47 protein-coding genes and 2 tRNA genes (1 of these 49 running past the window's edge) are annotated in these 57,671 nt (G+C 68.8%); 19 read left to right on the top strand and 30 right to left on the bottom strand.

Annotated elements, in window-relative coordinates; genetic code table 11:
- The 4 genes from GONAM_RS17590 to GONAM_RS17575 form a co-directional block, all read right to left on the bottom strand.
- Positions 1 to 445: the start of a DUF4185 domain-containing protein gene (locus GONAM_RS17590; RefSeq protein WP_006868107.1), read on the bottom strand. Its footprint begins 977 nt before the window's first position; 445 of the gene's 1,422 nt are visible here — the first part of the coding sequence; its start codon is at positions 443 to 445; the stop codon falls past the left edge of the window.
- A gap of 135 nt (positions 446 to 580) precedes the next feature.
- Positions 581 to 1,771 carry a L,D-transpeptidase gene (locus tag GONAM_RS17585; protein WP_006868106.1) on the bottom strand — a complete coding sequence of 397 codons (1,191 nt, stop codon included), beginning with the start codon at positions 1,769 to 1,771 and terminating at the stop codon, positions 581 to 583.
- A gap of 252 nt (positions 1,772 to 2,023) precedes the next feature.
- Positions 2,024 to 2,096: transfer RNA gene (locus GONAM_RS17580), tRNA-Lys, on the bottom strand.
- Between the two features lie 142 nt (positions 2,097 to 2,238).
- Entirely contained in the window at positions 2,239 to 2,460 is a 222-nt protein-coding gene (locus tag GONAM_RS17575; RefSeq protein ID WP_006357349.1) for a DUF3618 domain-containing protein, read from the bottom strand.
- Between the two features lie 149 nt (positions 2,461 to 2,609).
- On the opposite strand from GONAM_RS17575, the gene bcp reads away from it, so the two are divergent.
- Both bcp and GONAM_RS17565 read left to right on the top strand, forming a co-directional pair.
- Entirely contained in the window at positions 2,610 to 3,101 is a 492-nt protein-coding gene (gene bcp / locus GONAM_RS17570; protein ID WP_005199861.1) for a thioredoxin-dependent thiol peroxidase, read from the top strand.
- Between the two features lie 13 nt (positions 3,102 to 3,114).
- Complete coding sequence (locus tag GONAM_RS17565; protein ID WP_006868105.1) at positions 3,115 to 3,741, top strand: TetR/AcrR family transcriptional regulator; 627 nt, start codon at positions 3,115 to 3,117, stop codon at positions 3,739 to 3,741.
- 24 nt (positions 3,742 to 3,765) lie between these two features.
- Here the strand turns inward: GONAM_RS17565 and acpS are convergent, their stop codons facing one another.
- Both acpS and GONAM_RS17555 read right to left on the bottom strand, forming a co-directional pair.
- Entirely contained in the window at positions 3,766 to 4,158 is a 393-nt protein-coding gene (acpS, locus tag GONAM_RS17560; RefSeq protein ID WP_006868104.1) for a holo-ACP synthase AcpS, read from the bottom strand.
- Positions 4,159 to 4,196: 38 nt separating this feature from the next.
- Positions 4,197 to 13,451, bottom strand: coding sequence for a type I polyketide synthase (locus tag GONAM_RS17555; protein ID WP_006868103.1), 9,255 nt, complete (start codon positions 13,449 to 13,451; stop codon positions 4,197 to 4,199).
- Positions 13,452 to 14,018: 567 nt separating this feature from the next.
- On the opposite strand from GONAM_RS17555, the gene GONAM_RS17550 reads away from it, so the two are divergent.
- Both GONAM_RS17550 and GONAM_RS17545 read left to right on the top strand, forming a co-directional pair.
- Complete coding sequence (locus tag GONAM_RS17550) at positions 14,019 to 14,444, top strand: HIT family protein (protein ID WP_006868102.1); 426 nt, start codon at positions 14,019 to 14,021, stop codon at positions 14,442 to 14,444.
- Entirely contained in the window at positions 14,441 to 15,217 is a 777-nt protein-coding gene (locus tag GONAM_RS17545) for an SIR2 family NAD-dependent protein deacylase (RefSeq protein ID WP_006868101.1), read from the top strand. Before GONAM_RS17550 ends, GONAM_RS17545 begins: the two co-directional genes overlap by 4 nt.
- Positions 15,218 to 15,243: 26 nt before the next feature.
- On the opposite strand, the gene GONAM_RS17540 is transcribed toward GONAM_RS17545, so the two are convergent.
- The 3 genes from GONAM_RS17540 to GONAM_RS17530 form a co-directional block, all read right to left on the bottom strand.
- A complete protein-coding gene (locus GONAM_RS17540; protein ID WP_006868100.1) occupies positions 15,244 to 19,398 on the bottom strand; it encodes a PDDEXK-like endonuclease domain-containing protein in 4,155 nt (1,384 codons plus the stop codon).
- A gap of 128 nt (positions 19,399 to 19,526) precedes the next feature.
- Complete coding sequence (locus GONAM_RS17535; RefSeq protein WP_083876447.1) at positions 19,527 to 19,877, bottom strand: rhodanese-like domain-containing protein; 351 nt, start codon at positions 19,875 to 19,877, stop codon at positions 19,527 to 19,529.
- Positions 19,878 to 20,061: 184 nt separating this feature from the next.
- Positions 20,062 to 21,846, bottom strand: a complete 1,785-nt coding sequence (locus GONAM_RS17530; RefSeq protein WP_006868098.1) for a DEAD/DEAH box helicase — start codon at positions 21,844 to 21,846, stop codon at positions 20,062 to 20,064.
- Positions 21,847 to 22,081: 235 nt separating this feature from the next.
- Between GONAM_RS17530 and GONAM_RS17525 the strand changes: the two genes are divergently transcribed.
- The 4 genes from GONAM_RS17525 to GONAM_RS17510 all read left to right on the top strand — a co-directional run bounded on the left by GONAM_RS17525 (position 22,082) and on the right by GONAM_RS17510 (position 27,305).
- Positions 22,082 to 23,869 (top strand): AMP-dependent synthetase/ligase, encoded by a 1,788-nt coding sequence (locus tag GONAM_RS17525; RefSeq protein ID WP_006868097.1) that lies wholly within the window; start codon positions 22,082 to 22,084, stop codon positions 23,867 to 23,869.
- A gap of 85 nt (positions 23,870 to 23,954) precedes the next feature.
- On the top strand, positions 23,955 to 25,175 hold the full coding sequence (opgC, locus tag GONAM_RS17520; RefSeq protein WP_006868096.1) for an OpgC domain-containing protein: 1,221 nt from the start codon (positions 23,955 to 23,957) through the stop codon (positions 25,173 to 25,175).
- The gene (locus GONAM_RS17515; protein ID WP_006868095.1) at positions 25,172 to 26,365 is read left to right on the top strand and encodes a trans-sulfuration enzyme family protein; all 1,194 of its coding nucleotides are present in this window, start codon (positions 25,172 to 25,174) and stop codon (positions 26,363 to 26,365) included. The genes opgC and GONAM_RS17515 overlap by 4 nt, the downstream gene beginning before the upstream one ends.
- A 67-nt stretch (positions 26,366 to 26,432) precedes the next feature.
- Positions 26,433 to 27,305, top strand: a complete 873-nt coding sequence (locus tag GONAM_RS17510; protein ID WP_006868094.1) for a DUF1206 domain-containing protein — start codon at positions 26,433 to 26,435, stop codon at positions 27,303 to 27,305.
- 26 nt (positions 27,306 to 27,331) lie between these two features.
- Here the strand turns inward: GONAM_RS17510 and GONAM_RS17505 are convergent, their stop codons facing one another.
- On the bottom strand, positions 27,332 to 28,888 hold the full coding sequence (locus GONAM_RS17505; protein WP_006868093.1) for a DUF7782 domain-containing protein: 1,557 nt from the start codon (positions 28,886 to 28,888) through the stop codon (positions 27,332 to 27,334).
- Positions 28,889 to 28,921: 33 nt separating this feature from the next.
- A complete protein-coding gene (locus tag GONAM_RS17500) occupies positions 28,922 to 29,671 on the bottom strand; it encodes an HNH endonuclease family protein (RefSeq protein ID WP_369403360.1) in 750 nt (249 codons plus the stop codon).
- Positions 29,672 to 29,996: 325 nt separating this feature from the next.
- On the opposite strand from GONAM_RS17500, the gene GONAM_RS22710 reads away from it, so the two are divergent.
- Complete coding sequence (locus GONAM_RS22710; RefSeq protein ID WP_006868091.1) at positions 29,997 to 30,599, top strand: prolipoprotein diacylglyceryl transferase; 603 nt, start codon at positions 29,997 to 29,999, stop codon at positions 30,597 to 30,599.
- 42 nt (positions 30,600 to 30,641) lie between these two features.
- On the opposite strand, the gene GONAM_RS17490 is transcribed toward GONAM_RS22710, so the two are convergent.
- Positions 30,642 to 30,723 (bottom strand) — tRNA-Leu (locus GONAM_RS17490).
- A gap of 97 nt (positions 30,724 to 30,820) precedes the next feature.
- Here GONAM_RS17490 and GONAM_RS17485 point away from each other — a divergent pair.
- The gene (locus GONAM_RS17485) at positions 30,821 to 31,249 is read left to right on the top strand and encodes a glucitol operon activator (RefSeq protein ID WP_040536835.1); all 429 of its coding nucleotides are present in this window, start codon (positions 30,821 to 30,823) and stop codon (positions 31,247 to 31,249) included.
- A complete protein-coding gene (locus GONAM_RS17480) occupies positions 31,246 to 31,596 on the top strand; it encodes a DUF3817 domain-containing protein (protein WP_006868089.1) in 351 nt (116 codons plus the stop codon). Before GONAM_RS17485 ends, GONAM_RS17480 begins: the two co-directional genes overlap by 4 nt.
- A gap of 139 nt (positions 31,597 to 31,735) precedes the next feature.
- Here the strand turns inward: GONAM_RS17480 and rdgB are convergent, their stop codons facing one another.
- The 11 genes from rdgB to clpS all read right to left on the bottom strand — a co-directional run bounded on the left by rdgB (position 31,736) and on the right by clpS (position 39,434).
- Complete coding sequence (gene rdgB / locus GONAM_RS17475; protein ID WP_006868088.1) at positions 31,736 to 32,353, bottom strand: RdgB/HAM1 family non-canonical purine NTP pyrophosphatase; 618 nt, start codon at positions 32,351 to 32,353, stop codon at positions 31,736 to 31,738.
- Positions 32,353 to 33,108: a ribonuclease PH gene (gene rph / locus GONAM_RS17470; RefSeq protein ID WP_006868087.1), complete on the bottom strand. Its 756-nt coding sequence runs from the start codon at positions 33,106 to 33,108 to the stop codon at positions 32,353 to 32,355. Before rph ends, rdgB begins: the two co-directional genes overlap by 1 nt.
- 45 nt (positions 33,109 to 33,153) lie before the next feature.
- Positions 33,154 to 33,918, bottom strand: coding sequence for a cyclic nucleotide-degrading phosphodiesterase (locus tag GONAM_RS17465; RefSeq protein ID WP_006868086.1), 765 nt, complete (start codon positions 33,916 to 33,918; stop codon positions 33,154 to 33,156).
- An 80-nt stretch (positions 33,919 to 33,998) separates the two neighbouring features.
- Complete coding sequence (gene murI, locus GONAM_RS17460) at positions 33,999 to 34,811, bottom strand: glutamate racemase (RefSeq protein WP_006868085.1); 813 nt, start codon at positions 34,809 to 34,811, stop codon at positions 33,999 to 34,001.
- A gap of 14 nt (positions 34,812 to 34,825) precedes the next feature.
- Positions 34,826 to 35,461, bottom strand: a complete 636-nt coding sequence (locus GONAM_RS17455; protein ID WP_006868084.1) for a rhomboid family intramembrane serine protease — start codon at positions 35,459 to 35,461, stop codon at positions 34,826 to 34,828.
- Between the two features lie 52 nt (positions 35,462 to 35,513).
- Complete coding sequence (locus tag GONAM_RS17450) at positions 35,514 to 36,485, bottom strand: PLP-dependent cysteine synthase family protein (RefSeq protein WP_006868083.1); 972 nt, start codon at positions 36,483 to 36,485, stop codon at positions 35,514 to 35,516.
- Positions 36,486 to 36,487: 2 nt separating this feature from the next.
- Entirely contained in the window at positions 36,488 to 36,763 is a 276-nt protein-coding gene (locus GONAM_RS17445) for a MoaD/ThiS family protein (RefSeq protein ID WP_006868082.1), read from the bottom strand.
- 2 nt (positions 36,764 to 36,765) lie between these two features.
- A complete protein-coding gene (locus tag GONAM_RS17440) occupies positions 36,766 to 37,173 on the bottom strand; it encodes a M67 family metallopeptidase (RefSeq protein ID WP_006868081.1) in 408 nt (135 codons plus the stop codon).
- A 158-nt stretch (positions 37,174 to 37,331) separates the two neighbouring features.
- Complete coding sequence (locus GONAM_RS17435) at positions 37,332 to 38,441, bottom strand: P1 family peptidase (RefSeq protein WP_006868080.1); 1,110 nt, start codon at positions 38,439 to 38,441, stop codon at positions 37,332 to 37,334.
- A 16-nt stretch (positions 38,442 to 38,457) separates the two neighbouring features.
- On the bottom strand, positions 38,458 to 39,033 hold the full coding sequence (aosR, locus tag GONAM_RS17430) for an oxidative stress transcriptional regulator AosR (RefSeq protein WP_006868079.1): 576 nt from the start codon (positions 39,031 to 39,033) through the stop codon (positions 38,458 to 38,460).
- 77 nt (positions 39,034 to 39,110) lie between these two features.
- Positions 39,111 to 39,434, bottom strand: a complete 324-nt coding sequence (clpS, locus tag GONAM_RS17425) for an ATP-dependent Clp protease adapter ClpS (protein WP_040536833.1) — start codon at positions 39,432 to 39,434, stop codon at positions 39,111 to 39,113.
- Positions 39,435 to 39,455: 21 nt separating this feature from the next.
- On the opposite strand from clpS, the gene GONAM_RS17420 reads away from it, so the two are divergent.
- From GONAM_RS17420 to glgB, 5 genes are all read left to right on the top strand, one after another.
- Positions 39,456 to 40,763 (top strand): nicotinate phosphoribosyltransferase, encoded by a 1,308-nt coding sequence (locus tag GONAM_RS17420; protein WP_006868077.1) that lies wholly within the window; start codon positions 39,456 to 39,458, stop codon positions 40,761 to 40,763.
- 34 nt (positions 40,764 to 40,797) lie between these two features.
- Positions 40,798 to 41,409, top strand: coding sequence for an isochorismatase family protein (locus tag GONAM_RS17415; protein ID WP_006868076.1), 612 nt, complete (start codon positions 40,798 to 40,800; stop codon positions 41,407 to 41,409).
- An 87-nt stretch (positions 41,410 to 41,496) separates the two neighbouring features.
- A complete protein-coding gene (locus GONAM_RS17410; RefSeq protein WP_006868075.1) occupies positions 41,497 to 43,605 on the top strand; it encodes an ATP-dependent DNA helicase in 2,109 nt (702 codons plus the stop codon).
- Between the two features lie 151 nt (positions 43,606 to 43,756).
- Positions 43,757 to 45,757 carry a maltotransferase domain-containing protein gene (locus GONAM_RS17405; RefSeq protein ID WP_006868074.1) on the top strand — a complete coding sequence of 667 codons (2,001 nt, stop codon included), beginning with the start codon at positions 43,757 to 43,759 and terminating at the stop codon, positions 45,755 to 45,757.
- Position 45,758: 1 nt separating this feature from the next.
- Positions 45,759 to 48,047, top strand: a complete 2,289-nt coding sequence (gene glgB / locus GONAM_RS17400) for a 1,4-alpha-glucan branching protein GlgB (RefSeq protein ID WP_040536831.1) — start codon at positions 45,759 to 45,761, stop codon at positions 48,045 to 48,047.
- Positions 48,048 to 48,111: 64 nt separating this feature from the next.
- On the opposite strand, the gene GONAM_RS17395 is transcribed toward glgB, so the two are convergent.
- The 5 genes from GONAM_RS17395 to GONAM_RS17375 form a co-directional block, all read right to left on the bottom strand.
- Positions 48,112 to 49,065 (bottom strand): tetratricopeptide repeat protein, encoded by a 954-nt coding sequence (locus GONAM_RS17395; RefSeq protein ID WP_006868072.1) that lies wholly within the window; start codon positions 49,063 to 49,065, stop codon positions 48,112 to 48,114.
- 59 nt (positions 49,066 to 49,124) lie between these two features.
- Complete coding sequence (locus GONAM_RS17390) at positions 49,125 to 50,375, bottom strand: MFS transporter (RefSeq protein WP_006868071.1); 1,251 nt, start codon at positions 50,373 to 50,375, stop codon at positions 49,125 to 49,127.
- Complete coding sequence (locus GONAM_RS17385; protein WP_040536829.1) at positions 50,376 to 50,690, bottom strand: thiamine-binding protein; 315 nt, start codon at positions 50,688 to 50,690, stop codon at positions 50,376 to 50,378. It abuts the gene before it with no gap.
- A gap of 28 nt (positions 50,691 to 50,718) precedes the next feature.
- Positions 50,719 to 51,114 (bottom strand): DUF3817 domain-containing protein, encoded by a 396-nt coding sequence (locus GONAM_RS17380; RefSeq protein WP_040536842.1) that lies wholly within the window; start codon positions 51,112 to 51,114, stop codon positions 50,719 to 50,721.
- A 70-nt stretch (positions 51,115 to 51,184) separates the two neighbouring features.
- Positions 51,185 to 52,387, bottom strand: coding sequence for an acetyl-CoA C-acetyltransferase (locus tag GONAM_RS17375; protein ID WP_006868068.1), 1,203 nt, complete (start codon positions 52,385 to 52,387; stop codon positions 51,185 to 51,187).
- 85 nt (positions 52,388 to 52,472) lie between these two features.
- Here GONAM_RS17375 and mce point away from each other — a divergent pair, with 85 nt between their 5' ends.
- Both mce and GONAM_RS17365 read left to right on the top strand, forming a co-directional pair.
- A complete protein-coding gene (gene mce / locus GONAM_RS17370; protein WP_040536827.1) occupies positions 52,473 to 52,955 on the top strand; it encodes a methylmalonyl-CoA epimerase in 483 nt (160 codons plus the stop codon).
- 226 nt (positions 52,956 to 53,181) lie between these two features.
- Positions 53,182 to 54,135 (top strand): coiled-coil domain-containing protein, encoded by a 954-nt coding sequence (locus GONAM_RS17365; protein ID WP_040536825.1) that lies wholly within the window; start codon positions 53,182 to 53,184, stop codon positions 54,133 to 54,135.
- A gap of 73 nt (positions 54,136 to 54,208) precedes the next feature.
- Here GONAM_RS17365 and nucS read toward each other — a convergent pair whose 3' ends face one another.
- Both nucS and glsA read right to left on the bottom strand, forming a co-directional pair.
- Positions 54,209 to 54,892, bottom strand: a complete 684-nt coding sequence (gene nucS / locus GONAM_RS17360; RefSeq protein ID WP_006868065.1) for an endonuclease NucS — start codon at positions 54,890 to 54,892, stop codon at positions 54,209 to 54,211.
- A gap of 246 nt (positions 54,893 to 55,138) precedes the next feature.
- Positions 55,139 to 56,572, bottom strand: coding sequence for a glutaminase A (glsA, locus tag GONAM_RS17355; RefSeq protein ID WP_006868064.1), 1,434 nt, complete (start codon positions 56,570 to 56,572; stop codon positions 55,139 to 55,141).
- Between the two features lie 147 nt (positions 56,573 to 56,719).
- On the opposite strand from glsA, the gene GONAM_RS17350 reads away from it, so the two are divergent.
- Positions 56,720 to 57,586 (top strand): universal stress protein, encoded by an 867-nt coding sequence (locus tag GONAM_RS17350; RefSeq protein ID WP_006868063.1) that lies wholly within the window; start codon positions 56,720 to 56,722, stop codon positions 57,584 to 57,586.
- The last annotated feature ends 85 nt before the right edge of the window (positions 57,587 to 57,671 follow it).

The raw sequence follows: 57,671 nt of genomic DNA, 5'->3' as shown, positions 1-57,671 counted from the left end.
CCCGCGGACGCGTCGGCTTGGATGCCACCGGTCCGGCGTCGACGCCCGGGGCGACGGCCGCAGGTGGCGGCGGAAGCTTCGGCGGGTTCGGGTTGGGCACCGGAACCGGGATGTTCTTGGGTGCCGGATCGAAAGTGATCTTCGGGAACTCGATGCTCAACGCGGGACCACCGGAATCGGGTTTCGGCTTCGGCGGGTCGGTGATGCCCGGGCACGGATCCGAACACGGGTCCTTCGGGGGCTTCTCGGACGGAATCCGAATCACCGGTTTCTCCGGGGCAGGTTCGGGCACCGGCAGGATCCGCGGATACGGCAGCGGGATGCTGAACCGGTCGGGCAGACGCGAGATCAGATCACGCGGGTCGACCGGTCCCTTCTTCGGTTTCGGCGGCAGATCCGCCTCACAGCCGGAACTCGGCAACACGACCGAGGGTGCCGCGTGCACTACCGCGGCCGAACCCCCGAGTGCGGTCCCGGCGACCACGATCGCGCAGACCGGGACGAACCATCGAAGCCCGCCGATCCGGAACGAGTCCGCACGAGAGCCAGATCTTCGGCTCTCGTGTGGACGGTTCATGGATCAGGAGTTGTCCGCGTTGCCCTTGCGCCACTCCGACCACGGGATGTTCCAGTCACCGAGGCCGTCGGTGCCGGACAGGGTTCCGCCCGTGGTGTTCTTGACGACCACCGGGTCGCCGCGCAGCGTGTTGTTCATGACCCAGAGCGCGTTCTCCGGGCTGAGGTTGAGGCAGCCGTGGCTCGTGTTGGTGTTGCCCTGGGCCCACACCGACCACGGCGCCGAGTGGAAGAAGATGCCGCTGTAGGACATCCGCGTCGCGTAGTCGACCGGGGTGCGGTAACCGTTCGGCGAGTTGGAGGGCACGCCGTAGGTCGACGAGTCCATGATGATGTGGTCGTGCTTGTCGGCGACCAGGTAGATGCCGTTGTCCGTCTCGTCGCCCGGCTTGCCCATCGACGTCGGCATGGTCTTGATGACCTTGCCGTCGCGCTCGAACACGACCTGCTTGGTGTTGTCGTCGGCGGTGATGACCATCCGGCGGCCGACGGTGAAGTTGGTGCGGACGTTCTCCTGGCCGAACAGGCCGTCGCCGAGGTCGATGCCGTAGGTGTTGACGGCGACCCGCACCTTGGTACCGGGCTTCCAGTACTCCTTGGGGCGCCACCGGACCTCGCTGTCGCTGATCCAGTAGAAGGCGCCCTCGACCGGCGGGTCGGTGGTGACCCGGATGGCCTTCTGTGCGGCACGACGGTTCGGGATCGGCTCGTCGAACTTCACCGCGATCGGCTGGCCGACGCCGACCGTCTCACCCGGGTTGGGGGTCAGGTAGGCCTGCGTCAGGTTGTTGGGGCTGCTGGTCGTGAAGGTGACCTTCTTGGTGACCGCGCCGCCGATGCCGACCGCGTCGGTCTCCAGCGTGTAGGTGCGGTTGTAGCCGAGCGCCTCGTTGCTGACCCAGACGGTGTCGTTGTCGCTGAAGGTGCCCTTGAGCGGGGTGCCGTCCGACTTGGTGATGAGAACCCGGCTGAGCGTGCCCTCGCTCGTGGTGACCTTGATCGGGGCACCCGGCTGGACGCCGACCGTGTTGTCGCTCAGCGGCTGATTGTTGAGCTCGGTGATGTCGACGGCAGGCTTGAGCAGATCGTCGAAGAGGCTCGAACTGGTGACGTTGTCGGAGTACGCAGCCTCCTGTGAACACGACGTCACGAGTGCGATGATCGCGAGCAACACACCACTGATGATCAGTGGCATCCGTCGTGATGAACGACCGATCCCCATCTCTCTCCCGCCTGTCCCGACCGACTCTGATGACTGGTCGGCCGACTGCCTCCCCGAATCTCGCACCAGTGTACGAGAACCCGGTCTGTGAGCTCCGCTACGTGTCATGCGTTCGGCGCGTGTCCTGCACACCGCCCCCGACACCGGCCTGAAGGCCCCTGCGCTCCAAACCCTGATATGCCACAAGACGCCTCGCATTCCTGCGAGGCGTCTTGTGAGCCTTTGTGCGCCATCAGGGACTCGAACCCCGAACCCGCTGATTAAGAGTCAGCTGCTCTGCCAATTGAGCTAATGGCGCTTGCCTTTTTCGCCTCCGGAGTACCTCCCGGCGGCGAGAAGGAACATTACATGACACCATCCCCAGTTGTGAAATCGCCTGGTCGGAGCGGGTTTGCGCGGGTTTGAGCCGTGCGTCCCGCCGGTGCCGACACCGGCCTGGGTCAGCTCGTGATCTTGCGGACCACGAGCACCAGCACGAGCGCCCCCACGCCGGCGATGGAGTACATGACAGCAGGCTTCTGCAGCGTCGCCAGTGCCTTGGACTTGGCGTCGTCGGCGAGGCGCTGCGGGTTGGCACGTTCGGCGAGCGCGTCGAGCGTGCTGGCAAGGTCCTCACGGGCCTTGGCGATCTCCTGCTCGATACGTTCGGTGTCTCCGGCCACGTTGCATCCTTCCGGCGCTTCTCGCTCTGGTTACGCGTCGTCACTGCTCACGCGTAGTCATCGACTGTCAGATCGCCGCCAGACGGCGGCGGTTCGATGCTACGACATCCTCCCGTCGCGGCATGTGACCATGCACTAGCCTTGCTGTCATGGCAGAGGTCACTCCCCCGGTGGAGGCACAGCGTTTGTCCGTCGGTGATCGCGCACCCGCGTTCACCCTGCCCGACGCGAACGAGAATCCGGTGTCGTTGTCCGACTACGCCGGCCAGAAGGTCATCGTCTACTTCTACCCGGCGGCATCGACGCCCGGCTGCACCAAGCAGGCGTGTGATTTTCGTGACAATCTCGCCGAGCTGAACGACGCCGGCCTGACGGTGCTGGGCATCTCGCCCGACAAGCCCGCCAAGCTGGCCAAGTTCGTCGAGAAGGAAGGGCTGACCTTCCCGCTGTTGAGCGACCCCGAGAAGAAGGTGCTCACCGAGTGGGGCGCCTTCGGCGAGAAGAAGATGTACGGCAAGACCGTCACCGGTGTCATCCGCTCCACATTCCTCGTGGACACCGACGGGACCATCGCGCTCGCGCAGTACAACGTCCGCGCCACCGGTCACGTGGCCAAGCTGCGCCGCGACCTGTCCGTCTGAGATCTGTCCGCCGATGGCCGAGTCCGCCGAACCGCTGATGCCGCGCAAGCGGCCAACGCAGGAACGAAGCAAGCGCAAGTTCCAGGCGATGCTCGAGGCGGCACGCGAGCTGCTGATCGACGTCGGTTTCGAATCGCTGACGTGTGAGGAGATCGCGGCCCGCGCCGAGGTCCCGATCGGGACGCTGTACCAGTACTTCGCCAACAAGTACGTCATCGTCTGCGAACTCGACCGGCAGGACACCGTCGACGTCCGCGAGGAGCTGACCGCGTTCGCCACCGAGGTGCCCTCCCTCGAGTGGCCCAGCCTGCTCGAGAAGTTCCTCGACCACCTCGCGGCACTCTGGCGCACCGACCCGTCACGTCGTGCGGTGTGGCTGGCCGTGCAGTCGACGCCCGCCACGCGTGCGACGGCGTCGGAGAACGAACGCGTCCTCGCCGAGCAGGTCGCACGTATTCTCGCGCCGCTCACGCCTTCTCAGCGTGAACGGCGCGAGATGATGTCGCAGGTGCTGGTCCACACGGCGTACTCGTTGCTCAGCTTCTCGGTGCAGGACGGCCACGACCACGAGGAGACCGTCGCCGAACTCAAGCGGATGCTCGCGGGCTATCTGCTGCTCGAGGAGTCGACGACGGTCTGAGGATCGTCGCTGCGGGTTTCGGGCCTAACGGCCCTCGAGGATGGCGACTGCCGCCGCGGTGTCCCCGTCGTGTGTCAGGGACACGTGGACGACGGTGTCGCGCAGATGATTTCCGATCTCGCCGGACAGCCGGATCGCCGGCCTGCCCCAGTTGTCGGTGACGACCTCGATGTCGCTGTGCCGGATCAGCGGCAGCAGTGGGGACCGCGAGAACCGGCTCACCGACCACGCTTTCACGACGGCTTCCTTCGCCGCCCAGCGCGCGGCGAGATGTCGCGCGTCGTCGCCGGTTCCGGCAGCCGAGTCCCGGCGCTCGCCGACCGTGAACCGGTCGGCGAACGTCGTACCCGGCTGCCGGAGCTGCTCGGCGAACTCCGGGATCGACACGATGTCGATGCCCACTCCGAGAACGCTCATCTCTTCCGGTCTCGCCTCACCGCTCGAATCCGCTGCGGTCACCGGGTTCCCGGAACCGGAGCGGGGCCGTACACGTCCGCTTCGTCGAGGCGCACCGACGGATCGAGCAGCATGCCCGCCTCGGCGTCGTGCTCGTCGACCGACTCGTCGAAGCGACGGTTCGGCGGACGCTGGTAGGCCGGCTCGCCACCGCAGATCGACTGCAGGAAGCGCTGGCTGCCCAGGCGCGCACGCTCATCGGCACGCTTGCGGTAGGTCTCCCGCTCCTCGGGTGCCAGGGAGGCGATGAAGGCCTCCGGATGGACGACCGCGATGAGACCGGACACGTGGCCGAAGCCGAGGCTGGTCAGCAGGCCGGCCTTGAGCGGGAACCGCTCCCCCAGCTGCAGCGTCTCGCGCGGCCACACCAGGTGCGGGTACTCCTTCATCTTCTCGTCGACGCAGTCGAGGCTGCGGTTCGGCGGGATGACGCCGTCGCGGAGCATCTGGCACAGGCCGATCAGCTGGAAGGCTGCGGCGCCGCCCTTGGCGTGACCGGTGAGCGACTTCTGCGAGACCACGAACAGCGGCGCGCCCTTGTTACGTCCGATCGCCTCCGCGAGGCGTTCGTGCAGCTCGGACTCGTTGGGATCGTTGGCCTTCGTCGAGGTGTCGTGCTTGGACACCAGCGCGACGTCGTCGGCGGTGACACCGAGCGAGTTCAGGGCGTTGGCCAGCGGCGAGTACAGCGCGCCGCGGGCGGCGCCCAGGGCACCGAGACCCGGAGCCGGGATCGAGGTGTGCACGCCGTCGCCGAAGCTCTGCGCCCACGCCACCACACCGAGGACCGGCAGACCCATCTGCGCCGCGACGTCGCCGCGGGCGAGCAGGATCGTGCCACCGCCGGCGGACTCCACGAACCCGCCGCGTCGGCGGTCGTTGGCCCGCGAGAACCGGCGGTCGTCGATACCGCGGGCGGTCATCTTCGCCGAGTCCGCGGTCGCCGACATCGCGCCGAAGCCGACGATGCCCTCGATGCCGAGGTCGTCGAAGCCGCCGGCCACCGCGAAGAGCGCCTTGCCGAGACGGATCTTGTCGACGCCCTCCTCGACCGACACCGCTGCCGTGGCGCAGGCCGCGACCGGGTGGATCATCGCGCCGTAGGAGCCCACGTACGACTGGACGACGTGTGCGGCAACGATGTTCGGCAGGGCCTCCTGCAGGATGTCGTTGGCGTTGGCCTCACCGAGCAGGGTGTTGATGTACAGGTCTCGCATCGAGGCCATGCCACCCATACCGGTGCCCTGGGTGTTGGCGACGAGGCCCGGGTGCACCCAACGCATCAGCTCGCTCGGCGTGAAGCCGGACGACAGGAATGCGTCGACGGTGGCGACCAGGTTCCACAGGGCGACCCGGTCGATCGCCTCGACCATGTCGGGGCTGACACCCCAGCGGGTCGGATCGAAGCCGGTCGGGATCTGGCCGCCGACGGTGCGGGTCAGCGAGAACTTGCGCGGCACACGGATCTCCGTGCCGGCCAGGCGCGTGACCTGCCAGTCGCCGTCGGGGTTCTGCGTCACCCGCGTCTTCTCGGGGTTGGCACTCGCGAACGCACGGGCCTCGGCCTCGGAGTTGACCGTGAAGGTCAGGTCCTCGTCGAGGAACACCGAGGTGAGCAGCGGCGAGGTGTTGTCGACCATCGCGCCGTCGTCGGCGTAGCGGCGGATGCCGCACCGCGACACGACCTCGTCGTGGTAGCGCTCGGCGATCTCGCTCTCCGGCACCGGATCACCGGACTCGGTGTCGTACCAGCCGGGCTTCGGAGCCGAGTCCCAGTGGATCAGACCGGTGTTCCAGGCCAGCTCGAGAACGCCTGCCGCCGAGAGCTTCTCGTCGACCTCCATCTCGAAGCGGGTACGCGCCGAACCGTAGGGGCCGAGCTCGCCCGCACCCACGATGACCACCAGGTCCTCGGGACGCGCGTCGATCGACGGCCATTCCGGGCGCATGCCGCGGGGTGCGCGGGCGGGTGCCGGGAGTGCGGCCACGGTGGTCGCTTCCGATGCCTCGTCGGTCTCCTCGGCGGCCTCGGCAGCCGCTGCGGCGGTGGCCGCGAGCGCCTTGAGGTCGGTCGAGGCGTCGAGCCCGCCGGTGAAGTCGGCCAGGACCGGAGCGGTCGCCGCGGACGAACGCTGCTCGGGGGTGCAGAGCGTCAACAGGTTGGCGGCCATCTCCTCGGTGCTCCAGGTGCGGACACCCGCGGCCTCGACCGCATCGACCATGCCGTCGTTGTGGCCCATCAGTCCGGTGCCGCGCACCCAGCCGATGAGGGCGTGGGCCAGCGTGGTCTTCGAACCCCACGACTCCTCGGCCGACCAGCGGGTCACGAGCGCGTCCAGGGCGGCCTTGCTCTCGCCGTAGGCGCCGTCGCCACCGAACATGCCGCGGTTGGGGGAACCCGGCAGGACGACGTGCAGGCGGGCCGCGATGTCGTGGTCGGAGTGGACCTCCGCCAGACCGGCGATGAGACGCTCGACCGACCAGAGCAGGACCTTCATCTCCAGCTCGGCGCGAGCGCCGGCGTCGGTGAGGTCGCCGGCCACCCGCGGGGCGGCGAACGGGAACAGCATCGTCGGCTTCATGGCCGGCTTCACCACCGCCGTCGTGCCGCCGAGGTTCTCGGTCTGCTCCGTGGCCACCCACTCGACCAGGTCGTCGACGTCGGTGTACGACGCCATGTTCGCCGGGGCGATCCACAGCGCGGCGCCGGTGCGGGCGTTCTCGCGGTAGAGCTTCTTGTAGAAGGCGAGGCGCTCGGAGTTCAGACGCGAGGTGGTCGCGATGACGGTCGCACCGCCGGCGAGGAGTCCGGCCACCACACCTGCGGCGATCGAGCCCTTGCTGGCACCGGTGACGACAGCGATCTCGCGGCTGTAGATCCCCTTCTCGGGGTTCTCGGCGGCGTGTGCGATCGCGCCGAAGACACGGGTGTGCACGGCGTTTCCGTTCGCGAGGGCCTTGCCCTGCCACCAGGTGGCGTGTTCGGCGACGGTGTCCCCGGCGCCGGCGAACCCGCCGACGAGCTTCTCGAAGTCGGCGTCGAGCTCGTCCTCATCGGTCAGCCAGAGACGGACGAGATCCTCACGGGCGGTTGCCCACCGGTCGTCGATGAGGACGACCTTGGCGTCGTCGAACGCCGGTGCGACGGTGCGCGCCCAGTCCGATCCGAGTTCGGCGCTGACCAGTTCGGCCAGTTCGGCGTTGGGATCGGCCGCGGCCTCGGCGAGGTCGGCGACCTCGCTGAGGCCCAGCTTCTCCAGCACGGTGTACGCCGCCGACGCGAGCGCACCCGACCGACCGGTGATCTGTTCGGTGAACTCGCCGAGAGCAGCCGCGTCGACCGTTGCGCCACCGCCGGATTCGGCTGCGGGCTTGCCGACCGCGATGCCCTTCTCGGCACCCACGGCGGTGACCGCCTTGTCGATCAGCGCATCGAGCGCGTCGGCGTTGGCGACCGGGCCGTCGAGCAGGTTGCCCAATGCCTCACCGCGGACCGAGGCGCCGTCCCGGGTACCCAGGGCGAGCGCGACGGTCGTGTGCAGTCCCCAGCCGGGGCCGAGCTGCCAGACGGAGCTGACGCGGTCGGTGATGTAGTTCTGGCGCTTGCCCAGCGGGCCGAGGACCTTGCGGACCTGGTCGCTGACCGCATCGGTGAGCACCGCACCCAGCGGACGGTAGCCGCGAGCGAGGGTCTCGACGGTCGACGACAGCGCGACCATGTCGGCCTCAGCCGCACCATCGATGGCACCGAGTCCGAGCTCGCCACCGATGTCGAGCAGCAGCTGGTTGCGGCGTGAGGACACACCGTCACACAGCGCCTCGATGGTGTCGGCCGCACCGATCTGGTCGACGCGCATCTTGGTCCACAGCGCGATCACGGACTTCACCGCATCCGACGGGGTGAACGCGATGTCGTCGGGACGCGGGCCGCCCGCGGGAGCCGCCGGAGCGGCAGCCGGAGCCGGTGCCGCCGCGGCGGGAGCAGCCTCCGCCGGCGCGGCGGCCGACTCCGCGGGAGCGGCGATCTCGTCCTCTTCCGGCTCGTGGCCGGCGTCCTTGGCCAGGATCACGTCGGAATCGCGTTCGACGTTCACCACCTCGGTGGTGGCCGAGGCGTAGTCGTCGAGCTTGAGGGTGTTGTTGGCCAGGCCGGTCAGGGTCGGGGCACCCTTCAGACCGATCTCGACGAAGCGCTGCACGGCGAGGCCGTCACGCTCCGGGCCGCTGAACAGCAGGTCCTGGGTCTCGATCCAGCGGACCGGGCTGGCGAACTGCCAGGCGAGGAGCTCGATCAGGAGAACGCGGGCCAGCTCGGTGGGCTTGGCGGTCCAGGTGTCCCAGTCGGCGAGGACCTCGTTCAGCGGATCGGACGGCACGAGCGCCGCGATCTCCTCCACGAAGTCACGTCCGAGGTTGAACAGGCGCGGCACCAGGTTCGGGATGTACCGGCCGATCAGGATGTCGATGTCGATGTCGGCGGGCAGCAGCTCCTCGAGCTTGCCGCGGAACTCCGGCACACCGGCGCGCAGGACGCTGGAGTGGAACGGGACGTCGATGCCCGGGATGAGGATGAACGCCCGCTTGCCACCGAACTCGGCACGGCGACGGTCGATCTCGGCCTCGAGGTGCTCCAGGCCGCGGACCGTGCCGGCGATCGCGTACTGCGAACCGAGCAGGTTGAGGTTGACGACCTCGAGGAACTCGCCGATCTCTGCACCGAGATCGGAGACGAATCCGGTGACGTCGGCGTCGGCGAGACCGAACTGGCTCGGCCGGATCGCGGCCATGCGGTAGTCGCTGCGTCCCAGCTCATCTCGCGGAACCAGGTGGTGCATGGCCTCGCCGCGCTGGAACACGACCTCGAGGACGGCCTCGAGCGGCAGCACGCCGGCGCAGGCGGCGAGAGCGTTGTACTCACCGACCGAGTGGCCACAGGTGATGGCGCCCTCGACGAAGCCGCCGGCCTCCTTGAGTTCGGCGATCTGCGCGACACCGAGGGTCGCCATGGCGACCTGCGTGAACTGCGTCAGGTACAGCACACCGTCGGGGTGGTTGTAGGTGGTGCCGTTGGCGACGAGAGTCGTCGGGTTGTCCCGCACGACGGCCAGGATCGAGAAGCCGAGCGCCTTGCGGGTGTGCGTGTCGGCGCGGTCCCAGATCTTGCGGGCGGCCTTGGAGCGCGACCGGGCGTCGAGGCCCATGCCCTTGGACTGGATGCCCTGCCCCGGGAACGCGTAGACGGTGCGCGGGGCGGCCAGGAGGCCGGTGGCGCTCATGACGAGGTTGTCGCCGACCTTGGCGCTCACCTCGACGACCTCGCGGCCGTTGTCGAGGCCCACGCGGTCGACGCGCACGGTGATGGTGTCGCCGAGGCGGACCATGCCCAGATAGCGTGCGGTCCAGCCGATCAGCGGTCGCGGCGACGGGGTCGGGTTCTTCGAGTCGGTCGCGGTGACGACCTGCTGAGCGGCGGCCGACAGCCACATGCCGTGCACGATCGGGTCACCGAGTCCGGCGAGCTTGGCCGCCGAGGCGTCGGTGTGGATCGGGTTGCGGTCACCGGAGACGACGGCGAAGCCGTGCATACGGTTCGGCGCGGTGATGGTTGCCGAACGGAGCAGCTTGCGGGTGGCCGACTGCTCGGCCTTCGGGGCACCGCCCGCCCGGGGCGGGTCGGTGAGCTCGGCGGCCCCGAGGCGTCCGCGGATCGCGAAGCGTTCCTCGAGGGTGGCGATCGGTCCGGCGGGTCCGGCGATCTCGACCGAGACCTCGACGACACGGCCGACGTCGGAGTCGCGCACCGCACCGGTACGGGCGGTCACCGTCAGTTCGGCGGTCTCCGTGGGGATCTCACCGGTGAGGGCGATCGCGTGGTCGAGGTGGACCAGGTCGAGCAGACCCTCGACGACCGGCGCACCGGTCTCGGTACGGGCGGCACCGATGACACTGAACACGCTGGGCCAGCAGGCGCCGACCAGGGTGTCGGGGACGGCGAAGCCGAAAGGCTCGGTCGGGGTGGTCGGACGCAGGTGCGCGGGCAGGGAGAAGCCGGTCACCGACGCGTGGTCGGCCACCGAGTCGGGCTGCCAGGTGATGGTGGTGGTCGCGGTGCCGTCGGTCACCTCGGCGAGCGCGCCGCCCGCGGCGACCGTGAGGATCTCGGTCATCGCCCCGGCGGCCTCGTCGAGTCCGACGACCGGCGATCCACCGTCGCGCACACCGAGACCGGCGAGGAGCGGGATACGCACGGCCGCACCGGAGATCGGGACGACGAGATCGAAACGGGCCACGCCGTTCTCGCTGCCGACCTGCTCGATGACGGCGCCGGTGGGCTCGTGCTCGGCACGCTCGGGTGCGACGACCGACCAGGCGGCGCGGTCGCCGAGGAGGGCGACCGGGCTCGGGACGATGCGTCCCGCCCAGCTCACGTCGTCGGATTCCAGGACGGCGGACAGGACGCCGGCGTCCTCGACGAGTCCGGCACGATGGCGCGAGGCGACCTCGACCGAGCGCACACCGGCGGTGAGCAGGTCGGTGACGACCTGCGCCTCGAAGCGGTCCAGCAGCTCGCCGACCGGCTCGTCGACGCGGGTGATGCCGGCCACGGCGACCGGGCCGGGGATGACGCAGACGGCGTCGGCGCCGTAGCGCGCGTCATGGGCCTGCCACAGGGAGTCACTGCGCCACCAGCGGCGCACGTCCTTGTCGATGACCGGCACGAAGTTGACCGGCTTGCCCGGGGTGCGGCACAGCTCGAGGAAGAACGCGACGTCCGCGGGATGCAGGATGTCGGTGTCGATCTCGCGGTAGACGCTGCCCAGCGCGTCGATCGCGGCGTGCGGGTCGTCGGTGGCCGACAGCTCGGCGAACATCGTCGGGATGGGGCCCGAGTCCTGCGGGTGCATGCGGGCCTCGGTGCGCTGCAGCATCTCCACGAAACGCTGCTGCCAGGTGATGTCGGCCCACGGGTGCTGATCGCCGTTGGCGTCGCCGACGGCGAGGGTCGCGTAACGGTCGAGCCATTCGCGGTAGGTCATCTCGGCGACGTCGCCGAAGTACGGCTTGGCGGTGTTCGCCATCGCCGCGATGATCTCGTCGCGACGTGCGGCGACGGCCTCGGCGTCACCGGCGACCTCGTCGAGCAGACGGCCGCAGCGGGACGCGGTGTTGTCGACCTCGTGGATGTCGGCGCCGAGCTGCGAACGGCCCGAAGCCATTCCGGCGGTCGCGTGACCCGCACCGATCCACTCGTCGATACCGGCGGTGTCGACGAGGAGCTGCTTGACCTCGGGGGTGGTGGTGGCCTCCTTCGTGGCCATCGCCGCGGTGCCGATGAGGATGCCGTCGAGCGGCATCATCGGGTAGCCGTAGCCGGTCGACCAGACGCCGGTCAGGTACTCGCTGGCACGCTCCGGGGTGCCGACACCGCCGCCGACGCAGATGACCACGTTGGGTCGGGCGCGGAGTTCGCCGTAGGTGGCGAGCAGCAGGTCGTCGAGGTCCTCCCACGAGTGGTGGCCACCGGCGCGGCCGCCCTCGATCTGGACGATGATCGGATGCTGCGGGACCTCGTTGGCGATCCGTACGACCGAGCGGATCTGCTCGACGGTGCCCGGCTTGAAGGCGACGAAGCGGAGCCCGGCCTCGACGAACTCGTCGACCAGTGCGACCGCGTCCTCGAGTTCGGGGATTCCGGCCGAGACGATCACGCCGTCGAGCGGCGCACCCTGGGCGCGGGCCTTCTGCACGAGGCGCTTGCCGCCGAGCTGCAGCTTCCACAGGTAGGGGTCGAGGAACAGCGCGTTGAACTGCGCCTCGCGACCCGGCTCGAGCAGGTCGGTGAGGGTGGCGATGTTACGGGCGAAGATGTCCTCGGTGACCTGGCCACCGCCGGCGAGCTCGGCCCAGTGGCCTGCGTTGGCCGCGGCGGCGACGATCGCCGGGTCGACGGTGGTCGGGGTCATGCCCGCGAGCAGCATCGGCGAACGTCCGGTGAGACGTGTGAACGCGGTCTCGACAACGGTCCGGCCGTCGGGCAACTCGACGAGGGTCGGGGCGAACTGGGACCACGGGGTGCCGACCTCCGGCACGCCGCCCGGGCTGAAGAGGTTGCGCTGACCGACGCGCAGTGCGGCGGGGACGAGGCCCACCCCCTGGCCGCGGACGAGCGATGCGGAGAGACGGGTGGCGATGTCGCCGGGACCGAAGTCGAGGATCCACCTGGCGCCACCGGCGACGACCTCGTCGACCGAGGAGACCCAGTCGACGTGTGCGACGAGGATGTCATGGGCGTGGCGGGTCGCGAGCTCACGGTCGATGCCGCACCGGTCGGCCCACTCGCCGACGAGTTCGACGGCCTCGGCCATGTTGGGGTGATGGAAGGCGACGGACACCTGGAGGTGGTCGAACTTCGGGGCGAACGGTGCGCCGCCGGTCAGCTTGCGTTTGCGCTCGTCGGCCTCGGCGGCGGCGATCCGCTCGCAGAGCGCGACGAAGCCGGCGAGGTGACGCGGGGCGCCGGAGAGCACGAGGGCGTTGCGGCTGTTCTTGATCGAGACCACCGGCGCGGTGGCCAGGTCGCTCTCGGGAAGGCTCGCGCGGTACTGGGCGAGGACCTCGTCCACCCGTGCCGGGGTGACGTTGTTGACGGCCAGCATCGGCGTGCCGTCGGTGGTGGTCCCGAGGCCGCGGCGACGCGCGATGAGCGAACCGGCGGCACCGATGAGATGGGCGACGGCGAGCAGCAGACCCTGACCGGCCTCCGCGGCGTTGCCCTCGGCTCCTACCGCGTCGGTGGCCAGCGAGCCCTGCGAATGTCCGATGACGGCACTCGGCGGGATGCTCGCGGTGTCGAGGCCCTGCTTGCGCAGCGCCTCGACGGCGGCCAGCTGGGTCAGCAGGACCCCGGGACCCGAGAGGGTGAAGTCGGCGAGCGCGGTCTCGGTGGGCACCTCTTCGCCCGCGTCGTGCGCGTGGACCCATGCGAGCGGGTGAAAGCCGTCGGCGCGCGCGACGACGAGGTCGTCGGCGACGGGTGCGACGAGCCGCTCCGCGGCCTCCACGATCCCGGCGATGCGGTGTTCGAGGTCGGCGTCGACGACCAGCTCGGCCAGCGTCGGCAGCCACGCGCCGCCCTGACCGCCGAAACTGATCGCGTAGGGCTCCCCCTGGGCGAGGCGGTCGATGAGCGTGGCTGTGGGGCGCTCTGCGTTGGCGGCGCCCTGCGAGCCGGTGCGGAACTGGTCGACGGTCACGAGTACTCCTCTGTGGTGGTCGGTCTCGGTGGTCGGCGGAGTGTCTTGGTGCCGGCGCGGGCGTCGGCGACGTGTCTCGGGCGCAGGCGCGGGCGCCGGCGATTCCTCGTCGATGAGAACGGGGGTCGTCCACGACGCCCGGGGCATCGCAGGCGAAAACGAGGGCGGCCGCCCTGCCTGATTCGAACTGACTGGTACAACTGGTGAACACGCCTGCCACACAAGGACATTGACGCTCCCCGGTTCATGGAGGAGTCGCCTACGACGTGAACGTGACACCCATGATGACACACGAAAGTGAGGGATTCCTCATGTTTCTGGGTGACCTGTCGGTATACCGACCAGTAACCCCGCGGGTAACTTGAAAGACCATGTCAACGACCATCCGAAGGGTTGCGAAACGCGCTGGCCAGGCAACGTACCCGAAGGTATGTCGACCCCCGATCGCGCGCTCGGTCAACCGTTATGAAACCGTGATGTGATCCGGGCCACGCCCCGACCCGGCGGCGATTCGCGTCGGTCGCGTGATGCCCGGATGAACCCCGTCCGTGCCCTAGAGTCGGGCCCATGAGCAGTTGCATCTTCTGCGCCATCGTCGCGGGCACCGCTCCGGGCCGGATCGTCTACTCCGACGACGACGTCGTCGGCTTCCTCGACATCCGACCGGTCACCCGCGGGCACACCTTGCTCGTCCCCCGCGTCCACTCATCCGGTCTCGACGACCTCGACCCGGCCGTCGGTGCGGCTCTCTTCGCCGCCGGACAGCGTGTCGGATCGGCGCTGAAGGCCGGACCGATGGCCGCGGACGGGGTCAACCTCGCCCTCAACGACGGCCGCGCCGCGTTCCAGACCGTCTTCCACACCCATCTGCACGTCGTGCCCCGCCACGCAGGCGACAAGCTCAGTTTTGCCAAGGGCCTGGTCGTGCGTCGCGATCCTGACCCCGACGAGACCGCCGACCTGGTCCGCGCTTCCCTCGAGGCCGCGGGGTGACCGGGCCGACCATCCCCGAGGCCGTGATCGACCTCGTCCGAGACGCGGACTGGATCACCGTCTTCAGCGGGGCCGGCATGTCGGCCGAGAGCGGTATAGCAACCTTCCGCGACGCCCAGACCGGGCTGTGGGAGACGTTCGATCCCGCCGAACTCGCCACCCCCGAGGCGTGGGAACGCGACCCCGCCCTGGTCTGGGGCTGGTACCGGTGGCGCGCCCGCGAGGTGCTCGCCGCCGAACCGAACGCCGGACACCGCGCACTGGCCGAACTCGGCGCCTCGCGCACCGTCATGGTGGTCACCCAGAACGTCGACGACCTGCACGAGCGTGCCGGCAGTGACGTGGTCAGCCACCTCCACGGCAGCCTCTTCGCGCCGCGCTGCTCGGTGTGTGACACCCCGTACGACGGGCCCGGTGCGCGGCCCTCGGCCGCCGATCCGGACACCGAACACGTCGAGCCCCGGGTCGCTCCCCCGATCTGTCCGAGATGCGGTGGCGACGTCCGACCCGGCGTCGTCTGGTTCGGCGAGGCGCTGCCCGCGGACGACTGGAAGCGGGCCGATCAGGCGTTCCGCGCGGGCGAGGTGGTCATCGTCGTCGGCACGAGCGGCATCGTGTACCCGGCCGCATCACTCCCAGAACGTGCTGTGCGCGAAGGCATTCCGGTGATCGAGTTCAACCCAGCCGAGTCGTCGGTGACCGATTTCGCGACCCACAGCCTGCGGGTGCCGGCCGCCGAGGGGCTACCGGCGCTGCTCCGCGCGCTGGGCTGACCGCCCACTCGCCGCTACCGCGCGCGTCACTCCCCGGCCGTCAGGTCGATCGGCGACCACGTCGGGGCGTCCTCGGCGGCCGGACGTGCCGTGATCGACCCGGGCTTGCAGCCACGCGCTTCGAGAGCGGCGGCGACCGCGTCGATCACGCGATCCGGGTCGAGTTCGAACTCCGACTCCCGTACACGGGCGAATTCCCAACCGCAACGCCGCAATTCACGCTCGCGCTCCAGATCGGAGCGGGCCTGACGGCCGGTTCCGGGGAACGCGTCAGGATCGCATTCGACGGCCATCCGCGCATCGGCCCCGAGGACCACCAGGTCGATGACCCGGTTGTTGACCGTGACCTTCGGGGTCACGTGGTAGCCGAGTGCCGCGAGACGGTTGAACACCCGCTGTTCGAGCAGGTTGTCGAACGGTTCGACGCGGCGGTCGTCGGGCACGTCGGTCGGCATCGGGCTGATCCTGATGCCCTCGTTGGCGGTGAAGTACGACAGCAACGAATACCGGAGATCGTTGTGCCGCAGATCTTCCGGACCGATCGAATGGAACAGCCAGACCTGATCCATCGCGCGGGTTGCCGCGACGTTGATCCGCCGTTGCGACTCCGCACGGGTCAGGGCCGAGATGGCTGACGGATCGGAGACGACCATCGACAGGAAGACGACGCGGCGTTCGTCGCCCTGGAAGTCCGGTGGGGTGCCCACCCGGATACGACGGGTGCGCCACGCCTCGGCGTCGAGCCCGTCGCGCAGGGCTCGTTCCAGCGCCTCCGCCTGTTTGGTGCCCTGTAGCGCGATCACGCCGAAATCGCGTCCCTCGTAGGCAGGATCGGCGAGACAGTCGCGCAGGGCCCCGAGGATGGCCTCCACTTCGGCGTCGTTGACGAGACCCGACCCGCTGCCGGTCGCCTCGCCGTCGACCGCCACCGTCCGCAACGGTTCGAGGCGGTCGGAGCCGTACTGCCGCACCGGGATCAGTGGTGCCTTGCCGTAGAACTGCCGCGACGAGAACTCGATGATCTCCGGCATCGACCGGAAGTGCTCGCGCAACCCGACGACATTGCCGAACCTGCTGCGCAGCAACGAGAACAGACTCGACCGCGGGGTCAATCCGTCGCGGAGATAGGTCGGGAGGTCCGGCAGTGCGGCGTCGAGCTCGGCGAAGGCGTCGTCGAGCGTGGTCCCGGCGAGTCCCACCGGCGCACACTGTTTGTCGTCGCCCACGACGATGATCCGGGGCGCGAGCCACAGCAGGAAGGAACTGGTGATGTCCGCCTGCGACGCCTCGTCGACGATGACGACGTCGAAGGAGTGCCGGCGGGGCGGAAGCGTCTCGGCGACCTGGTTGATCGACATGATCCATGCCGGGATCGCGTTCTGCGCGACGGCCATCGCCTCGCGTGCGGCACGACGGAAACGGTTGGCATGCTTACCCGAACCCTTGCCGAGGTTGATCATGTGGTCGCGGTAGGACTGCAGCGCCTGGATCTCACCGGTCGTGGTGCGCACCAGCAATTCTCGCCAGGCTCGGGCAGAGGCCAGCCGGGTCGTCAAGTGCGCGACGTCGACCTCGGTGGCATCGAGGTCGGCCGAGATCCGGTTCTCGGAGTGCACGTCGCTGCGTTCGGACACCCACGTGTTGGCGTACCGCCAGGCCCAGGCGGCAGTCATCTCCCGGGCGCGCCCGGACCAGATCGGATCGCGCGGCGTCGCCCAGATGGTGCGGACCAGTTCCGGGGCGCGACTCCTGAGCCGCAGTTCGAGGAGGTCGAGTGCATTCTCCGCATTCGCCTGCTCCTGTGCCCTCAGAAAGGCGCGGCGCGCCGTGCGGATCGCGGCGGCGTCGGCGGTGCCGAGCGCGTCGAGCAACGCATCGCCTTCGGGCGACGGGCCCTTCTCGAGTTCGGCAGCCAGGCCGTAGGTGCACTCGGCCAGTTCACGTTCGGCGAGGGCCGCGTCGTTGGCGGCGGCGATCGAACCCGCCTGCTTGGCGACCTCGACGATCTCGGCGACGCTGCGCGGACGCGGACCACCGGGGCTGATGGCCTCGAGTTCGTGGACGAGGTGGTCGCGCCCGGTGACCAGCCGCGAGATCCACGCGAGCTGCGCATCGAGGCGGACGAGCTGATCGACCTGCGCGGAACGGGATCCGGAGGCGTCGATCGGAACATGGAGGTCGGCCAGGATGCGATGGACCTGATGGACGGCGTCGACGACCGTCAGGTGGTCGGCCACCCGTCGCAACGACGCCTCGTCGGTCGGGACCCGGCCGTCGACGCTCGCCCGTACCGGCGACTCCTCGACAGCACGCTGCTGCGGGGACCGCCGCAACCGGCCTCGCCACTGACCGCCCTCGGCCAGATGGTCGGCGGCCGCGTCGAACAGCGCCGCATCGCCCGGGCGGTCGCCCTCGACGAGAACCGTGTGGGCACCCAGGTCGCGGTCGCGTCGGGCGGCCTCGGCGATCACCGGGGACAGGGTCGTCACGCGCGACCACAGATGGGAGTCGTGGCCGGCCAGCAACCGGTCGGCCATGGCGATCATCGGGGCCGGGAAGGACAACACCTCGCCCGCGGCCACACCCAACTGTTTGCAGATCTCCTTGATGGCGAGGAGGCGTTCGCTGTCGACACCGTCGAGCGACGGGAGCAGCGCTCCGGCGACGCCGTGGGTTTCCTCGGGCCGCGCGGCGATCCGGGCACAGATCGTGTCCATGTCCGCGGGCTCCGGCAGATGGTCGGCGAGATCCGGGAACCGCTGGGTGAGACGGCCACGGTCGCCACCGGTCACTTGGAGGAGCTCGACGAGCCGGCTGAACTCCGAGGAGTCCAGGGGCGGGACCGCACCCTCGAGTCCTGGCGGCATCCAGTCGAAGCGTTCGGCGTCGCGCTTGACCTGACGCACGATCTCAGCCGGGGTACCTCGATAGTCCCCCGCCACCCACTCGTGGACCTCGGTCTCACCTGCGCGCAGGTCCCACAGCTCGCGCATGATCTGGTCGCGCTGGGTGAGGGCGTGGTCGCGGCGGGCCTCGAGGTCGGCGATCTCGGCGTCGGCGACGGACACGGAGAACGCCGCCTTACGCGCGGCGAGGTTCTCCACCACGGACACGATCGTCTCGGCATGATCCTGGGAGATGTCGGCAATGGACACCGTGAGTTCGCGCAGCGCAGGCGGGAGCATGTCGCGCAGCACGTGGAGCGCATGCGCCTTCTCGCTGACGACAAGCACGCGCTGCCCCTTGGCGAGGAGCGCGGAAGTCACGTTCGCGATGGTGTGCGTCTTGCCCGTACCGGGCGGACCCTCGACCACGACGCCGGTGTCGTTGCCGAGCCGCACGAGCACGTCTCGTTGTTCGACGTTCGAAGGAAGCGGGAACAGCGCGTCGGCGATGAGGCGTTCGGGTGGGAGCACATCCGGGCCGTCGAGCGCGGCCAGTCGGTCCTCGGCGTCGATCGGTTTGACCAGCTGGGCCAGCCCGACGGGCACGCTCGCATCCTCGTCGCGCAGGTCGTCGATGATCGCGTCGTAGAAGGCCAGCGAGGTCTCGACGCTGCGGCGTCGGAGGACGATCGCCGGTCGCATGTCCAGCGAGAGGGTGGCACGGTCGGCGTCGATCTCGATCTCGCCCAGCCACTCGCCCACCAGATCGGTGACCTTGCCGGCGACGACCGATGGCTGCTCGGCGAGTCTGGTCCGCGTCCTCATCGCGCCGGCGAGTTCGAGTCCGTCGACCGCGGCGAGGAGATGGGTGTCGTGCATGATCGGCGCGGAGCCCGCGCCGAGGGACAGGCGGATGGCGCCGGACTCGTCGCGGTCGGCGACCACGGTCTGGGTGAGGAGATGCTCACGGACGAGAGGTTCGGAGGCGGCATCGTCGTGAACGGTGACGAGGGCGTTGGCCAGGACGAGTTCGAGGGTCTCGGGACTCTCGGTCAACTCGTCGACGAGGCGCGCGGCATCGGCGTGGGCGGCGTCGGCGGGATCGATCTCCACGACAACCTGACCAGGGGCGGCAGATGCTCGCACCGAGATGGACGTCGAGGCGCCCACCCACACGTGGCCTGCGTGTTCGTCGATGTCCCGAACATCTCCGGAGCGCGAGCGGACGACGTCCCTCAGGAACGCCATCAGCCGGGTGACCTGGTCTCGCAGTGTCTCGCGAGTGTCATCCTGCATCCGATGGGTTCCTCTCGTCGCCGGCGTTCCTACGCTATCAAGCCGCAGGTCAGGAAAGCGGAACTGCCGCACCATATGTCAGGGGTGACACGTCGGCGGGTGAGCGGCATCGCGCTCACATGAAGAGCTCAGGTGGTGGAACGCAGTGCCCGGTACCCGCCGTCGACGTAGCGGACGTTGGTGTACCCGAGCCCGGCGATCTGCTCGGCGATGCGCGGCGCCTCCGAACTCACCGACACGACCGCGATCTCGGTGTCGCGGCCGATCTTCCTGGGCTTTTCGGCGTCGCGGATGACGGGGAAGGTCCCGGTGGGGGTGGGACTCAGGAGGTTCGGAAGCTCGCTGGGCTCGACCACGACGGCGCCCGGAAGGCTGCCCTGATGGCGCACCACCTGCGGGCGGGCGTCCACCATGACCGCGTTCCCGGCGCGGCTGTGGTCGATCGCTTCTGCTGCTGAAATAGGCTTCACCAAAGACACTGGTGACTCACCAATCCTGTGTTCACTCGTTAGCTTCGTGCCCTCGATCGGCGGATATCCGCACCGATCGAGAATCACACCTTGAAGACCCCCGCCTCCAAGGTTACGGAATGATCTCGGTTTGACAAGTTCCATCACCGCACTGCGGGACGACGAGCGAGACCGACTCAGGTCGGTACGACGATCAGGACCGGCGACCGCGTCCGGCAACCCGCGGCGAGGGCCGCTTGCCACCGAAGTTGTCGCGACGGCCGTCGCGACCACCCTGCGGTCCGCCGCGCTTGCCGCCGCGACCCCGCGGCGCGCCCAGATCCTTACGGATGTCGATCGGGTTCTTGCCGATCTTGGTGTGGCGGAGCTGGGACAGGGTCTCGTTGTCGAGATCGTCGGGGAGCTCGACGAGGCTGAAGTCGTCCCGAATGCTGATGTTGCCGAAGTCCGCGCGGGTGAGACCGCCCTCGTTGGCGATCGCACCGACGATCGCACCCGGGGAGACCTTGTGCTTACGGCCGACCGCGATGCGGTAGGTGGCGAAGCTCGCCCCGGGACGGCGTGGGGTGCGCTCCCGCTGTTCGCGGTTCCGCCGCTCCGACTCCGGCGGATCGGGAGCGAGCAGGAAGCCGCCGTCGCGCGTCTCGAGGGCCAGCGCGGCGGCGATGTCGGCCATGGCCACATCGTTGTCGCGGGCATAGTTCTCGATGAGTCCGCGGAACAGGTCCAGGTTGTCCGAGGACAGGTTCTGGGTGATGGACTCACCGAACTTCGCCACGCGCTGGGCGTTCACGTCGTCGACGCTGGGCAGGCCGATCTCGGTGAGCTCCTGGCGCGTCGCCCGCTCGATCGCCCGCAGCAAATGGCGCTCACGCGGTGAGACGAACAGCAGCGCGTTGCCCGAGCGGCCGGCGCGGCCGGTGCGTCCGATGCGGTGCACGTACGACTCGGTGTCGTGCGGGATGTCGTAGTTGACGACATGCGAGATCCGGTCGACGTCGAGACCGCGGGCGGCCACATCGGTCGCCACGAGGATGTCGATCGAGCCGTTCTTGAGCTGGTTGATGGTCCGCTCGCGCTGTGCCTGGGCGAGGTCGCCGTTGATGGCGACCGCGGACAGTCCGCGTGACCGGAGCTTCTCCGCGAGTTCTTCGGTCGCCTGCTTGGTGCGGACGAACACGATCATCGCGTCGAATTCCTCGACCTCGAGGAATCGGGTCAGCGCATCGAGTTTGCGCTGGTGGGAAACCTGCAAATAGCGCTGCGTGATGTTCTGGGCGGTCGCCGTCTTGGATTTGACCGTGATCTCCTGCGGAGACTTCAGGTAGCGCTGGGCGAGCCGGCGGATGGAGCTGGGCATGGTCGCGGAGAACAGTGCGACCTGCTTGGTGTCCGGGGTCTCGGCGAGGATGCGTTCGACGTCCTCGGCGAAGCCCATCGTGAGCATCTCGTCGGCCTCGTCGAGCACGAGGAACTCGAGTCCGGAGATGTCGAGGGTCTTCTTGTCGAGGTGGTCGATCACTCGACCCGGCGTACCGACGATGACCTGGGCACCGCGGCGCAGGCCCGCGAGCTGCACACCGTAGGACTGTCCGCCGTAGATGGGCAGGACCTTCACCTCGGGCATGTGCGCCGAATAGCGACCGAAGGCCTCGGACACCTGCAGGGCGAGTTCACGCGTCGGCGCGAGGATCAGTGCCTGAGGCGACCGCGCCGAGGTGTCGAGCCGGGAGAGGATCGGGATCGCGAAGGCGGCGGTCTTGCCGGTACCGGTCTGCGCCAGGCCGACGACGTCGCGGCCGGCCATCAGCGGCGGGATCGTGGCGGCCTGGATCGGCGAGGGGGTCTCGTAGCCGACGTCGGTGATCGCGGCGCGGACGCGCGACTCGATCTCCAGGTCGTCGAATGTGCCGCCGGGGGTGTCGTGTGCAGAGGTGTCAGCCGGCGCGCCGTGCTCGCCTTGTTCGGAAGTACTCATGCGCGGGTCTCATTCATCGCACTCAACTGTAATCGTCCGACCCCGGAATGTCGGCATCCTGCCATGACCGCGTCACAACTCGCAGCTGAACAGGTAATACGGCACTAAGACGAGCACGTGTGATGCATCACACGAATACTGGTACTGTCAGTGCCACTCAAACGGCGTCGGCCCCGGTCACCGGCTACCCCGGCGCCCGATATGTCCAGATCAGCAAGTCCGTCTCAGGAGTGCCATGCAGCAGCAGTACGCCACCCCGTCCGATCTCACGATCGACGACAAGGCGAACCTCGTCGACTCGATCCTCAAGTACCGGACCGAGCGACCCACGATGCCTCTTTTCCGCAAGCGCTCCCACAACCAGTGGATCAACGTCACCGCGAAGCACTTCGCCGACGAGGTCGACGCCGTGGCCAAGGGACTCGTCGCCTCGGGCATCGAGCCCGGCGATCGTGTGGCCATCCTGTCCTCGACCCGGTACGAGTGGACCGTCCTCGACTACGCGATCTGGCGCGCGGGCGGATGCACCGTCGCCATCTATGAGACCTCGGCCCCCGACCAGGTGCAGTGGATCCTCGAGGACTCGGGCGCCAAGCTCCTCGTCGTCGAGAACCACGAGCACTACACCAAGCACATCCGCGTGATCGACGAGACGCCCACGCTCAAGGAGACGCTGGTCATCGACGACCACGCACTCCCGGCACTCACCAAGCGCGGCGCGACCGTCGCCGACGACGAACTCGACCGTCGCAAGGCGAACGCGCTCTCCAGCGACGCCGCGACCCTGATCTACACCTCGGGCACCACCGGCCGCCCCAAGGGCGTCCTGCTCACCCACGCCAACTTCATGGCCGAGTGCGCCGCCACCCGTGACGCCGTCGGCGCCGGACTGGCCGAGGGCAAGACCACCCTGCTGTTCCTGCCGCTCGCGCACGTCTTCGCCCGCATCATCGCCGTGGCCAGCGTCGAGAACGGCGTGATCCTGGGCCACACCAACGACATCTCGAACCTGGTCAACGACTTCGCGGTCTTCAAGCCGCACTACGTGCTGTCGGTGCCGCGCGTGTTCGAGAAGGTCTACAACTCGGCGAAGCAGAAGGCCTACGACGGCGGCAAGGGCTCCATCTTCGAGAAGGCCACCGAGACCGCCATCGAGTACAGCAAGGCGACCGAGGAGGGCAAGATCGGTCTCGGCCTGAAGCTGCGTCACGCACTGTTCGACAAGCTCGTCTACGGCAAGCTCCGTGCTGCCCTGGGCGGTCAGTGTGAGGGTGCGATCTCCGGCGGTGCCCCGCTCGGCGCCCGGCTCGGTCACTTCTTCCGCGGCGTCGGCATCCCCGTGTACGAGGGCTACGGCCTGTCCGAGACCACCGCCGCGGTCACCGCGAACAACGACAAGCACCAGAAGGTCGGGTCGGTCGGCCGCCCGGTGCCCGGTGTGACGGTGGCGATCGCCGACGACGGCGAGATCCTCCTCAAGGGTCCGGTCGTCTTCGGCGGCTACTGGCGCAACGAAGCCGCGACCGCCGACGCGATCCGCGACGGCTGGTTCCACACCGGCGACATCGGCACCCTCGACGACGGCTACCTCTTCATCACCGGCCGCAAGAAGGAACTGATCGTCACCGCCGGCGGCAAGAACGTCTCCCCCGCGCAGCTCGAGGACACGATCCGGGCGCACCCGATGGTGAGCCAGTGCCTGGTGGTCGGCGACAACAAGCCGTTCATCGGCGCGCTGATCACCATCGACCCCGAGGCCGTCCCCGGCTGGCTGGAGCGTCACAACCTGCCTGCCGACACCCCGCTATCGGAGCTGATCGAGAACGAGGACCTGAAGGCCGAGATCGACGCCGCGGTCAAGGAGGCCAACTCGAAGGTCTCCAACGCCGAGGCGATCAAGAAGTTCACCATCCTCGACACCGACTTCTCGATCGAGACCGGCGAGCTCACGCCGACGCTGAAGCTCAAGCGCAACGTCATCCACGACGCGCACAAGCAGGCGATCGCCGACCTCTACTCCTAGAGGTCGCCGCCGGGAGGCGAGATAGATCACGACTCACCGCGGCCCGGGATGACTCCGGGTCGCGGTGAGTTCTATCTTCAGATCAATGTCTTCGAACCGAGTGTCCGGGAACCGAGATCTCGCCATCGACGCCACGCGGGGAGTGGCGATCTGGAGCATGGTCACCGCACACTTCGCCACCGATTCCCCGTTGGCGTCGCCCACGCACGCCTTTCCGTACGTGGACGGGATGTCGGCGTTCGTCATGCTCTCGGGCATCGTGCTGGGTCTCGTGTACCAGCGCTGGGTCACCCGTCACGGGCTGCGGTATGCCTACGTCCGCCTGGCCAAGCGCATCGCGGTCCTCTATGTCTGTCAGCTGGTGATCGCGCTCGTCGCCGTCGCGGCCGCACTCGAGGGGCACCGCTGGCTCACACTCCTGCTCCCGGTCGACGGCTGGGCCGACGGGATCTGGCTGTCGGTCACGATGCAGTACCTGCCGAGCGGCGGGAACATCCTGCTCCTCTACATGGTCCTGATGATGTCCGCGTTCGCCCTGTTCCCGCTCCTCCAGCGCGGATGGTGGGCGTGGATTCTCGCCGGTTCGCTGGCGTTGTACGCGGTCTCGCTGTTCTGGTCGCCGGACTGGTTCTACCTCAGCGCCTACCAGGCGGCCCCGCACATCCAGAACGTCGCGGGATGGCAGATCATGTTCATCCCGTCGGTGGTGATCGGCTGGAACTGGACGCGCTGGAGTGTCCCCGAGTTCGTCGACCGCTGGCTCGTCGTCATCGTCGCCGTGGCCGTGACGGCCGCACTGTTCTTCCATTACGGCATCGACGCCGGCCCGTGGGCGCACCTCGAACCCACCTTCGCCGACAAGCTGGATTTCCGGCCCGCACGCGCGATCGGCGCCTACCTCGTGATCCCCGCCCTCTACGGGGTGTTCCGGTTGTTGCTGCGCTGGTGGCATCACGACTGGTTGCGACCGCTGGTCATGACCGGCACCCGCAGCCTCGACTCCTATGTCATCCAGGCGATCGCGCTGGTCGTCGTCCCGATCCACATCGCCCACCGGCCATGGGACGCGCTCACGATGCAGGCCGTCGCGCTGCTGGTGTTCGGCATCTGTTGGGCGTGGGCGGAGTTCCGGTACTTCAGCCACATCGACAAGTTGCACAAGGTCCCCGGACGGGTCGCGCGCGGAGTCCTGTCGCGCCGTACCGGCACTGCGCCCGGGGCTGACGGCGAGTCCGTTGCCGAGGACGATGTCGAACCCGGTGTGCGCACCGACGAACAGCCGCAACCGACGGGAGCCCGCGCATGAGCGCAGAAAAGCAACAGCCCGGGGAGATGACCCGCAGCGTGCACGCCGGGAACGACTCGTCGGGGCCGTCGGTGCGCACGCCCATCACGATGGCGAACTCCTACCACCTGCCGCCCGAACCGGAACAGATCAGCTGGTCGGGTACCGACCAGCTCTTCTACACGCGCAACACCGGCGCCAACCAGGTCGCCCTGCAGGACAAGCTCGCCGCGCTCGAGGAGGCCGAGGACGCGGTCGTGCTGGCCTCCGGCGTCGCCGCTCTGCACGCCGTCTTCTTCACCTTTCTCTCCACCGGCGATCATGTCGTCGTCTCGGACACCACCTATGAGGCGACGTGGAAGCTCTGGGCCGAGCTGTTGCCGAAGAAGTACGGGATCGAGGCGACCTTCGTCGACATCACCGACCCCGAGAACGTCCGCGCGGCACTGCGTCCCAACACGCGACTGGTGGCGGCCGAGACGATCGCGAATCCGACGACCAAGGTCGGGGACATCGCGGAGCTCGCCGGCATCGCGCACACCGCCGACGCCCTTCTGCTCGTCGACTCGACCTTCACCCCGCCGCCGCTGTACCGGCCACTCGCCGACGGCGCCGACCTCGTCGTCCACTCGCTGACGAAGTACATCAACGGTCACGGCGACGCGATGGGCGGCGCGGTGCTCGGGCGCGCCGAGCTGATCGGCCGCATCAAAGAACAGGCGATGGTCGACGTCGGCGGCGTGATCTCGCCGTTCAACGCATGGCTGATCGCCCGCGGCGCCATCACGCTGCCGCTGCGACTCGCACAGCACCAGCGCAATGCCGAACGCGTCGCCGCCTTCCTCGACGACGACCCGCGCATCGCCTTCGTCCGCTACCCCGGCCTCGCCTCCCATCCCGAGCACGAGCTGGCGGCTCGGCAGTTCGGCGGACGCGGCTTCGGCGCGATGATGGCCTTCGCCGTGCGCGGCGACTCGGCGACACAGAACCGCTTCGTCGGTGCACTGCAGGTGATCACGTCCGCGGTGTCGCTCGGTCACGACGAGTCGCTGATCGTCCACGTCGGACCCGACGGCCCCCGCGTCGCCGCATACCCCGAGCCGTTCCGGCAGTGGGGTCACCTCCGTTTCTCGGTCGGCCTCGAAGACGCCGAGGACCTGATCGCCGACATCTCCCGGGCACTCGACGCAACCTTCCCGAACGCCGACTGAGCGCGCGTATCGTATTTCGAGCCGGTGCTTTTCGAGGTTCGATGACAACCGGCGAGAGGCGGCGACGATGTCAGGCAACCCGGTCACCGGTGCGGTCGACCGCGCCACCGACAGTCCGTGGTTCGAGCGGGTGGCGCGTGCCGGGCACGCCGTCAGCGGACTCCTCCACCTGCTCATCGCCTACATCATCGTGCGACTCGCCTTCGGCGACGAGGGCAACGCCGATCAGTCCGGCGCCCTGGGTATCTTCGCAGGGAACCCCGGCGGCCGGCTCGTCCTCTGGATCGCGGCCGTCGCATTCGTCGGGCTGGCTCTCTGGCGCATCGCCGAGGCCATCGTCGGGCCTCATCCCACCGAATCCGGCCGCGAGAACGACGGCGCGCAGGACTGGCTGGACCGCGGGAAGGCCCTGTCCCTCGCCGTCGTCTACGTCGGGTTCACCTGGACTGCGGTGCGTTTCGCGATGGGCAGCGACCAGTCGAGCGGGGAGCAGAACGCCGGACTCACCGCACGCCTGATGCAATCCGGCGGAGGTAAGTTCGTCGTGGTGGTCGCCGGGCTGATCATCATCGGCGTCGGCGTCTATCACGTGTACAAGGGCGCGAGCCGAAACTTCCTCGACGACCTCAAGGCACCTGTCGGTCGCACGACCCCCGACTCCCCCACGTCATCGCGGTCCGGAGCGGCCTCCGGCGATCGCGCGGCGACGATCGCGGGAGTCATCGGCTACTGCGGCAAGGGACTCGTGCTCATCGGCACCGGCATCCTGGTTCTCGTCGCGGTGGCCACGTCGGACCCGTCGAAGGCGAGCGGGATCGACGGCACGGTCAAGTCGTTGGCCGCCCTGCCTGCCGGACAGATCCTGATGATCCTGGCCGCGATCGGTATCGCCGGGTACGGCGTGTACTGCTACTGGCTCACCCGGTTCGCGCGGATGTGACCGCCGACCCTCGGTTCGCCTCGTACTCAGTTCGCCTCGTAGAGGATTCCGCGGCCGATGGCCTCCCGGACCACCGGCAGCGCGGCGGCGGCCAGCGCCTCGGCGTCGACGTCGTGGAAGCCGGCGAGCAACTCGATCAGGGTCTGCAGAGGAACCTGTCCGCGGCATCCGGCCAGTAGCGCTCGGGACACCTCGTCGACGCCGAGGACCGCGGCCGGACCTCCGGGGCGGCGTACGGCGGCACCGACCTGCTGCCAACCGTCCTCGCCGGGCAGCGAATGCTCCTCGAGCATCACCGGCGCCACCGACAGCCGCTTCTCCAGCAGCTCCGCGTCGGAGGTCTCCCGCAAATATCGGCGACGCGCCAGGAAGGCCTGCGCCTCGGGACCCGTCACCTCTTCGCCTGCGCCCGTGATCTCCTCGATGACGACGTCGGGTTCCCGATCCTCCCCCGCCTCGGGCGCGCGGACCGTGATGGAACCCATGCCGATCGCGACGATGTCGTTGTCGTCGAACCACTCGAGCCACTGCTCCCCGCGGCGGGCGGCGGCCTGCTCGTCCTCGCCGGCGTCGGAGAGCCACAGGGACACATAGCTGATCGGATCGGCCGCCTCCCGCTGGACAACCCAGGCATCGAGACCTGTCCCGTCCAGCCAGCCGGCCACCCGCTCACGCCAGTCCGCACCGTCGGTGATGATCCAGTTGGCCAGGATCTGGGCGGTGCCGCCCGGGTTCAGGTACGCAGGCAACTCGCGGATCAGCTGCTCGCACAGCGCATCTCCGACGACGCCCGAGTCGCGGTAGATGTAGTCCTGGCTGCCGGTCCCGACGACGAACGGCGGGTTGGAGACGATGAGGTCGAAGCGCTCCCCCGCCACGGGCTCGAACATGCTGCCCGCGCGCAGATCCCACGACATCCCGTTGAGACGTGCGGTCGCCCGGGCCAGCGCCAGTGCCCGCTCGTTGGTGTCGGTGGCGACGATCTCGTCGCAGTGCGAGTTCAGGTGCAGCGCCTGGATGCCGCAGCCGGTGCCGATGTCGAGGGCGCGTCGTGCGGGTTCACGAATGATCGCGCGCGCAAGCGACATCGACGCCCCACCGATGCCGAGTACATGGTCGTGGGCGACGGGACCCGGTCGCATGGCGGCATCCTGGTCGGCGACGACGAGGAAGTCGTGGGTCTCGTCGGCGTGCGGTCGGATGTCGAGGCTCGCGCGGATCGCCCCGTCGTCGAGCCGGGCCAGGACACCCTGGTCGACGAGTGTGTCGACGCCGGCCGTCGGAAACGCCTGTGCGACGAGGTTTTCGGGTTCATCCGAGCCGAGGAGGAAGAGCCTGATGAGGGTGGCGAGCTGCGATTCGTTCTCGTCGCCGTCGCGCTGCTCCTCCGCGGTCGCGGCCAGCGCCGGCCACCACACACCGCGCAGCAGGGCCGCATGGACCTCTTCACCGAGGAGTTCGGTGACACCATCGGTCGTGTAGGCCGCGGCGCGGAGGTCGGCACCCAGGGCGTCGACGACGGAGTCGTCGCTCAGTGGATGAGGGGAAGAATGTTGCGCCGTCACGCACCTGAGGCTACTCATCTCGACCGACCGGGATCGCGCCGTCCCTCGTCGTCAGCAGTCGGACAGCACCCGGGCCATCGCGTCGCGCTCCGCCGCGGTGACCCAGAGTCCGTAGGCCTTCTTCACCTCGATCTGGCGGCTGACGTAGGTGCACCGATAGGCCTTGTTCGGGGGTAGCCAGGTGGCCGCATCGCCGGCTCCCTTGCGCTGGTTCACCGTTCCGTCGACCGCCTGCAGGTTCCGCGGATCGTTGGCGAACTCCAGACGGCGACGCGCATCCCACTGCGCCGCACCCTTCTGCCAGGCGTCCGCCAGGGCGACGACATGGTCGATCTGGACGAGCGCCGAGGTGTCCTGGCCACGGGTGAACCGCACCGTTGTGCCGGAGTAGGCGTCGACGAGGGTGCCCGACAGCACGCGGCACCCATCGGCGTGCAGGGTGACGTCGACGAGGTCACGGCGCAGGATGTCCTCCCGCGTCCGACAACCGTTGCGACCGAACTGCACATCGACCGCATCGTCCCAGGCCGTGCCGAACTCCGAACGCGAGTATCCCGTCTTGGGCGCCCGGCCCTTCACCGGCAGCGAGTCGAGGTCGGCGAGGTGTTGGCTCACCGGCGTCGGCGTCGGCGTCGGTGTCGGTGTCGAGAACGGTGTCGAGAACGGAAGTGACGGAACCGAAGCCGTCGCCGGGGCGGGTGCTGTCTCCGGAGACGATTCCGACTGAAGCAGACCGAGTGCTGCGAGGACGCCGAGGACAACAACCATTCCGATCCCCGGCAGCACCGTCCGACGTCTCACCCGGGCATCGTTTCATGCGCCCCCGACAGACAGCGGGGCGCGCCTGGTGACCGGCGAACCTCGACCCGACCTGCAGACGCCGACGGAAGTCTGCAGGTCGAAGCGAGGTTCGCCGGTGGAGTCTCGCGGACCGTCGGCGTTCGGAGCCGAGGCGCCCCACCGAACAACTCGGGACGACAATCCCGAGGTGGCAACGATTCGGTCCCATTCGGGATGACAACCCTCCGCTTCAGTATGATCACCCCTACGACCGGGTCAAACGTGCCACTTCGGTGCGTCCGGTCGCCCGGAGATCACACTCCCTGACCGGAAGGACGGCAACGCCATGAGCGCACCGGAGAGCGGCGCCGATCGCGAGAGCGACGCGGTGGACACGGAGAACGACGCCGTAGACACCGATCTGCAGGCTGCCGACGAGGACGCGACGGTCGAGGTCGAGGCCCTGGAGGACGAGGACGCCACGGTCGAGCTCAGCCCCGATGAGCTCGCTGGCGAAGAGGTCACCACCGAGGAGGCCACCGCCGACGAGCCCGCTGCAGAAGACTCCGCCGAGGACGTTGCTGCCGAGGACGTCGCCGTCGAGGAAACCGCCGCCGTCGACGATGCGGCCCCGGTGGAGGAAGCCCCGGTCGACGAGGAAGTCCTCGACAAGCCCGTAGAGGCCGAGAACCACGAAGAGCTCGCCGACGCCGCGGAACTGGAAGGTCTGCACGTGTCGTCGCGGGTTCGTGTGACGCTCGAGGACGGCACCACGCGCGAGGGCGAGATCGTCGACGACTTCGCCGACCTCGCCCCGGGCGACCAGACCGTCGAGGCACGCATTGACGAGGATCACACCGCCCGCCTGCGACGCTGGGCGATCTCGACCGACGATCACGACATCGTCTTCGCCGACGACGACGCCGTCGAACTCCTGAGCGTTTCGTAGAAGACATGTGCGCCATAGGCGCATCACTTCTACGAAATCCGGTGCGCGAGGGGGGACTTGAACCCCCACGTCCGTAGACACTGGAACCTAAATCCAGCGCGTCTGCCAATTCCGCCACTCGCGCTCGGTGCGTCCCCGGCGTCGAACCGGGCTGCGCACTGTAACCGCGACCACCCTACCGGCCGCGTTTTGATCACCGCAGGCCAGGTACCTTGAAAGGTATGTCCTCGTCCCCCCGTCGCACGCATCGGCCGGCGCTCGTGGTGCTGACCGTGGTCGCCGCGGTGGCGTGTCTGATCCTCGCCTGGTGGCAGTGGTCCCGCTTCGAGTCGGCCTCCGGCAGCGGCCAGAACCTCGGCTATGCGCTGCAGTGGCCGGCCTTCGCGGTCGCGGTCATCTACGCCTACCGGCGCTTCGTCGTCCTCGAGAGCGACCCGGAGGAAGCGCGAAAGGCCGCCGCGGACGCCCGTGCCGCGGCCGAGATCCCCGAGGGCATCCTCCCCGAGCGCCCGACGACGCCGAGCGCGGCGTCGCTCGCCAACGATCCCGACCCGGTCAAGGACGCTGCGCTCATCGAATACAACCGCTACCTGGCCGAACTCAGATCGGCAGACACCCCCGACGCCCCGTCATCGAAAGGCCCGCAGTGACCGAGACCGCATCCACCGCTTCCGCTCCCACCGCTCCGGTGGAGAAGGTCCGTGGGGCCCTGTTGAGGTACCGCGTCCTGGCCTGGATCACCGGTATCTGGCTGCTGCTCCTCGTCGCCGAGCTGATCCTGGCGTACGGCTTCGACAACAAGGCACTCGACTTCGTGCCGATCGTCCACGGCTGGGTCTACTTCGTCTACCTGATCATGGCGATCGACCTGGCGATCAAGGTTCGCTGGCCCGCGGGCAAGACGATCATCACCGCGATCGCCGGCACCATCCCGTTCCTGTCCTTCTGGTTCGAGCACAAGCGCACCCAAGAAGTGAAGGCGCAGTTCAACCTCTGAGCCGCATCCGCGCCGCTTGGCGCGAGCCCACTGAAAACCGCCCCTGGGATCAGCCCTCCAGGAGCGACCGAGTGACGATATGTCAGCGGCAGCGCTCCACAGGGCGGATCTCAGGGGTGGTTTCTTGGCGCGGTACCCGTCAGCTGTTGGCCAGCTCCCGCAGAGCGGGCACCAACTGCGCCAGAGCCTTGCCGCGGTGGCTGAGTGAGTCCTTCTCCTCCGGGGTGAGCTCGGCCGACGACCGGCCGGCCGCGAGCTCGTCGTCGGGGGCGAAGAGCGGGTCGTAACCGAAGCCGTTCGGTCCGCGCTCCGCGCGCAGCACCGTCCCGCGCCACTCCCCGCGCACAACCGTCTCGGTCCCGTCCGGCAGTACCAGCGCGCACGCCGACACGAACGCCGCGCCGCGTCGTTCGTCCGGGGTGTCGGACAGTTGCGCCAGCAGCAGCGCGTTGTTCGCCGGATCGTCGCCGTGCGCACCCGACCAGCGCGCCGACAGGACGCCGGGCATCCCGTTCAGCGCGTCCACCGAGATCCCGGAATCATCCGCGAGACAGGGCAATCCGGTGGCGCGTGCACCCGACCGAGCTTTGATCAGTGCGTTCTCCTCGAAGGTGGCGCCGTCCTCGGGCTCCTCCGGGTATTCGGGCACGGCGTCGAGGCCGAGGATCTCCAGGCCGGTGATCCCGGCGGCGTCGACGACGCGCTGCAGTTCGGCGAGCTTCTTGCGATTGCGGCTCGCGAGCAGGACCTTCGACATCAGGCGTTGCCCGGCAGCTGACCCGGGTACGGCTCGGCGAGCACGGCCCGCTGGGCCTCGAAGAGCTTCTGGGTGCCGATCGCGGCGACGTCGAGCAGCGCGTCGAGCGTTGACCGTGCGAACGTCGCGCCCTCGCCGGTGCCCTGTACCTCGACGAGGGTGCCGGCGTCGGTGGCGACGACGTTCATGTCGACCTCGGCCCGCGAATCCTCTTCGTAGGGCAGGTCCAGACGCACCCGACCGTCGACGACGCCCACGCTCACCGCGGCGATCGCACACGAAAGCGGTTGCGGGTCGGAAAGTTTGCCGGCGGCACGCAGGTAGGTCACCGCGTCGGCGAGGGCCACGTACGCGCCGGTGATCGCCGCGGTGCGGGTACCGCCGTCGGCCTGCAGGACGTCACAGTCGAGCGCGATGGTGTTCTCACCGAGTGCCGCGAGGTCGATGCACGCCCGCAGGGACCGGCCGACGAGCCGGCTGATCTCGTGGGTGCGGCCGCCGATCTTGCCCTTGACCGATTCGCGCCTGTTGCGCTCGTGGGTGGCCGCCGGGAGCATCGAGTACTCGGCGGTGAGCCAACCCAGGCCCGATCCACGACGCCACGGCGGGACGCCCTCGGTGACACTCGCGGTGCACATCACGCGGGTCTGTCCGAACTCCACCAGCACCGATCCCGCGGGATGGCTGGTGAAGCCACGGGTGAAGGAGATGGGACGCAGTTCGTCGTCGGCTCGGCCGTCAGCTCGTGTGGTCACGGCTCCAACTCTAACGACCGCGGCCGGAAGGCCGGTGACCCACCGCTAGGCGAGATCGATGACCTGTCCCTGACGCACGAGGTCAACCGGCCCGGAGTACGTGCTGCGGGCCTCGGCGAGGATCTCCGCGGAGTCTGTCCACGGCGCGACGTGGGTGATCGCGAGCGCGCGCACATTCGCCTTCGTCGCGGCCTCCCCCGCCTCGATCCCCGACATGTGCAAGTCCGGCGGGCGTTCGGAGGGGGCGTGGGTCCACGACGCCTCGCACAGGAACAGGTCGGCGTCGGCTGCGAGGTCGATGAGTTCGTCGCAGGGCGCGGTGTCACCGCTGTAGGCGATCACCTGCCCTTCCGGTCCGGTGATGCGTAATCCGTAGGTCTGCGGCGGATGGTTGACCTTCACCGACTTGATCCGCATGCCGCCGAGGGTGATCTCGACACCGTCCCGCCACTCGTGGACGTCGAAGGTGTCGGAGATGTCGTCGACCTGGCCGGGGTACTCCGACGAGCCGTGGCCGATCCGCAGGGCGGTACCCGGCGGTCCGTAGAGGGGCGCGCGTCCCGTCGCCGCCGACGGCGCGTACCGGCGCCACACCAACATCGCGGGCAGATCCAGGCAGTGATCGGCATGGAGATGGCTCAGGACCACCGATACCCCACAGGGATCGGTCACCCGTTGCAGTTCTCCGAAGACACCCGGTCCGCAATCGATCAGCACCGGCTGTTCGCCGGGGACAGAGAGCAGGTAGCCGGAGCACGCCGCCCCCGGTCCGCCCACACTGCCCGAACATCCGAGGACCGTGAGACGCATACGCCCTACTGTGCCATGCCCGCGCGAGTTGCTGTCGGGTTACCGGGTCACAAGTGGGCAGCGAAGATTGCCCGAGCCCGCTAAAGGTGCTGGACAGCACCGACGACAGGTCCGAGGAACCGCCGCGACAGCTTGGCGAACATCTCGGGGTCGCCGGTCGCCTGGAAGACGCGCGATGCCTCCCGGCCGGTGTGCGGGTGCAGCAGGTCGGACTCCGTGAGGACGCGGTAGAGGTCCTTGGCCGTCTCCTCCGCGCTGGACACGAGCGTCACCTCGTCGCCCATCGCGAGCTGCAGGACGCCGGTCAGCAACGGGTAGTGCGTGCAGCCGAGCACGACCGTGTCGACCCCGGCCTCCTGGAGTGGTTCGAGGTACCCCTGTGCCAGACCGAGGATCTGGCGGCCGCTGGTGATCCCCCGTTCGACGAAGTCGACGAAGCGCGGGCACGGCACGGCGGTGATCACCGCATCGCGGGCCGCGGCGAACGAATCCTGGTATGCGCGTGAGGAGATGGTGGCCTCGGTGCCGAGCACACCGATCCGGCCGTTCTTCGTGGCGACCACCGCGCGACGCACCGCGGGGAGCACGACCTCGACCACCGGGATCGGCGCGTAGCGTTCGCGGGCGTCACGCAGGCAGGCGGCGGACGCGGTGTTGCAGGCGATGACGATCGCCTTGACGCCACGCTCGGCGAGGTCGTCGCCGATTGCCAGCGCATGCTTGCGGATCTCGGGGATCGTCAGCGGACCGTACGGCCCGTTCGCGGTGTCGCCGATGTAGACGATGTCCTCGTCGGGCAGCAGGTCCATGACGGCGCGCGCCACGGTCAGACCGCCGACGCCGGAGTCGAAGATCCCGATGGGCGCCTCGGGATCGGAGGTCCAGACGGGCACGTTGGGTTGTGCGGTTATGACGCCACCCCCGGTGTTGCGGTGCGCTGCATGCGTTTGCGGTCGCGCGAGGCGAGGAACCAGGCGGCCAGGACGCCGGCGATCGCGCCGAACAGATGTGCCTGCCAGGACACGATGGGATTGGTCGGCAGCACGCCCCAGAGGATCGAGCCGTAGATCAGGAAGAGGACGACGCCACCGAGGATCTGCCACAGGTCGCGGTTGAACAGGCCGCGCACGATGAGGAAGGTGAGCCAACCGAAGATGATGCCCGATGCGCCGACCGTGATCGAGTAGGGCGCGGCGAACAACCAGACGCCCAGCCCGGAGATCACCCAGATGATGCCGGTGACGATGAGGAACCGCTGCGTCATCAGCACCAGGAAGCAGAGCACCGCGCCGGGCATGAGATTGGCGAACAGGTGCTCCCAGTCGGCGTGCAGCATCGGCGCCCAGAGGATGCCGTCGAGGCCGTCGACCTGGCGGGGTTCGATCCCGTTGGAGTCGAGGTCGTATCGGGTGGCCGCGTCGATCAGCTCGATGACGAACAGCACCGCGATGATGCACACGGTGGTGATCAGCGAGCGCAGCCAGAGCGGGCGGGAGCGCCGCGGCTCCTGCTGCTGCCCGACCGGTGGGGTGTACGACGTCATGGCCAGTTTCTCTTCGGGTCTCGACTCTTCGGGTGGCGTTCCGGCGGGCCGGTCACGCCCAGAGCTGACCTTCGAGTGCCTGCTCCGCGTCGTCCAGGCTACCTTCGTAGACCCCGGTCGAGAGATACTTCCATCCCGCGTCGGGCACCACGAAGCCGATGTCGGCGCGGACACCGTCCTTCAGGGCACGGCGACCGATGCCGCGCGCGGCCTGCAGGATCGCGCCGGTGGAGATGCCCGCGAAGATGCCCTCGAGGTCGATCAGCTCACGTACACGGGCGACCGCGTCGACACCGGTCACCGAGAACCGGCGGGTGAGCACCGAGTCGTCGTAGAGCTCCGGGATGAAGCCCTCGTCGATGTTGCGCAGGCCGTACACCTCGTCGCCGTAGCGCGGTTCGGCGGCGACGATCTCGATGTCCGGATTGCGTTCGCGCAGAAAGCGTCCGACGCCCATGAGCGTCCCCGTGGTGCCCAGGCCCGCGACGAAATGGGTGATCTCCGGCAGATCGGCATAGAGCTCGGGGCCGGTTCCCTCGTAGTGGGCGGCGACGTTCGCCTGGTTGCCGTACTGGTAGAGCATCACCCAGTCGGGGTTCTCTGACGCCAGCTTCTTGGCCACGGCGACAGCAGTGTTGGACCCGCCGGCGGCCGGCGAGGAGATCACCTTCGCGCCGAACATGCGCAGCAGCGAGCGACGCTCCTCGGAGGTGTTCTCCGGCATCACGCAGATCAGTTGGTAGCCCTTGAGTTTCGCGGCCATGGCCAGCGAGATCCCGGTGTTGCCACTGGTCGGTTCGAGGATCGTCGAGCCCGCGTGCAGGAGCCCGTCGCGTTCGGCCTGCTCGATCATGCGTAGCGCCGGCCGGTCCTTGATGGAACCGGTCGGGTTGCGGTCCTCGAGTTTGGCCCAGAGTCGGACGTGCGGTCCGTCGGCCGTGTCGTCCCAGCGAGGGGACAGTCTCTGGAGCCCGATCAGCGGGGTGTTGCCGACCGAGTCGATGAGTGAGTCGTAGCGTGCCACGTTCAGCAGCCGCCGGCGACGGCGGGCAGGATGGTCACCTCGTCACCGTCGTCGATGGAGGTGTCGAGACCGCCGGAGAACCGGACGTCCTCGTCGTTGACGTAGATGTTGACGAAGCGGTGGAGCTTCCCGTCCGCGACGAGGCGCTCCTTGAGTCCGGGGTTGCCCGACTCGAGGTCGTCGATGAGTGCCGAGAGCGTGGTCCCGGAACCCTCGACGCGCTTGGCGCCGCCGGTGTGGGTCCGCAGGATCGTCGGGATGGACACGGTGACTGGCATATTCAGCTCCTGATCTCGATCTCTTCTTCGGTGACCGTGCCGTCGACGATGCGATAGCTACGGATCTCGGCGGTCTCCGGGTCCCGAGTGGACACCAGCACGTAGTGGGCACCGGGCTCGCCGGCGTAGGAGATGTCGGTGCGGCTCGGGTAGGCCTCGGTCGCGGTGTGCGAGTGGTAGATCACCACCGGCTCCTCGTCGCGGCGATCCATCTCGCGCCACACGGACAGCTGCTCGGCGGAATCGAACCGGTAGAACGTCGGCGACCGTTCGGCGTTGATCATCGGGATGAACCGCTGCGGGTCGTCGGAACCCTCCGGCCCGGCGATCACGCCGCACGCCTCGTCGGGATGATCGGCGCGGGCGTGCGCGACCATCGCGTCGACGAGTTCCTGATCGATCTTCAGCATCGCTGTCCCGTTCTCCTTCGCAGACGCGGGGCCCGTACGGGCACGTCGGATCGGCGACCGGTCGTCGCGCATGTCCCGAGGGGGAACGCCGGACCGCGGGCACCTATTCCGAGGCCGGTTATGACCGGCGTCACCGGCGCCGGATCGGAGCGGGCGAGTCAGCCGAACGCCGACGGCGCGGCTTGGGCGTATGTGGGTATCGAGGCCACCGATTCGGCGGCCAGCACGGCGTCGACGATCGCCCGCTGGACGACGTCGGCCGCACATCGGGACACCTCGGCGATGATCGCCGCGTCCGCGTGCATCCCGGGCGGGGTGGCGGTCGCCGGGTCGCTCGACTCCGGTCGCACCGCACCGGTGGCGACGGCGAAGATGGTGTCGCCGTCGAGCGGCGAGTGGGCCGGGCGGATGGCCCGGCCGAGACCGTCGTGGCCGGCCATGGCGATACGGCGGGTCATCGCCGCGTCGAGCGCGGCATCGGTGGCGACGACTCCGATCGTGGTGTTCAGGACGGTGTGTTTCTTCGCGAGTTCGGCCAGGTGCGCGATGTCGGCGGCCTCGGGACGTCTGAGGCCCAGTTCGGCCAGTTCGTCCTCGCCGAGGTCCCACGGCAGCCCGGTCTTCGGGTCGATGACCGCGCCCACCGGGTTGGCGATCATCAGCGCACCGACGGTGATGCCGGCCGCCGGGCCGGTCTCGATCCTCACCGACGCGGTGCCGACGCCGCCTTTGAGCGCGCCGGCACGGGCACCGGCGCCGGCCCCGACACTGCCGACGGCGAAGTCGACGGCGGCCGCGCGGACCGCCTCGGCACCGAAGTCGGCGTCGGGCCGGTGATCCCACGCGCCGACCGGCAGGTCGAAGATGACCGCCGCGGGGACGATGGGCACCACGTGTCCCCTGGTGTCCATGGGCAGGCCGACACCCTCGGCCTCGAGCGCTCGCATCGCGCCGTCGGCCGTCGCAAGGCCGTAGGCGCTGCCGCCGCTGAGCACGATGGCGTGGGCGGTCTGCACGGTGTTCGACGGATCGAGCAGATCGGTTTCCCGGGTGCCCGGGCCTCCGCCGCGCACATCGACCGCCGCGATCGCGCCCGGCCCCGAGATCCGGACCACCGTGGTGCCGGTGGCCCAGCCGTGGCCGTCAGGTGCGCCGGCGGTGCCGGCCACCTCGGCGTCGGCGTCGACACGGTGACGGTGTCCGACGGTGATCCCGGCGACGTCGGTGATGCGGTCACCCGGGCGGGCGGGTCGTCCGATGGTGGTCACACCGGAGAACTGTAGGTCACATCACCGCTTCGACGAGCAGATCCTGCATCACGGTCAGCCAGTGATAGACGTCGAGATGGGCGGCGTGCGGATGGTCGGGCGGCAGCCGATCCGGGGTGTCCTCCGAGATGCCGAGCATCGCCCCGAGCGCGAGACGGACGTCGTTGAGAGCGGTGAGCCAGGCGGTCGCCTCGTCGACGGTGAGCGCGAGGTCGCCGCCCCCGTCCGGCAGCGTGTCGAGAAGTATGTGTGCCGCACCGAGTTTGGCGTCGATGATCTTCGGCTCGTTGACGCTCCGCAGCGCCGAGTTGAGCCGGCCGTTGACCACTTCTGCGGAGAGTTCCTCGTCCTGATCCGGCCGGTGGAAGTCCGGCAGCAGACGACCGAGGGTGGCGTCGTCCGGCGCATCGGAGTGGCCGATGCGGATGCCGGTGACCTCCGACAGCGCATCGCTCGGCGCGGTGTCGGCACGTTCGGTGAGGAGCTCACACATCGACGAGACCAGCGACGCGAGCAACTCGGCCTCGTGCGAGTCGAGTTGGGAGACGATCCGGATCGACTCGCCGCGGCCTTTGCGTTTCCAGGTGCGCACGCCTCAGTGTCTCCCCACCGTCGGATCATCCCCAGGCGAGGACGGTCCGGACCCGAGCCGCAACATCTCGGGCCCGGTCATGAATCGCGCTGCATGGTGGCCCACAGGCCGGCCGCGTGCAGTTTGCGCACGTCTCCCTCGACCTTGTCCCGATCGCCGCTGGAGACGACGGCCTTGCCCTCGGTGTGCACCTGCATCATGAGCTGATTGGCGTGCGACTCCGAGTAGCCGAAGATCTTCTGGAAGACGAAGGTCACGTACCGCATCAGATTGACGGGGTCGTCCCACACGACGGTCATCCAGGGTTTGTCGAGATCCGCCGCGCCGTCGGCCACTGCGGGTTCGGCAACCGCAGTACCGCCGGGGGTAGCCTCGTGCGCACGAGTTTCGTCAGGCGCCATGAGGACAAGGGTAACGCGATAGTGAGCATCGACAACACCGCGCTGCTGACCGACCAGTACGAACTGACCATGGTCGCGGCGGCACTCCGGCACCCGGTCGCGCACCGGCCGTGCGTGTTCGAGGTGTTCGCCCGCCGGCTTCCCGACGGTCGTCGGTACGGCGTCGTCGCGGGTACCGGACGTGTCCTCGCCGAGCTCGCCGAGTTCCGTTTCGGCGACGAGGAGATCGCCGTCGTGGAGCAGTTCCTCGACGCCGAGACCGTCGCGTGGCTACGCGACTACCGCTTCTCCGGTGACATCGACGGCTTCCGCGAGGGCGAGCTCTACTTCCCGGGCTCCCCGATCCTCACCGTCCGGGCGTCCTTCGCCGAGGCGGTCCTCCTCGAGACGTTGATCCTGTCGATCCTCAACCACGACAGCGCGATCGCCTCGGCCGCCGCCCGCATGGTCAGTGCGGCCGGCTCCCGCCCGATCATCGAGATGGGCTCCAGGCGCACCCACGAGCGCGCCGCCGTCGCCAGTGCCCGCGCCGCCTACCTCGCCGGTGTCGCCGCGACGTCGAACCTCGAGGCGAATCGCCGGTTCGGGGTGCCCAGCGCGGGCACCGCCGCCCATGCCTTCACCCTCGGCTTCACCGGGCCCGACGGCCCCGACGAGAAAGCCGCCTTCGCCGCACAGATCGAGGCGCTCGGCATCGACACCACATTGCTGGTCGACACCTACGACATCACCCAGGGCGTGCGGAACGCGATCGAGGTCGCCGGCCCCGGACTCGGCGCGGTGCGCATCGACTCCGGCGATCTCGGCGTGCTCGCGCGTCAGGTCCGCACGCAACTCGACGACCTCGGCGCGACGAACACCAAGATCGTGGTTTCCGGCGACCTCGACGAGTACGCGATCGCCTCGCTGCGCGCCGAGCCGGTGGACAGCTACGGGGTCGGGACCGCGCTGGTCACCGGTAGCGGCGCACCGACCGCGGGTATGGTCTACAAGCTCGTCGAGGTCGACGGCCTGCCCGTCGCCAAGCGGTCGAGCCACAAGGAATCGCGCGGCGGGGCCAAGGCGGCCGTGCGGGCCGCACGGGGCAGTGGGACGATCGTGGAGGAGATCGTCTACCGAGCCGACGGGCCACGCCCCGAGGCCGAGGGCGGTCTCCACCTCCGGGATCTGCAGATCCCGCTGGTCCGCGGCGGGGAGCCGGTGGCATCGCTGCCCTCGCTGACCGACGCGCGTGCCCACCTCGCGGCAGGGCTGGTGAGTCTGCCGTGGGAGGGCCTCGGCCTCTCGCACGGAGACCCGGCGGTGCCGACCCGCTACCAGCTCGGCTGACGAGCACATCCTTCGATCCGCCAGGGAGTACCTGATGAGCAGCGAACGCAGCGACGGCACCAAGCCGGCCGACGCGTTGGTCGTCGTCGACGTCCAGAACGACTTCTGTGAGGGCGGCTCCCTTGCGGTCAACGGCGGTGCCGCCGTCGCCCGGGCGATCACCAAGATCCTCGGCGAGTACCGGACCGTCGTCGCTACCCGCGACCACCACATCGATCCGGGCGCGCACTTCTCCGACGAGCCCGACTACGTCGACACCTGGCCGCCGCATTGCGTGGTGGGCACCGACGGCGTCGCGTTCCACCCCGAATTCGATTCCGCCGCAGCGCAGGCGGTCTTCTCCAAGGGCGAATACGACGCCGCGTACTCCGGTTTCGAGGGAATCGCCGAGGACGGGACCACCCTCGAGCAATGGCTTCGCGACCACAAGATCTCGTCGATCGACATCGCGGGCCTGACCACCGATCACTGCGTCCTCGCCACCGCACTCGACGCGGTGAAGGCGGGCTTCACGACCCGGGTGCTTCTCAACTTCACCGCGGGAGTCGGTACGGAGACCACGTCCGACGCGCTGTCGAGCATGCGTGAGGCCGGGGTCGAACTCGTGGGCGACCTGCTCTACGACGGCTCCTACGGCACGGGTTAATCCCCCGAGGGAACCGCAGAGGCCGCGGATCCGTCTGAAACCACACACCCATCTCGCCCATCTCGAACGAGGACCCCGGAACACCCCATGCCGAACACTCCCCCGGTGACCGAACTGCTCGACACCGCGGTCTCCGCGCTCGGCGGCCGTCGACGTGACGGGCAGGTCGCGATGGCCTCCGCCGTCGCACACGCCATCGACACCGGCGAGCATCTCGCCGTGCAGGCGGGCACGGGTACCGGAAAGTCGCTGGCGTATCTCGTACCCGCGATCCGGCACGCGGTGGAGACCGGCCGGACCGTCGTGGTGTCGACGGCGACGATCGCGTTGCAGCGGCAGCTGATCGAGCGCGACCTCCCCCGTCTCGCCGGGGCCCTCGCCAAGCCGATCGGCCGCAAGCCGACCTTCGCGATTCTCAAGGGCCGCGGAAACTACCTGTGCCTCAACAAGATCCACTCAGGAACGGCCGACGAGCCGGACACCGAGTTGTTCGATCCGTTCGAACTGTCCCGCACCGGACGCGAGGTCACCCGGCTGCGCGAGTGGAGCAGCGACACCGAGACCGGCGACCGCGACGACCTCGTCCCCGGTGTCGCCGACCGTGCCTGGCGCCAGGTCAGCGTTTCCGCGCGCGAATGCCTCGGCGCCGCCAACTGCTCCTACGGTGAGGATTGCTTCGCCGAGCAGGCCCGTCGCCAGTCCGGGAAGGTCGACGTGGTGGTGACCAACCACGCGTTGCTGGCCATCGATGCGACGAGCCCGGCGAACGTCCTGCCCGAACACGACGTGGTGATCATCGACGAGGCCCACGAACTCGTGGACCGGATGACCTCGGTGGCGACCGACGAACTGTCCACGTCCTCGATCGCGCTCGTCTCCCGGCGCGTGGGCAAGCTCGTCGACGAGGAGACGGCCGACGCGCTCCTCGGCGCCGGTGAGCAACTCGGCGAGCTCCTGGAGACCGCCCCGAAGGCGCAATGGACGCAGCTGCCTCCCGACGCGACCTCCGTGCTGGTGATGTTGCGTGACCGACTGTGGCAGACCCGGACCGCGATCGGCCCGGTGCGCGCGCCGGGGGCCGGTGACGACGGCGCGGCCGCGGCGCGGTCGGCGGCACTCACCTCGCTCGACGACATGCACGACACGGTCGTGCGCGTCCTCGGCGCCTTCGACGAACCCGACGAGTCCAAACGGCGTGACGTGGTGTGGGTCGGCCTCGACACCTCCCGGCGGGGTGCCGAACCCCGGCCGGTGCTGCACATCGCGCCGCTGTCGGTCGGTGGCCTCCTGCGGGCGTCGCTGTTCTCCAACTCGACGGTCGTCCTGACCTCCGCGACCCTGACAATCGGCGGCTCCTTCGACGCCCTGGCCGCGACGTGGGGCCTGCCCGCCTCCGGGCGCGGCACCGATCGTCCCGCCGCCGATGAGCCGGGCGACGACCCGACCACCGATCCGGCGGCCTCGCGCAACATCACCGCCAGCGGCAAGGCGGTGCCCTCCGACACGGGTTCGGCGCGGTGGACGGGCCTCGACGCTGGCTCCCCGTTCGACTACCCGAAGTCGTCGATCCTCTACGTGGCCCGGCACCTGCCCCGTCCCGACCGTTCGGGTATCGCGCCACGCACGATGGACGAGATCGCCCAGCTCGTCGACGCCGCCGGGGGCCGCACGCTGGGACTATTCTCGTCGATGCGCGCCGCCCGCGAGGCGGCCGAGGCCATCCGCGAACGCTGTGAGTACCCGGTGCTGTGCCAGGGCGACGACACCACCTCGACGCTGGTCAAACGCTTCGCCGAGGACCCCGAGACGTGCCTCTTCGGCACGCTGTCGCTGTGGCAGGGTGTCGACGTGCCCGGGCCCTCGCTGAGCCTGGTACTCATCGACCGCATCCCGTTCCCCCGCCCCGACGATCCCCTGCTGACCGCACGGCAACGCGCGGTCGACGCCCGGGGCGGCAACGGCTTCCTGTCCGTCGCAGCCAACCATGCGGCGCTGCTCCTCGCGCAGGGTGCGGGCCGATTACTGCGTTCGGTCGACGACCGCGGCGTCGTCGCGGTACTCGACTCCCGCCTGGCCACGGCGGGTTACGGGGGTTATCTACTCGCCTCGCTGCCGCCGATGTGGCGGACCACCGACCCCGCGGTCGTCCGCTCGGCGCTCAGCCGACTCACCGCGGCACCGCGCCCGGTGGGCTGATCGGCCCGCGGGGAGACACCCGACACGAGGACCGCGTACGACAAGACAATCGGCTACGCGGGGCACTAGGTTGGGTAGCGGTGATACCAACGCAGGCGAGACCGACAACGCACCCTGGCCAGTCGCAGGAGCTGACGAGAGGAGGCTTCGAGTGATCGGGCGCATGGGTATCGATGACATCGCACCCCTCGTCTCCGCAGGGCAACAGCCCGCGAAAGCCGTTGTGGGAGAATTCTTCCCGGTCAGCACCACCGCATGGCGCGAGGGCCACGACGCGATCGGCGTCACCCTGCACATCGAGGCACCGCAGCGCGGAACCATCGATATCCGCATGACGCCGGCGCCCGAACCGGACACGTTCAACGCCGCCTTCGTCCCCGACGCGGTCGGTTTCTGGTCGTACCGCATCGAGGCCTGGAGCGACCCGTACACCACCTGGCGGTCGGCGGTCATCAAGAAACTCGACGCCGGCCAGGGCGCCGCAGACCTGGCCAACGACCTCGAGGTCGGCGCCCGCATCCTCGAGCGCGCCGCCGAGGACATCGTCGACGAGAACCGCGAACTCCTGCTCGACGCCGTACGTCTGCTCCGCGCCCGACGCCGCCGGGTCGAGAACCGGGTGAGCCTGGCGATCTCCGAGGAGGTCGTCGAACTGCTCTACGACAACCCCGTCCGCGAGCTGGTCACCAAGAGCCGCACCTACCGCGTGTGGGTCGACCGCACGCGCGCCCTCTTCGGGTCCTGGTACGAGTTCTTCCCCCGCTCCACCGGCGGCTGGGACGGCGAGGGCAACCCGGTGCACGGCACCTTCCTCACCGCCACCGAGGACCTCCCCCGCATCGCCGGGATGGGCTTCGACGTCGTCTACCTCCCGCCGATCCATCCCATCGGCGAGATCAACCGCAAGGGGCGCAACAACACGCTCGTTGCCGGGCCGGACGACGTCGGTTCGCCGTGGGCCATCGGGTCGAAGGACGGCGGCCACGACGCGATCCACCCGCAGCTGGGTTCCGAGGAGGACTTCGAGTACTTCGTCGGTCGCGCCCGGGAACTGGGCCTCGAGGTCGCCCTCGACCTCGCCCTGCAGTGCGCACCCGACCACCCCTGGGCGACCGAACACCCCGACTGGTTCTTCATCCAGCCCGACGGCACGATCGCCTACGCGGAGAACCCGCCGAAGAAGTACCAGGACATCTACCCACTGAACTTCGACGACGACCGCAACGGCATCTACCGAGCGGTGCTTAAGGTGGTCCTGCACTGGGTCGGCCTGGGCGTCAACATCTTCCGCGTCGACAACCCGCACACCAAGCCGCCGAACTTCTGGGAGTGGCTGATCAGCGAGGTCAAGAAGCGGAACCCGGACGTGCTGTTCCTGTCCGAGTCGTTCACCCGGCCCGCGCGCCTGTACGGGCTCGCCCGGCTCGGGTTCACCCAGTCCTACACGTACTTCACCTGGAAGACGGAGAAGTGGGAACTCGAGCAGTTCGGTCGTGAACTGGCCGAGCACGCCGACGAGGCGCGCCCCAACCTGTTCGTGAACACCCCGGACATCCTCCACGAGAGCCTGCAACACGGCGGCCCGGGCATGTTCGCACTGCGCGCCGCCCTGGCCGCGACCCTCGCCCCGACCTGGGGCGTCTACAGCGGTTACGAACTCTACGAGCACGTCGCGGTCGCCGAGGGCAGCGAGGAGTACCTGGACTCCGAGAAGTACGAGCTGCGCCCGCGCGATTACAAGGCGGCCGCAAGCCGCGGTGAGTCGCTGGAGCCGTGGATCACCTCGCTCAACGAGATCCGCCGCCGACACCCCGCCCTGCAGCAGTTGCGGAACATCCACTTCCACCACGTCGACAACCCGTCGCTCATCGCCTACTCGAAGATCGACCCGGTGACCGGCGACCGCGTCGTGGTGGTCATCAATCTCAACCCGTACGCCGCCGAGGAATCGACCGTATGGCTCGACCTGCCCCGACTCGGATTCGAGTGGTACGACCACTTCTCGGTCCGCGACGAGGTGTCCGGCGAGGAGTACTGGTGGGGGCAGGACAATTACGTCCGGCTCGAGCCGTGGCGCGCGGTGGCCCACATCCTGGCCCTGCCGCCGCTCGATCCCGCCGCCGCCGCGCGACTCGCCTACCGAATCCAGTGAGGTGCCCGTGACCGATCGTCGTGATCCCGAGTCCCCCACCGACCCCGAGACGCCCACCGGCCCGGAGACGCCCGCCGGCGCCGCAGGTTCTCTCCCCGACCCGAAGGCGAACGATCACGACCTGCGCCGCCTCGACGCGCTGACCCATCCGGAGCCGCACGCGTTCCTCGGGGCGCACGACGCACCGGGCGGGACCACGATCCTGCGCACCCTTCGACCCGACGCGCTGTCGGTGTCCGCGGTCATCGGCGGCGTCGATCACCCGATGACCCGCCAGACCGACGACCTGTGGGTCGTCACCGTGCCGATCGCCGACCTGATGGACTACCGCTACCGGGTCGTCTACCCCGACGGTTCCGGCGGCACCGCCGAGTTCGTGGTCGCCGACGGCTACCGGTTCCTGCCGAGCCTCGGCGACATCGACATCCACCTGTTCAGCGAGGGCCGGCACGAGGCGCTGTGGGAGGCCCTCGGGGCGCGCGTGGTCTCCTACACCACCGCCGACGGCGAGGTCACCGGCACCGCGTTCTCGGTCTGGGCGCCGAACGCGCACGGTGTGGCCGTCATCGGGGACTTCAACCGGTGGACCGGCCGTGTGGCACCCATGCGCAAGATCGGGGTCAGCGGTGTCTGGGAGGTGTTCGTCCCCGACGTCGGCGACGGCGCGCACTACAAGTTCCGGGTGCACGGCGCCGACGGTGTGATCCGCGACAAGGCCGATCCGATGGCCTACCGGACCACACCCCCGCCGTCGACCGCGTCGGTCGTCACGCAGTCGCAGCACGTCTGGTCCGACGACGCCTGGATCGCGCGCCGGGAGGCCTCCTCGCCCGAGCGCGAGCCGATGAGCGTCTACGAGGTGCACCTGGCGTCGTGGCGTCAGGGCCTGGGTTACCGCGAGCTCGCCCATCAGCTCGCCGACTACGTCGTCGAGAAGGGCTTCACGCACGTCGAGTTCCTGCCGGTGGCCGAGCATCCCTTCGGTGGTTCCTGGGGTTATCAGGTGACGTCGTACTACGCGCCGACGGCCCGGTTCGGGACCCCTGACGACTTCCGCTATCTCGTCGACCACCTGCATTCGCGTGGCATCGCGGTGCTCGTCGACTGGGTGCCGGCGCACTTCCCCAAGGACGAATGGGCACTGGCCCGCTTCGACGGCACCCCGCTCTACGAGCACGCCGACCCGATGCGCGGCGAGCAACTCGACTGGGGCACCTACGTCTTCGACTTCGGCCGTCACGAGGTCCGCAACTTCCTCGTCGCCAATGCGCTGTTCTGGTTCAGCGAGTTCCACATCGACGGTCTGCGCGTCGATGCCGTCGCGTCGATGCTCTACCTCGACTACTCACGTCCCGACGGACAGTGGCGGCCCAACATCCACGGCGGCCGCGAGAACCTCGAGGCGGTGCAGTTCCTGCAGGAGACCAACGCGACGGTGCACAAGCATTTCCCCGGCGTCATCACCGTCGCCGAGGAGTCCACCGCCTGGCCGGGCGTCACCCGGATGACCGATCTCGGCGGCCTCGGTTTCAGCTTCAAATGGAACATGGGTTGGATGCACGACAGCCTCGACTACCTGTCGCGGGATCAGATCCACCGCAGCTTCCATCATCACGAGATCACCTTCTCGCTGATGTACGCATGGAGCGAGAACTTCGTGCTGCCGCTGTCGCACGACGAGGTCGTCCACGGCAAGGGCACGCTCTGGACGCGGATGCCCGGCGACTCCTTCACCAAGGCCGCCGGCGCACGCGTCTACCTCGCCTACATGTGGTCGCATCCCGGCAAGCAGCTGCTGTTCATGGGCCAGGAATTCGGCCAGGTCGGCGAGTGGGCCGACAACCGCAGCCTCGACTGGCATCAGCTCGAGGGCTGGGAGGGAGAACTGCATTCTGGGATCTCGGCGCTGGTCACCGACCTGAACCGGATCTACCGGGCATCCCCTGCGCTCTACACCCAGGACATCACGCCCCTCGGCTACGAGTGGATCGACGCCAACGACACCGCGAACAATGTGATCAGCTTCCTGCGTTTCGGGGAGGACGGCTCGGTCGTCGCCTGCATCTTCAACTTCTCCGGCTCGGACCGTGTCGACTATCAGGTCGGGCTGCCGCAGAGCGGGGTGTGGGAAGAGATCCTCAACACCGACGCCGACGCCTACAGCGGCGCAGGCCGCGGCAATCTCGGAGCGGTGACCGCCGACGGGCCGTCGTATCACGGCCGCCCCACCTCGGCCCGGGTCATGCTGCCGGCCAACTCCGCCATCTGGCTGGCTCCCCGCCGTCCGTAAACCCACCATTCATGGGCAAACCCAGCAGCGGTGCTGGGTTTGCCGATGAATGGTGGGTCTGCGGTCAGTAGAGCGCGCTGGCCAGCTTTCGCCGAGCGGACACCACGAACGGTTCGGCCGGATCGAACAGCTCGAACAGCTCGAGCAACCGCGTCCGGGCACGGGTGCGCTCCTCGCCGTTGGTCACGCGGACCACGTCGATGATGCGGTCGAAGGCCGCCTCGGGCTGCTGCGACAGCAGCAGGACATCCGCGGCCGCGAGCTGGGCGTCGATGTCACGCGGTGACGCGGTCTCGACGATGCTCGGATCGTGCGCCTGCGCGCGCAGGATGAACTCGAGGTTCCGCGCCGCCGACGCCGCCTCGACGTTCTCGGGTTCGGCCTCCGCGACCGCGCGGTAAGCGGCCAGCGCTCCGTCGAAGTCGCCGTCGTTGAGCTTCTCCTCGGCGGCCAGCATGCGCGGATCGGTCTGCTCGGGCTCGGGTGCCGCACCGGCGGGAGCGTCCGGCAGCACATTGCCGACCTGCGCGAAGATCTCGTCGATCCACGCGGTGATCTCCGCCTCGGACCGGACCCCGTTGAACGCGGTGACCGGTTGTCCCTGCACGATCGCGACCACCATCGGGATCGACTGCACCCGGAAGGCCTGCGAGATGCGGGGATTGGCGTCGACGTCGACCTTCGCGAGCACCCAGCGGCCCCCGCTCTCGGCGGCGAGACGCTCGAGGACCGGCGAGAGCTGCTTGCACGGCCCGCACCATTCGGCCCACAGGTCGACGACGACGAGCTGCTGCATCGACCGGTTGAGAACCTCGGCCTCGAAGGTCTCCTCGGTGACGTCGATGACGCTCGCACCGGCCGCCGCGGGGGGTGCGGGCGGGGGCGGTGTGCCGGCGCCCGGGGTCTCGTCCGGTTGCGCCTGCGCGCGCTGGGTGGCCTGGGCCCGCTGCGACTGGGCGCGTTGGGCTTCGGCCCGTTCCTTGATTCCGCCGAGATCGACGGCACCGGTCATGGCCATGGCGGCAGCAGCCTGCTGACGGGCCGCCGCGGCGGCCTGCTGACGATTGGTTGGTCGCGTCACTCCTCTAGTGTGGCACGGCCACCCGGGCTCGACGACCGAGGTTCGCCCAGCGCGGACACCGGTCGTTCGCGCGGGCGGACCACACCGGCGAAGAACACGGCCAGCAACAGTGCGGCCAGCGCTGCGAGCAGTCCGGTGTCGAGACTCGTTCGGCTGCTGATGAACCCGACGACGGCGGGACCGGCGAGCATGCCGAGATACCCGCAGCCGACGACGATCGAGATCGTCCGGCCACCCGCGGAATCGGTGAGGTTGCCCGCGGCGGTGAAGATCTGCGGGATGAGGCCGGCCAGTCCCAGACCGAAGACGGCCCATCCGGCGACGGCGAGTGCGGGTACCGGGGAGGCGATCGCGATCGTCATTCCGGCCATGCCGACGAGCGCGCCGACCCGGAGCACGCGGACCGCACCCACCGCGGCCACCACCGGGTCGATGACGAATCTCGCGATGGTCATGGTCGCGCTGAACGCACCGAAGGCGATCGCGCCGATCGCCTCGCTGGTCCCGTGGCTCTCGACGATGTGCAGGGCACTCCAGTCGTAGGCGGTGCCCTCGGCGAGCATCAGCCCGAAGGCGACGACCGCGAGGAGCACCAGTCGACGCCGGTCGATGTCGTGCCACCACGACCCGGTGCCGGTGGACGATGTGTCCGACGACGGGCTCGCCGCGGGCGTCTCGTCGTGTCCGACCAGGTGACGCGCCACCACGGTGACCGCCACGAAACCCACGATCGCCGCGCATGCGACCGTCGGCACGACCCCGACGTCAGCCCACAGCGTCGCGGCGACCACGCCGGAACCGACGAGGCTGCCCGCCGAGAAGAACCCGTGGAACGACGACATGATCGGTCGGCGATAGGCGCGCTCGACCGCGACGGCCTGGGCGTTCATCGAGATGTCGAGACACCCGTTCGCGAAGCCGAAGGCCGCGAGGGCGGCGCCGAGGGTGAGCGTGTCGACGGCCAGGACCGGCGTGATGATGACACCCGACAGGAGCAGGGCGGCAACGGTGGTCAGCGGTTTAGAACCCCAGCGGTCGATGAGGGGGCCACACACCTGCATGCCGACGAACGCGGAACCGCCGAGCAGCAGCAACAGACCGCCCAGTTCGTCGTGTCCGACGTCGGTGCGTTCACTGATGACCGGGATGTGTGCCACCCACATGGCGGCGAGGAAACCGTTGAGAGCGAAGACCGTGGCGACCGCCCGCCGGGAGCGGCGGAGTTCGGTCGCGAGGTGCACCTGCACTCAGGAGCCCGAACCCAGGTGGCGTTCCACCCGCTCGACCTTGCCCGTGAGTTCGCCGGTGTGCCCGGGACGGATGTCGGCCTTGAGCACCAGACCCACGCGCGGAGCATGGGCGGCGACGGCGTCGGTGGCGGCCTTGACCACCGCCATCACCTCGTCCCAGTCGCCCTCGAGGTAGGTGAACATCGAGGTGGTCTGATGCGGGAGCCCGGAGGCGCGCACCACCTCGACGGCGGCCGCGACCGCCGCACTCATCCCGCCGTCGTCGTCGACGGCGGTTCCGCCCGAGGGCGTGAGGCTGAATGCGACGATCAGTGGACTACCTCCGGATCAGGCGGCTGGATCAGGCGGGGGCCTGCTGCGTCGACTGTCCGGTCGACAGCTCGGCGAGGTGGCCGTTGCGCTTGACCCACCACTCGAAGACGATCGTGCCGAACGGCGGGATGCTCGACGCGAGTGCCAGCAGGGTCACGATCGGGATGCCGATGCGTCGACCGCCGAGCGGGATCTCCCACTTCACGTCGTTCCACTTGAGCTGGTACGCGGTGATCAGGGCGACGATCACGAAGATGATGAAGACGGCACCGTGGGTGGCGCCGGGAAGTGCGATGGCCTCGGGGTCGTCGTTGACGCGCTTGAGGACCATCCCGACGATCAGCCACGCCCAGGTGATCGCCTCCGCCACGGCGACGAGGCGGAAGCGCTTGGCGGGCGTGCTCAGGTCGAAGAAAGACAGCATGTTCCCCATTGTGCCTGCCGGCGGAGACTTCTACGACAAAGTGTCGTAGAAGTCTCCTTCAGCGGATCTGTCAGGCCTTCGGGACGCGGACGATCAGGGCATCGCCCTGGCCGCCTGCACCGCACAGTGCGGCCGCGCCGACGCCGCCGCCGCGACGCTGCAGTTCGAGGGCGAGGTGCAGGGTGATCCGGGCACCGGAGGTACCGATCGGGTGGCCGACGGCGATCGCTCCGCCGTTGACGTTGATCTTGTCCTCGTCGACGCCGAGCTGCTGGGCCGAGGCCAGGCCGACCGCGGCGAAGGCCTCGTTGATCTCGATGAGGTCGAGGTCGGCGGGGGCGATGCCCTCACGGGCACAGGCCTTGGCGATCGCGTTGGCCGGCTGCGCCTGCAGGCTGGAGTCCGGACCCGCGACGACGCCGTGGGCACCGATCTCGGCGAGCCAGGTCACGCCCAGCTCCTCCGCCTTGGCCTTGGACATCACGACGACCGCGGCGGCACCGTCGGAGATCTGCGAGGAGTTGCCCGCGGTGATGGTGCCGTCCTTGCGGAAGGCGGGGCGCAGACCCGACAGCGACTCGGCGGTGGTGTTGGCACGGATGCCCTCGTCCTCGGCGAACTGGATCGGGTCACCCTTGCGCTGCGGGATCGAGACCGGCACGACCTCGTCGTCGAACACGCCGTTCTTCCAGGCGGCGGCGGCGAGCTGGTGGCTGCGGGCTGCGAACTCGTCCTGCTGCTCGCGGGTGAAGCCGTCCTTGTCGTTGCCCTGCTCGGTGAGAGCACCCATCGGCTGATCGGTGAAGGCATCGTGCAGGCCGTCGAACGCCATGTGGTCGACGAGCTCGGTGTTGCCGTACTTGAACCCACCGCGGCTGTTCGGCAGCAGATGCGGGGCCTGGGTCATCGACTCCTGGCCGCCGGCGACGACGACGTCGAACTCACCGGCGCGGATGAGCTGGTCGGCGAGCGCGATGGCGTCGATACCCGAGAGGCACATCTTGTTGATGGTCAGGGTCGGGACGTCCCAGCCGATACCGGCCTTGATCGCGGCCTGACGAGCCGGCATCTGACCTGCCCCCGCGGTCAGCACCTGGCCCATGATCACGTATTGGACCTCCGAGGCCGGGACCCCGGACCTCTCCAGGGCGCCCTGGATCGCCACCGCACCCAGGTCGACGCCACTGAAGTCCTTCAGCGAGCCCAGGAGGCGGCCGAAAGGAGTACGTGCGCCGGCGACGATGACCGTCGTGTTGTCAGCAGTCGAGGACATGGAAAGGAACCTCCGGGGGTGGTCGTGCGAGGGGCTACCGAGCGCCCGCTCTGTGCGCTCTACCCCTCAACGCTACCGTTGTGACATGAGCACCTCTGCATCTGACCCCAGCACTTCTGCCGGCGCGACCGCGCTGATCTCCGACCTGGTCGTCGCAATCGACCACGTCGGTATCGCCGTTCCGGACCTGGACGCTGCCAAAGAGTGGTATGCGACACACCTCGGCTTCGAGACGCTCCACCAGGAGACCAATGCCGAGCAGGGTGTCGAGGAGGCCATGGTCGGCCCCGCCGGTGGTGGCGCCGTCATCCAGCTCCTCGCCCCGCTGAACGAGGAGTCGACGATCGCGAAGTTCATCGATCGCAACGGACCCGGACTGCAGCAGCTCGCGGTCCGCGTGACCGACGTCGACGCCGTCATGGCCCGCCTCACCGAGGCCGGGGTCCGCGTCCTCTACCCCGCCGCCAAGCGGGGCACCGCGAACTCGCGCATCAACTTCGTCCATCCCAAGGATGCGGGGGGCGTCCTCCTCGAGCTCGTCGAGCCGGCCGCCGACGCAGCGCACTGATCGTTTCCACGCTCCACCTCGGCCCAAAACCGTTCGGCCGCTGACGAAATCCTCTCGGTTCGCACCCGGCCGCACGCTGAGACGAATGCCGATGACGGCGCGTGGACACCCGAGTGGTCGTCCACGCGCCGCCACCGAAGGGCGTGTCACCGATAAGGCCGACACCGCACCCCGCCCGGCTCCGACCGGGCTTCGACAGCCGGGCGTCTCGGATACACTGGCCCGCATGCCAGGTCCCGCACGGCAATTGCCCTTCGCGATCGTGATGCGCGGTTATGACCGTGAGCAGGTCGCCGACCATCTCCAGCGACTCGATGCCGAGTTGCGGGTTCTCGCCGCCGATCGCGACGCCGCCACCGCCAACGCCCACGAGCTCGCCTCCCATCTCGAAGAGGCGCGCGACGAGATCGCCGAACTCCGGCGCGAGATCGACAAACTCTCGGTGCCGCCCACCACCGCTCAGGGAATGAGTGAGCGCCTCTCACGCATGCTCCAACTCGCCTCCGACGAGGCCTCGGAGATGCGCGCCGAGGCATCCGCCGAAGCCGCCGAGACTCTTTCGATCGCACGCCAGGAAGCCGCCGACATGCGCTCCGAGGCGGCCGCCGAGGCCGAGCGGATCCGCAGCGAGGCGCAGGCGGCGGCGAAGAAGCTCGTCGACGAGGCCTCGGCCCGCGCCCGCCAGGTCAAGGAGACCGCCGCGGCCAACGAGTCCGAGTCGGCACGCCTCATCGCCGAGCGCACCGCGGCGATGGAGGCCGAGCACACCAAGACGATGAAGGCGGCCAACGACGAGGCCCGCCGCATCGTCGAGAAGGCAAAGGCCGAAGTCGCCGAGCTGGAAGCCGTCAGCGAACGTGAACGCGCCGCCGAACGCGAACGTCACGATGCCGAACTCGCCGACCAGCGTGAGCGCGCACTCGACGAGGCCAACCACATCCGGCAGACCGCGCTCGACATCGCCGGCGAACGCCTCAACCGGTCGCGCGAGATGGCGCAGGCGGCCGACCGAGCGCGCCAGGAGATCGCGGCCAACCTGGGTCAGCTCCGCGACAAGCTCGCCGAACTGCCCGAGTTGCTGGCGCAGCCGGAGGACTCCGAGTACGACGTGCTCTCCGACACCGACGATCTCGAGCTGCTCAATCGCAAGCTGTCGCCGGAGGCCCGCGCCAACGCCTGAGCGGCATTCCGCGGGTCAGGTGTTCCGCAGTCGGAGCACCTCAGTAGGAAGCTGAAGCTAGCTCTGAGTCGGCTCAGAAGAGCCGGAACTCCGTGCTCTCCGCACCGCGCAGGGCTTCGTAATCCAGCACGACGCAACGTATTCCACGGTCTTCGGCGAGGGTTCGCGCCTGCGGCTTGATCTGCTGCGCGGCGAAGACACCGGCCACCGGGGCCAGTGTGGTGTCGCGGTTGAGCAGTTCCAGGTAGCGGCTGAGCTGCTCGACGCCGTCGATCTCGCCGCGTCGTTTGATCTCCACGGCCACCGTCGCGCCAGTGGCGTCGCGGCAGAGCAGGTCGACCGGTCCGATCGCCGTCATGTACTCGCGGCGGATGAGGGTGTGGCCGGGCCCGAGGGTCTCCACGTGTTCGGCGAGCAGTTCCTGCAGATGCGCCTCGACGCCGTCCTTGACCAGACCCGGGTCGATGCCGAGCTCATGCTGTGAGTCGTGCTCGATCGACGCGATGGTGATCCGCAGTTCTTCGCCGGCCTTGTTGGTGACGACCCAGTAGGCCTCTGCCTCGGTGCCCTCGGGGACGGCGGCCTCGGTGAGCCAGCACGGCGGGCTCATCCAGTTTAGCGGCTTGTAGGCGCGGTCGTCGGCGTGGACGCTCACCGACCCGTCGGACTTGATCAGAAGCAGACGCTTGGCCATGGGCAGATGGGCGGTCAGCCGCCCGACGTAATCGACCTGGCACTCCGCGATGACGAGACGCACGAGCCCACCCTAGGGCATCGGCTGCACCGTTCTCACGCCCCCGCGCCGTTCCTCACGTTCCCGCGGCGGGCCCTGAGGAGCGACCGGAGCCTGAGGAGGACGCCCCCTACCGCTCCCTGAGGAGCGACCGGAGCCTGCGGAGGACGCCCCCTACCGCTCCCTGAGGAGCGACCGGAGCCTGCGGAGGACGCCCCCTACCGCTCCCTGAGGAGCGACCGGAGCCTGCGGAGGACACGTCTCGAAGGGTCACTGGTCGTAGTAGTGCTTGAGCATGAAGGTCTCCGCGTCGATGACCGCATCCTCCATCGTCGTGTGGACGTGCGGGAGGGTCGGATCGAAGCCCTTGAGGTCGACCGGCGCATCGGGATTCGGGGTGAGCCACTCCTCGCGCTGCCGTTCCACACTGGCTCGCACGACGCCGTCGGGATCGACAAGCGCCGCACGACGACCACTGTCGGCGAGCAGTCGTTTGATGCTGAGCACCATGGTCCGCGCGACCGCGTCGATGACACCGAGTCGTGAGATCTCGACGATCACCACGGTGAAGTCGTCCATGTCGGCCACGAGACGCCGGTGAACGCTCTCGGCCCCGGCGAAGGTCAGGTCGCCCTGCAACTCGTAGACGCGGATCCGGTCGCGGCAGGTGCGCAGATAACTGCGCTCGCGTTCGCTCCACTCCGAGCTCACCGGGGTGTCGGTGAGGTCGTAGACCGTGCGGATGGTCACCCGGCTCTCGCGGGTGACGTTGAACATGTGGAGCCCGAGGTCCTTCGACAGGTGCTGGCACGTCTCGACGCCACGGACGCTGTTGCCGTGCTCGTCGAGTCGCGGCGAGTACACCCCGATTCCCAGCTGCCCCGGCAGCACGGCGAGGATGCCGCCGCCCACGCCGCTCTTGGCGGGCAGGCCGACCGAGGTGACCCAGTCGCCGGCCCCGTCGTACATGCCGCAGGTGGTCATCACGCTGAGCAGCCGCTGGGCGATCTCATGGGTGAACACCAGACGGCCGGTGCGCGGATTGAGGCCACCGTTGGCGATGGTCGCGCCGATGCCGGCGAGATCGTCGGTCGTCACCCGGATCGAGCACTGGCGGTAGTAGAGGTCGATGGCCGCATCCGGATCGGTGTCCAGCGCACCGAAGCTGTCGAGCATGTACGCGATCGCGCGGTTACGCGAGCCGGTGGCCGACTCAGACGCGTAGACCTCCTCGTCCATCGAGAGACGACGACCCGCACAGCCCGAGTAGAAGTCGAGGATCTCGGCGAAGGCCGACTCGATGTCGGCAGCGGTCACGTCACGAGTCGCCGGGAGCAGCATGGACGCCGCGAAGATGGCTCCGGCGTTGATCATCGGGTTCTTGGGGCGCCGGCGATCGTCGACGCTGATCTCGTTGAAGGCCTCACCCGACGGTTCGACGCCGATCTTGGCGTCCACCGCGGCGACCCCGTGCTTTCGTAGGGCCATCGCGTACGTAAGGGGCTTCGACACCGACTGAATGGTGAAGGTCGTGGTGGAATCCCCGTGCGAGTACGTGAAGCCGTCATGGACACACATCGACAACCCGTATCCCTCGGGATCGACGACGGCCAGTTCGGGGATGTAGTCGGCGACGTGGCCGGACAGGTCGTCACGAACGTTGTCCATGATGTGGCGGAGATAGCCGTCGACAAGGGATTCCATGGGGCAATCTAAGCGTGTCCAGCGGCGATCGGGTAGCTGACGCGGCGGACGACGGGACGAGGCACACAACAGCCGGGAATCCGGCACAGACGTGACTAGGCTGGGGCCCGAGTGAGTTCCGCCCCGAGGAGACAGTTGGGAGCACCGATGAAGCTGCTCGTCGCATACATCGCCACCTCCGGGGGCGAGGACGCGGTGGCCCTGGGTGCGTGCCTGGCACGCACCTTCGACGCCGAACTCGAGATCTGCATCGTCATCCCGCCCGAACCGGCCGGGGCCGACGACGCGGTGGAGAGACTCTCCGACGCCCTCGACAGCGCAGCACGACGCTGGCTCGACGAGGCGGCCGCTCGTCTACCCGACGACATCGAGACCACGACGACCATCGCCGAGCACGCCAACCCGGCCGAGGGACTCATCATCGAGGCCCGACGCACCAATTCAGACATCCTCGTCATCGGCGGAGCCGGCGGAGGGATCAGCGGTCGGCACACGCTCGGAACGGTCGTCAACGACATCCTGCATTCGTCGCCCATCCCGGTGGCGGTCGCACCGCCCGGTTTCGCGCATCTCGGCGCCGACGAGGTCCGGGAGATCACCGTGACCATCGGTGACCGTCCGGGTGCGCCCCTGCTGTTCGAGACCGCCATCCGCAGTGGCATCCGAGCTCATCGGCCGATCCGACTGGTGTCCATTCTCGCGATCGACGACATGCAGCCCTGGCGGAACGTCCCCGAGGACACAGCGATCGAATCTGCTCGCGCACATGCCCAACAGGCCCTCGACGAAGCGAGAACCCAACTGCCGGAGAACTTCCCGGTCACATCGACGGTCGCCCAGGGCTCCACCATCGAGGAAGCGGTCGAGGCGCTCGAGTGGCACGACGGCGATGTAGTGATGGTCGGTTCGAGCCGGCTGGCCGCCCCGAACACGTTGTTCCTGGGTTCCACAGCTGCGAAGATCCTCCGCGCGGTCTCCGTCCCGATGATCGTGGTGCCCAAGGGCACCGACTGACCCTGCCGCCGCCGGCTCGGGGTTTCGTAGAAGTTGTGCGCGCTATAGCCGCATTGTCTCTACATCCTGGCGGGCCCGTGCTGGT

Origin of the sequence: Gordonia namibiensis NBRC 108229, assembly GCF_000298235.1 — a bacterium.
In the GTDB taxonomy this organism is placed as follows: Bacteria; Actinomycetota; Actinomycetes; order Mycobacteriales; family Mycobacteriaceae; genus Gordonia; species Gordonia namibiensis.
The sequence above is the reverse complement of the archived record's forward strand: the minus strand, read 5'-3'. Positions and strand labels throughout refer to the sequence as shown.

Bases quoted from the DNA above. Each gene is read 5' to 3' on its own strand.
- GONAM_RS22710 (WP_006868091.1), top strand. From the start codon at position 29,997: ATGAGCGCACCGGAGAGCGGCGCCGATCGCGAGAGCGACGCGGTGGAC.
- GONAM_RS17530 (WP_006868098.1), bottom strand. From the start codon at position 21,846: ATGAGTACTTCCGAACAAGGCGAGCACGGCGCGCCGGCTGACACCTCT.
- opgC (WP_006868096.1), top strand. From the start codon at position 23,955: ATGTCTTCGAACCGAGTGTCCGGGAACCGAGATCTCGCCATCGACGCC.
- GONAM_RS17510 (WP_006868094.1), top strand. From the start codon at position 26,433: ATGTCAGGCAACCCGGTCACCGGTGCGGTCGACCGCGCCACCGACAGT.
- GONAM_RS17375 (WP_006868068.1), bottom strand. From the start codon at position 52,387: ATGTCCTCGACTGCTGACAACACGACGGTCATCGTCGCCGGCGCACGT.
- GONAM_RS17445 (WP_006868082.1), bottom strand. From the start codon at position 36,763: ATGCCAGTCACCGTGTCCATCCCGACGATCCTGCGGACCCACACCGGC.
- GONAM_RS17465 (WP_006868086.1), bottom strand. From the start codon at position 33,918: ATGCGTCTCACGGTCCTCGGATGTTCGGGCAGTGTGGGCGGACCGGGG.
- GONAM_RS17415 (WP_006868076.1), top strand. From the start codon at position 40,798: ATGAGCAGCGAACGCAGCGACGGCACCAAGCCGGCCGACGCGTTGGTC.
- glsA (WP_006868064.1), bottom strand. From the start codon at position 56,572: ATGGAATCCCTTGTCGACGGCTATCTCCGCCACATCATGGACAACGTT.
- GONAM_RS17395 (WP_006868072.1), bottom strand. From the start codon at position 49,065: ATGGCCATGACCGGTGCCGTCGATCTCGGCGGAATCAAGGAACGGGCC.
- GONAM_RS17380 (WP_040536842.1), bottom strand. From the start codon at position 51,114: ATGCTGTCTTTCTTCGACCTGAGCACGCCCGCCAAGCGCTTCCGCCTC.
- GONAM_RS17585 (WP_006868106.1), bottom strand. From the start codon at position 1,771: ATGCCACTGATCATCAGTGGTGTGTTGCTCGCGATCATCGCACTCGTG.
- GONAM_RS17550 (WP_006868102.1), top strand. From the start codon at position 14,019: ATGAGCAGTTGCATCTTCTGCGCCATCGTCGCGGGCACCGCTCCGGGC.
- GONAM_RS17350 (WP_006868063.1), top strand. From the start codon at position 56,720: ATGAAGCTGCTCGTCGCATACATCGCCACCTCCGGGGGCGAGGACGCG.
- GONAM_RS17365 (WP_040536825.1), top strand. From the start codon at position 53,182: ATGCCAGGTCCCGCACGGCAATTGCCCTTCGCGATCGTGATGCGCGGT.
- mce (WP_040536827.1), top strand. From the start codon at position 52,473: ATGAGCACCTCTGCATCTGACCCCAGCACTTCTGCCGGCGCGACCGCG.
- GONAM_RS17455 (WP_006868084.1), bottom strand. From the start codon at position 35,461: ATGACGTCGTACACCCCACCGGTCGGGCAGCAGCAGGAGCCGCGGCGC.
- GONAM_RS17515 (WP_006868095.1), top strand. From the start codon at position 25,172: ATGAGCGCAGAAAAGCAACAGCCCGGGGAGATGACCCGCAGCGTGCAC.
- GONAM_RS17525 (WP_006868097.1), top strand. From the start codon at position 22,082: ATGCAGCAGCAGTACGCCACCCCGTCCGATCTCACGATCGACGACAAG.
- rdgB (WP_006868088.1), bottom strand. From the start codon at position 32,353: ATGTCGAAGGTCCTGCTCGCGAGCCGCAATCGCAAGAAGCTCGCCGAA.
- GONAM_RS17410 (WP_006868075.1), top strand. From the start codon at position 41,497: ATGCCGAACACTCCCCCGGTGACCGAACTGCTCGACACCGCGGTCTCC.
- GONAM_RS17485 (WP_040536835.1), top strand. From the start codon at position 30,821: ATGTCCTCGTCCCCCCGTCGCACGCATCGGCCGGCGCTCGTGGTGCTG.
- GONAM_RS17505 (WP_006868093.1), bottom strand. From the start codon at position 28,888: ATGAGTAGCCTCAGGTGCGTGACGGCGCAACATTCTTCCCCTCATCCA.
- acpS (WP_006868104.1), bottom strand. From the start codon at position 4,158: ATGAGCGTTCTCGGAGTGGGCATCGACATCGTGTCGATCCCGGAGTTC.
- GONAM_RS17440 (WP_006868081.1), bottom strand. From the start codon at position 37,173: ATGCTGAAGATCGATCAGGAACTCGTCGACGCGATGGTCGCGCACGCC.
- GONAM_RS17565 (WP_006868105.1), top strand. From the start codon at position 3,115: ATGGCCGAGTCCGCCGAACCGCTGATGCCGCGCAAGCGGCCAACGCAG.
- clpS (WP_040536833.1), bottom strand. From the start codon at position 39,434: ATGGCGCCTGACGAAACTCGTGCGCACGAGGCTACCCCCGGCGGTACT.
- GONAM_RS17540 (WP_006868100.1), bottom strand. From the start codon at position 19,398: ATGCAGGATGACACTCGCGAGACACTGCGAGACCAGGTCACCCGGCTG.
- bcp (WP_005199861.1), top strand. From the start codon at position 2,610: ATGGCAGAGGTCACTCCCCCGGTGGAGGCACAGCGTTTGTCCGTCGGT.